Source organism: Burkholderia paludis (assembly GCF_000732615.1).
Classification (GTDB): Bacteria; Pseudomonadota; Gammaproteobacteria; order Burkholderiales; family Burkholderiaceae; genus Burkholderia; species Burkholderia paludis.
The window spans coordinates 1-57671 of sequence record NZ_JPGL01000065.1 but is presented as its reverse complement, the minus strand read 5'-3'; the positions used below and the strand labels follow the sequence as shown (position 1 = coordinate 57671).

45 protein-coding genes and 2 pseudogenes (1 of these 47 running past the window's edge) are annotated in these 57671 nt (G+C 66.3%); 16 read left to right on the top strand and 31 right to left on the bottom strand.

The genetic code is table 11. The annotated features are described in order from the left end of the window. On the top strand, nucleotides 1–703 hold the 3' portion of the coding sequence (mhpA, locus tag GQ56_RS0131340; protein ID WP_031402412.1) for a bifunctional 3-(3-hydroxy-phenyl)propionate/3-hydroxycinnamic acid hydroxylase MhpA. The gene continues 935 nt to the left of window position 1, outside the view; only the last 703 of its 1638 coding nucleotides appear in the window; the start codon falls outside the window, past its left edge; the stop codon is at nucleotides 701–703. A gap of 13 nt (nucleotides 704–716) precedes the next feature. Then, nucleotides 717–1784 carry an alpha/beta hydrolase family protein gene (locus GQ56_RS0131335; protein ID WP_031402411.1) on the top strand — a complete coding sequence of 356 codons (1068 nt, stop codon included), beginning with the start codon at nucleotides 717–719 and terminating at the stop codon, nucleotides 1782–1784. 22 nt (nucleotides 1785–1806) lie between these two features. On the opposite strand, the gene GQ56_RS0131330 is transcribed toward GQ56_RS0131335, so the two are convergent. Next, nucleotides 1807–2256, bottom strand: a complete 450-nt coding sequence (locus GQ56_RS0131330) for a nuclear transport factor 2 family protein (RefSeq protein ID WP_031402410.1) — start codon at nucleotides 2254–2256, stop codon at nucleotides 1807–1809. 43 nt (nucleotides 2257–2299) lie between these two features. Beyond that, nucleotides 2300–4324: an NADPH-dependent 2,4-dienoyl-CoA reductase gene (locus GQ56_RS0131325; protein WP_031402409.1), complete on the bottom strand. Its 2025-nt coding sequence runs from the start codon at nucleotides 4322–4324 to the stop codon at nucleotides 2300–2302. Nucleotides 4325–4475: 151 nt separating this feature from the next. Between GQ56_RS0131325 and GQ56_RS0131320 the strand changes: the two genes are divergently transcribed. Next, nucleotides 4476–5012, top strand: coding sequence for a PadR family transcriptional regulator (locus tag GQ56_RS0131320; protein WP_031402408.1), 537 nt, complete (start codon nucleotides 4476–4478; stop codon nucleotides 5010–5012). Between the two features lie 42 nt (nucleotides 5013–5054). Here the strand turns inward: GQ56_RS0131320 and GQ56_RS0131315 are convergent, their stop codons facing one another. From GQ56_RS0131315 to wecB, 6 genes are all read right to left on the bottom strand, one after another. Beyond that, entirely contained in the window at nucleotides 5055–6035 is a 981-nt protein-coding gene (locus GQ56_RS0131315; protein ID WP_031402407.1) for an NADPH:quinone oxidoreductase family protein, read from the bottom strand. A gap of 151 nt (nucleotides 6036–6186) precedes the next feature. Beyond that, nucleotides 6187–8016, bottom strand: a complete 1830-nt coding sequence (locus GQ56_RS0131310; protein WP_031402406.1) for an acyl-CoA dehydrogenase — start codon at nucleotides 8014–8016, stop codon at nucleotides 6187–6189. A 109-nt stretch (nucleotides 8017–8125) separates the two neighbouring features. Then, nucleotides 8126–8893: a class II aldolase/adducin family protein gene (locus GQ56_RS0131305; protein WP_031402405.1), complete on the bottom strand. Its 768-nt coding sequence runs from the start codon at nucleotides 8891–8893 to the stop codon at nucleotides 8126–8128. A gap of 72 nt (nucleotides 8894–8965) precedes the next feature. Further along, nucleotides 8966–11290 carry a xanthine dehydrogenase family protein molybdopterin-binding subunit gene (locus tag GQ56_RS0131300; protein WP_031402404.1) on the bottom strand — a complete coding sequence of 775 codons (2325 nt, stop codon included), beginning with the start codon at nucleotides 11288–11290 and terminating at the stop codon, nucleotides 8966–8968. Continuing rightward, on the bottom strand, nucleotides 11287–11748 hold the full coding sequence (locus tag GQ56_RS0131295; RefSeq protein WP_031402403.1) for a (2Fe-2S)-binding protein: 462 nt from the start codon (nucleotides 11746–11748) through the stop codon (nucleotides 11287–11289). Before GQ56_RS0131295 ends, GQ56_RS0131300 begins: the two co-directional genes overlap by 4 nt. Before the next feature lie 523 nt (nucleotides 11749–12271). Continuing rightward, nucleotides 12272–13489, bottom strand: coding sequence for a non-hydrolyzing UDP-N-acetylglucosamine 2-epimerase (gene wecB, locus GQ56_RS0131290; protein ID WP_031402402.1), 1218 nt, complete (start codon nucleotides 13487–13489; stop codon nucleotides 12272–12274). 1311 nt (nucleotides 13490–14800) lie between these two features. Between wecB and GQ56_RS0131285 the strand changes: the two genes are divergently transcribed. Together GQ56_RS0131285 and glmS are read left to right on the top strand one after the other, a co-directional pair. Continuing rightward, nucleotides 14801–15889, top strand: a complete 1089-nt coding sequence (locus GQ56_RS0131285; protein WP_031402401.1) for a hypothetical protein — start codon at nucleotides 14801–14803, stop codon at nucleotides 15887–15889. A 49-nt stretch (nucleotides 15890–15938) separates the two neighbouring features. Further along, the gene (gene glmS, locus GQ56_RS0131280; protein ID WP_031402400.1) at nucleotides 15939–17756 is read left to right on the top strand and encodes a glutamine--fructose-6-phosphate transaminase (isomerizing); all 1818 of its coding nucleotides are present in this window, start codon (nucleotides 15939–15941) and stop codon (nucleotides 17754–17756) included. A 130-nt stretch (nucleotides 17757–17886) separates the two neighbouring features. Here glmS and GQ56_RS47090 read toward each other — a convergent pair. Beyond that, nucleotides 17887–17979 (bottom strand): annotated as a pseudogene (locus GQ56_RS47090) (DUF1153 domain-containing protein); the annotation flags it as partial. 61 nt (nucleotides 17980–18040) lie between these two features. Continuing rightward, entirely contained in the window at nucleotides 18041–18934 is an 894-nt protein-coding gene (locus GQ56_RS0131275) for a LysR family transcriptional regulator (protein WP_031402399.1), read from the bottom strand. Nucleotides 18935–19027: 93 nt separating this feature from the next. Between GQ56_RS0131275 and GQ56_RS0131270 the strand changes: the two genes are divergently transcribed. Genes GQ56_RS0131270 through GQ56_RS0131255 form a run of 4 tightly spaced genes read left to right on the top strand, consistent with a single transcriptional unit; the run spans nucleotide 19028 to nucleotide 22073 of the window. Beyond that, nucleotides 19028–19834 (top strand): SDR family NAD(P)-dependent oxidoreductase, encoded by an 807-nt coding sequence (locus GQ56_RS0131270; RefSeq protein WP_321029208.1) that lies wholly within the window; start codon nucleotides 19028–19030, stop codon nucleotides 19832–19834. A 45-nt stretch (nucleotides 19835–19879) separates the two neighbouring features. Next, a complete protein-coding gene (locus GQ56_RS0131265) occupies nucleotides 19880–20626 on the top strand; it encodes an SDR family NAD(P)-dependent oxidoreductase (protein ID WP_031402397.1) in 747 nt (248 codons plus the stop codon). Between the two features lie 43 nt (nucleotides 20627–20669). Beyond that, nucleotides 20670–21314: a glutathione S-transferase family protein gene (locus GQ56_RS0131260; protein WP_031402396.1), complete on the top strand. Its 645-nt coding sequence runs from the start codon at nucleotides 20670–20672 to the stop codon at nucleotides 21312–21314. 30 nt (nucleotides 21315–21344) lie between these two features. After that, nucleotides 21345–22073: an SDR family NAD(P)-dependent oxidoreductase gene (locus tag GQ56_RS0131255; protein ID WP_031402395.1), complete on the top strand. Its 729-nt coding sequence runs from the start codon at nucleotides 21345–21347 to the stop codon at nucleotides 22071–22073. 366 nt (nucleotides 22074–22439) lie between these two features. Here the strand turns inward: GQ56_RS0131255 and GQ56_RS44920 are convergent, their stop codons facing one another. Further along, nucleotides 22440–22835: a DUF3592 domain-containing protein gene (locus tag GQ56_RS44920; protein WP_152601913.1), complete on the bottom strand. Its 396-nt coding sequence runs from the start codon at nucleotides 22833–22835 to the stop codon at nucleotides 22440–22442. A gap of 311 nt (nucleotides 22836–23146) precedes the next feature. On the opposite strand from GQ56_RS44920, the pseudogene GQ56_RS46745 reads away from it, so the two are divergent. Continuing rightward, nucleotides 23147–23320 (top strand): annotated as a pseudogene (locus GQ56_RS46745) (IS110 family transposase); the annotation flags it as partial. A gap of 16 nt (nucleotides 23321–23336) precedes the next feature. Here the strand turns inward: GQ56_RS46745 and GQ56_RS0131245 are convergent. From GQ56_RS0131245 to GQ56_RS0131235, 3 genes are all read right to left on the bottom strand, one after another. Next, on the bottom strand, nucleotides 23337–24473 hold the full coding sequence (locus GQ56_RS0131245) for an OmpP1/FadL family transporter (protein ID WP_052007366.1): 1137 nt from the start codon (nucleotides 24471–24473) through the stop codon (nucleotides 23337–23339). A 280-nt stretch (nucleotides 24474–24753) separates the two neighbouring features. Continuing rightward, nucleotides 24754–25917, bottom strand: coding sequence for a CaiB/BaiF CoA transferase family protein (locus tag GQ56_RS0131240; RefSeq protein ID WP_031402393.1), 1164 nt, complete (start codon nucleotides 25915–25917; stop codon nucleotides 24754–24756). A gap of 145 nt (nucleotides 25918–26062) precedes the next feature. Beyond that, entirely contained in the window at nucleotides 26063–27241 is a 1179-nt protein-coding gene (locus GQ56_RS0131235) for an acetyl-CoA C-acetyltransferase (RefSeq protein WP_031402392.1), read from the bottom strand. A 215-nt stretch (nucleotides 27242–27456) separates the two neighbouring features. Here GQ56_RS0131235 and GQ56_RS46740 point away from each other — a divergent pair, with 215 nt between their 5' ends. Next, nucleotides 27457–29802 carry an enoyl-CoA hydratase-related protein gene (locus tag GQ56_RS46740; RefSeq protein ID WP_031402391.1) on the top strand — a complete coding sequence of 782 codons (2346 nt, stop codon included), beginning with the start codon at nucleotides 27457–27459 and terminating at the stop codon, nucleotides 29800–29802. A 94-nt stretch (nucleotides 29803–29896) separates the two neighbouring features. Here the strand turns inward: GQ56_RS46740 and GQ56_RS0131225 are convergent, their stop codons facing one another. The 4 genes from GQ56_RS0131225 to GQ56_RS0131210 all read right to left on the bottom strand — a co-directional run bounded on the left by GQ56_RS0131225 (nucleotide 29897) and on the right by GQ56_RS0131210 (nucleotide 33266). Beyond that, complete coding sequence (locus tag GQ56_RS0131225) at nucleotides 29897–30343, bottom strand: hotdog family protein (protein ID WP_031402390.1); 447 nt, start codon at nucleotides 30341–30343, stop codon at nucleotides 29897–29899. After that, entirely contained in the window at nucleotides 30340–30915 is a 576-nt protein-coding gene (locus tag GQ56_RS0131220) for an FAS1-like dehydratase domain-containing protein (RefSeq protein WP_200878013.1), read from the bottom strand. Before GQ56_RS0131220 ends, GQ56_RS0131225 begins: the two co-directional genes overlap by 4 nt. Nucleotides 30916–30978: 63 nt before the next feature. Then, nucleotides 30979–31941, bottom strand: coding sequence for a PDR/VanB family oxidoreductase (locus GQ56_RS0131215; RefSeq protein WP_031402388.1), 963 nt, complete (start codon nucleotides 31939–31941; stop codon nucleotides 30979–30981). Between the two features lie 32 nt (nucleotides 31942–31973). Then, complete coding sequence (locus GQ56_RS0131210; RefSeq protein ID WP_031402387.1) at nucleotides 31974–33266, bottom strand: cytochrome P450; 1293 nt, start codon at nucleotides 33264–33266, stop codon at nucleotides 31974–31976. 284 nt (nucleotides 33267–33550) lie between these two features. Between GQ56_RS0131210 and GQ56_RS0131205 the strand changes: the two genes are divergently transcribed. Beyond that, nucleotides 33551–34267, top strand: a complete 717-nt coding sequence (locus tag GQ56_RS0131205) for a TetR/AcrR family transcriptional regulator (protein ID WP_031402386.1) — start codon at nucleotides 33551–33553, stop codon at nucleotides 34265–34267. 84 nt (nucleotides 34268–34351) lie between these two features. On the opposite strand, the gene GQ56_RS0131200 is transcribed toward GQ56_RS0131205, so the two are convergent. The 4 genes from GQ56_RS0131200 to GQ56_RS0131185 all read right to left on the bottom strand — a co-directional run bounded on the left by GQ56_RS0131200 (nucleotide 34352) and on the right by GQ56_RS0131185 (nucleotide 39324). After that, complete coding sequence (locus GQ56_RS0131200; RefSeq protein WP_235212796.1) at nucleotides 34352–35776, bottom strand: aldehyde dehydrogenase family protein; 1425 nt, start codon at nucleotides 35774–35776, stop codon at nucleotides 34352–34354. A 37-nt stretch (nucleotides 35777–35813) separates the two neighbouring features. Next, a complete protein-coding gene (locus tag GQ56_RS0131195) occupies nucleotides 35814–36923 on the bottom strand; it encodes an NAD(P)-dependent alcohol dehydrogenase (RefSeq protein WP_031402384.1) in 1110 nt (369 codons plus the stop codon). A gap of 96 nt (nucleotides 36924–37019) precedes the next feature. Continuing rightward, nucleotides 37020–38174 (bottom strand): acyl-CoA dehydrogenase family protein, encoded by a 1155-nt coding sequence (locus GQ56_RS0131190; RefSeq protein ID WP_031402383.1) that lies wholly within the window; start codon nucleotides 38172–38174, stop codon nucleotides 37020–37022. Between the two features lie 49 nt (nucleotides 38175–38223). Continuing rightward, complete coding sequence (locus GQ56_RS0131185) at nucleotides 38224–39324, bottom strand: CaiB/BaiF CoA transferase family protein (RefSeq protein ID WP_031402382.1); 1101 nt, start codon at nucleotides 39322–39324, stop codon at nucleotides 38224–38226. 269 nt (nucleotides 39325–39593) lie between these two features. Here GQ56_RS0131185 and GQ56_RS0131175 point away from each other — a divergent pair, with 269 nt between their 5' ends. The 3 genes from GQ56_RS0131175 to GQ56_RS0131165 all read left to right on the top strand — a co-directional run bounded on the left by GQ56_RS0131175 (nucleotide 39594) and on the right by GQ56_RS0131165 (nucleotide 43344). Continuing rightward, a complete protein-coding gene (locus tag GQ56_RS0131175) occupies nucleotides 39594–40973 on the top strand; it encodes an MFS transporter (RefSeq protein ID WP_052007365.1) in 1380 nt (459 codons plus the stop codon). 110 nt (nucleotides 40974–41083) lie between these two features. Next, entirely contained in the window at nucleotides 41084–42316 is a 1233-nt protein-coding gene (locus tag GQ56_RS0131170; protein WP_043301698.1) for an acyl-CoA dehydrogenase family protein, read from the top strand. Then, nucleotides 42313–43344, top strand: a complete 1032-nt coding sequence (locus tag GQ56_RS0131165; protein ID WP_031402379.1) for a phosphotransferase family protein — start codon at nucleotides 42313–42315, stop codon at nucleotides 43342–43344. The genes GQ56_RS0131170 and GQ56_RS0131165 overlap by 4 nt, the downstream gene beginning before the upstream one ends. A gap of 29 nt (nucleotides 43345–43373) precedes the next feature. Here the strand turns inward: GQ56_RS0131165 and GQ56_RS0131160 are convergent, their stop codons facing one another. The 8 genes from GQ56_RS0131160 to GQ56_RS0131125 form a co-directional block, all read right to left on the bottom strand. Next, on the bottom strand, nucleotides 43374–44444 hold the full coding sequence (locus GQ56_RS0131160) for an MBL fold metallo-hydrolase (RefSeq protein ID WP_031402378.1): 1071 nt from the start codon (nucleotides 44442–44444) through the stop codon (nucleotides 43374–43376). An 84-nt stretch (nucleotides 44445–44528) separates the two neighbouring features. Continuing rightward, complete coding sequence (locus GQ56_RS0131155; protein ID WP_031402377.1) at nucleotides 44529–45623, bottom strand: acyl-CoA dehydrogenase family protein; 1095 nt, start codon at nucleotides 45621–45623, stop codon at nucleotides 44529–44531. Nucleotides 45624–45640: 17 nt separating this feature from the next. Then, the gene (locus GQ56_RS0131150; protein ID WP_200878012.1) at nucleotides 45641–46861 is read right to left on the bottom strand and encodes an acyl-CoA dehydrogenase family protein; all 1221 of its coding nucleotides are present in this window, start codon (nucleotides 46859–46861) and stop codon (nucleotides 45641–45643) included. 96 nt (nucleotides 46862–46957) lie between these two features. Next, on the bottom strand, nucleotides 46958–48127 hold the full coding sequence (locus GQ56_RS0131145) for an acyl-CoA dehydrogenase family protein (RefSeq protein ID WP_031402375.1): 1170 nt from the start codon (nucleotides 48125–48127) through the stop codon (nucleotides 46958–46960). Between the two features lie 152 nt (nucleotides 48128–48279). Then, nucleotides 48280–49062, bottom strand: coding sequence for an SDR family NAD(P)-dependent oxidoreductase (locus GQ56_RS0131140; protein WP_031402374.1), 783 nt, complete (start codon nucleotides 49060–49062; stop codon nucleotides 48280–48282). 123 nt (nucleotides 49063–49185) lie between these two features. After that, nucleotides 49186–51492: a 3-hydroxyacyl-CoA dehydrogenase NAD-binding domain-containing protein gene (locus tag GQ56_RS0131135; protein ID WP_235212795.1), complete on the bottom strand. Its 2307-nt coding sequence runs from the start codon at nucleotides 51490–51492 to the stop codon at nucleotides 49186–49188. 16 nt (nucleotides 51493–51508) lie between these two features. Beyond that, nucleotides 51509–52279 (bottom strand): SDR family NAD(P)-dependent oxidoreductase, encoded by a 771-nt coding sequence (locus GQ56_RS0131130; protein WP_031402372.1) that lies wholly within the window; start codon nucleotides 52277–52279, stop codon nucleotides 51509–51511. A 79-nt stretch (nucleotides 52280–52358) separates the two neighbouring features. Next, nucleotides 52359–53999, bottom strand: coding sequence for a fatty acid--CoA ligase (locus tag GQ56_RS0131125; protein ID WP_031402371.1), 1641 nt, complete (start codon nucleotides 53997–53999; stop codon nucleotides 52359–52361). Between the two features lie 258 nt (nucleotides 54000–54257). On the opposite strand from GQ56_RS0131125, the gene GQ56_RS0131120 reads away from it, so the two are divergent. Then, nucleotides 54258–56933: a LuxR C-terminal-related transcriptional regulator gene (locus GQ56_RS0131120; RefSeq protein WP_235212794.1), complete on the top strand. Its 2676-nt coding sequence runs from the start codon at nucleotides 54258–54260 to the stop codon at nucleotides 56931–56933. 433 nt (nucleotides 56934–57366) lie between these two features. On the opposite strand, the gene GQ56_RS42225 is transcribed toward GQ56_RS0131120, so the two are convergent. Then, nucleotides 57367–57624, bottom strand: coding sequence for a PAAR domain-containing protein (locus GQ56_RS42225; RefSeq protein WP_075123065.1), 258 nt, complete (start codon nucleotides 57622–57624; stop codon nucleotides 57367–57369). Nucleotides 57625–57671: the final 47 nt, after the last annotated feature.

Genomic DNA, 57671 nt, shown 5'->3' with positions numbered 1-57671 from the left:
GATGCCGTACATGGGACAAGGCGCGTGCTCCGGCATGCGCGACGGCATCAACCTCGGATGGAAGCTCGACCTGGTGCTGAGCGGGCGCGCGTCCGCCGACCTGCTCGACAGCTACGAGGCCGAGCGGCGCCCGCACGTGACCGCGATCACGCAGATGTCGCTGTTTCTCGGGCAGGTCGTCAACGAGGACGATCCGCGCAAGGTGGCGGAACGCGACGCGGCGTTCCGCAGCGGCACCATGCCGCCGATGCCGCCGTTCCCGAAGATCGCCCACGGCATCGTCCATGCCGAATCCGACGGCACGCTGCTGCCGGCGACCGGCGCACCGGCTCCGCAAGGGCGCGCACGGCGCGGCGCGGCCGAGGGCCGCTTCGACGACGTCGTCGGCCAGGGGTTCCAGCTCGTCACGCGCGAGCATCCGTCCCGCCATCTCGACGACGCGCAACGCGCGTTCCTCGCCCGGCTCGGCTGCCACGTGGCCGTGCTGGCCGACGACGTATGCGCGCCGGACGCGGTGGTCGATCTCGACGGCGAACAGCACGCGTTCATGAACGCGCACGGCATCGCCGCGTATCTCCGGCGCCCCGATTTCATCGTGTTCGGTTCGGTGGCCGACCTGCGCGACCTCGGTGCGCTCGTCGATGCGCTGCGCGACACACTGCACTGGTCCGCGGCTTCGGCGGACGTCACCCATGCCTCATGAAGGAGATTTACGCATGACGACCGAACTGTCACCGTTCGCGCTGTCGCTGCAGCGCGCGATGCCCGTCACGCGCCTGCTCGATTGCGGGATGGACTACGCGGACGCGATCGCGCTGCACGCACGCACGTCGGCCGGCGAACCGTGGGACGTCGCGGCCGAAGCGCTGGCCGACGCGCAACTCAGGCGCGCCGCGCAGGCGGCAGATGCCGGCCACCTGGTCACGGCCGCCGACGCGCAGGCGATGGCCATCGCGAACCTGCTGTTCGCGCAGATGGCGTTCAACCACGACGAACCGCGCAAGCGCGCGCTCTATGCGCGGCTCGTCGACGCGTCGCACGGCCTCGCGCGCTGGTCGGACAAGCGGATCGAACGGGTCGAAGTCCCGTTCGGCGACGCGCACCTGATCGGCTGGCTGGTGCGACCGCCGACCGAACGCGTGCGCGGCACCGTGATCGTGTTCGGCGGCCAGAGCGGATGGGGCTTCGCGTACTGGCCGATCGCGCGCGCGCTCGCCGCGCGCGGCATCGCCACGCTGCTTGCCGAAGGGCCCGGCCAGGGCGAGACGCGGCTCGAACAGCGGATCTTCGTGGACGTCGACGTGCGCGCCGCCTACCAGCGCTTCGTCGATCATCTGGCCGGCCGCGCGGCCGGGCCGATCGGCATCTGGGGCAACAGCATCGGCGGCTTGTGGGCGGCGTCGACCGCCGCCGGCGACCGGCGGATCGCGGCCTGTTGCGTGAACGGCGCGCTGGCCGCGCCGACGCTGCTGCCGTTCCGCACGTTCGTCGAACAGGCGGCGGCGATGCTTGGCAACGACGATCCCGAAGCGGTCGCGGCGAACTTCGCGCGCATGCGCTTCTCGCCCGAACACGATCGCATCGCGTGTCCGCTGCTGGTCCTGCACGGCGGTGCGGATCCGCTGATCCGGCTCGACGACCAGCAGCCGTTCCTCGACGCCGCGACGTCCGGCGATGCGACGCTGAAGGTCTGGCCGGACGGCGAGCATACGATCTACAACCACGCGTCCGAGCGCACCGCGTTCGTGTGCGACTGGTTCGTCGAGCGGCTGGCGCGCGCGTGACGCGACGCGGCGGCGGGCCGCGCTACTGCGCGCCGCCGCCGACCTTGAACGCCGGCAACTGCTGCCCGAGGCGCGCGCCCATCGCCGCGCCGAGCGCCTGCAGCGCATTGAACGGCCGGATCATCACCTCGAATTCGACGATCCGCCCGTCGTCGTCGAAGCGGATCATGTCGATCCCCTTCAACGCCTTGTCGCCGACCGACGCGCTGAACTCCAGCACGACGTTGCGGCCGTCGTCGGTGACGAACTGGCGGTGATACGTGAAATGCTCGAGGATCGTGATCACCGTGCGCAGCGCCATCAGCAGCGCGGGCGCCGGGCCGTACGGCCCGAACGCCATCGGCGAGCGGAACACGGCGTCCGGGTGAACGATCGATTCCAGCGCGCCGAAGTCCTTGCGCTCGATCATCGCATGCCACGCGTCGAGCGATTTCGCGACGGCGGGTTGAAGGTGCTGCGGTGAATGCGTCATCGAAGTCTCCTGTCTCGTCGGACGGAAAAACACCGGATCGGTGTCAGAGGGTCGCGGCAAGCGTCGTGCCCTGGTGGATCGCGCGCTTCGCGTCGAGTTCCGCCGCTTCGTACGCACCGCCGATCACGTGGACCTTGCGCCCGGCGGCCTCGAGCTGCACCGCCAGTTCGCGCAGCGGCTCCTGCCCCGCGCAGATCACGACGTGGTCCACCGGCAGCGTCTGCTCGACGCCGTCGATCGTCACGTGGAAGCCGTCGTCGTCGATGCGCCCGTACGTGACCGACGACGACATCCCGACGCCGCGCGCCTTCAGCGCCGTGCGATGGATCCATCCGGTGGTCTTGCCGAGCCCGTCGCCGACCTTCGACGCCTTGCGCTGCAGCAGATGCACGCGCCGCGCCGCCGGTTCGGGCCGCGCCCGGCCCAGGCCGCCGGCGTTCGCATACGACGGATCGACGCCCCACTCGGCAAAAAACTGCTGCGCGTCGGCACGCTCGCCGTCGCCGCGATGAACGAGGTATTCCGCGACGTCGAAGCCGATTCCGCCGGCGCCGACGATCGCGACGTCGTCGCCCACCGCCTTGCCGTCGCGCAGCACGTCGAGATAGCCGAGCGCCTTCGGATGCCCGATGCCGTCGATCGGCGGCGTGCGCGGCACGATGCCCGTGGCGATCACCACTTCGTCGAACCCGCCCTGCAGCAGCGTCCCGGCGGTCGCGCGCGTGTTCACGTGCAGCGTGATGCCGCGCAGTTCGATCTGCCGGCGGAAATAGCGCAGCGTTTCGTTGAACTCTTCCTTGCCCGGCACTTTCTTCGCGATGTTGAACTGGCCGCCGATCTCGGCGGCGGCTTCGTACAGCGTCACCGCATGGCCGCGCTCGGCCGCCGTGACCGCGAAGCCGAGGCCCGCCGGCCCCGCGCCGACCACCGCGATCCGCTTGCGCTGCTGCGCGGGCCGAATCACCAGCTCGGTTTCGTGGCAGGCGCGCGGATTCACGAGGCAGGACGTGATCCGGCCGCTGAACGTATGGTCGAGGCACGCCTGATTGCAGCCGATGCACGTGTTGATTTCGTCCGCGCGCCCTTCCCGCGCCTTGCGGACGAATTCGGCATCGGCGAGGAACGGCCGCGCCATCGACACCATGTCGCAATCGCCGTCGGCGAGCAGCCGCTCGGCGACTTCCGGGGTATTGATCCGGTTGGTCGCGACGAGCGGGATGCCGACCTTGCCCTTCAGTTGCCGCGTCACCCATGCGTATGCGGCGCGCGGCACCTTGGTCGCGATCGTCGGGATGCGCGCTTCGTGCCAGCCGATGCCGGTATTGAGGATCGTCGCGCCGGCCGCCTCGATCGCCTGCGCGAGCCGGATCACCTCGGCCAGCGTCGAGCCGCCTTCGACGAGGTCGAGCATCGACAGCCGGTAGATGACGATGAAGTTCGCGCCGACGCGCTCGCGCACCCGCCGCACGATCTCGACCGCGAAGCGGATGCGGTGCTCGTAGGCGCCGCCCCACGCGTCGTCGCGATGGTTCGTGCGCGCGGCGATGAATTCGTTGATCAGGTAGCCTTCCGAGCCCATGATCTCGACGCCGTCGTAACCCGCGTGCTGCGCCAGCGCCGCGCATCGGACGAAATCGGCGATCGTCTCGTCGACTTCATCGCCGCTCAACGCATGCGGCGTGAACGGGTTGATCGGCGCCTTCAGCGCACTGGGCGCGACGAGCGCCGGATGATACGCATAGCGCCCGAAGTGCAGGATCTGCAGCGCGATCCTGCCACCTTCCGCATGCACCGCGCGCGTCACGACGCGATGGCGCTCGGCTTCCGCCTCGGTCGTCAGCATCGCGCCGCCCGGCGCCGGACGGCCGCGCTCGTTCGGCGCGAAGCCGCCCGTGACGATCAGGCCGGCCTCGCCGCGCGCGCGCTCCGCGTAAAACGCCGCCATCCGCTCGAAGCCGTTCGGCGCCTCCTCGAGGCCGACGTGCATCGACCCCATCAAGACGCGGTTCCTGAGCGACGTGAAACCGAGTTCGAGCGGGGTCGTCAAATGCGGATAGCGGGCAGTCATGGGGCGTCTCCATTTTTTATGCAACAAGTTGCACGGATGGTAGCTCGCCGCATTTGTTTATGCAACATGTTGCATAAACAGGCTTGCGCGTTTGCGCCGCGACCGCGATATGGCAAGATGCGGGGCATTGCGCTGCCGCCTCCGATCCGACATGTCCTTGCCCCACGCCCTTCTCACCGCGCTCGCCGAACGCCCCGGCTCGGGGTCCGAGCTTGCCGATCGCTTCGACCGCTCGATCGGCTATTTCTGGCAGGCGACCCATCAGCAGATCTATCGCGAACTGGGCCGCCTGGAGGAAACGGGCTGGATCGAATCGCTGCCAGCCGAATCGGGGCGCGGCCGCAAACGCGCGTACCGGATCCTGCCGGCCGGCAAGAAGGAGTTGCGGCGCTGGATCGCCGAACAGGAAGATCCGACGCCGCTGCGCGAAGCGTTGATGGTGCGTCTGCGGGCGGAAGCGGTGCTCGGCCCGGCCGGCCTTGAGGACGAGATCAGGCGACGCATCGCCCTTCATCAGGAGAAACTCGATCTGTACCTGCAGATCGAGGCGCGCGATTTTTCGGCGGAGGCCGATTCGCGCGCGAAGCGCCTTCAGCACCTCGTGTTGCAGGCCGGCATCGCGAACGAGCGCTTCTGGGTCGAGTTTTCGCAGCACGCGCTCGACACGCTGCGTCTGCCGAAGGATTGAACCTGCGTCGGGCATGCGTCGGCGGCCCGACGCACGCCCGGATCACGCACCGGGCAGGATCACCACCTTGCCCTTCACCTGCCGGTTCGCCATGCGCGCGATCGCGTCGGCCGCACCGGCCAGCGCCACCCGCTCGGTGATCGCGGGACGCACCTTGCCCGCCGCGAACCATTCGGCAAGCTGGCGCATGTTCGCGGCATGCTGCGCGGGATCGCGCCGCACCGCGTCGCCCCAGAACACGCCGAGGATGTCGCGCTCCTTGAGCAGCGCGAGGTTCAGCGCGATCTTCGGGATCTCCCCGGCCGCGAAGCCGACCACCAGGAACCGGCCGCGCCACGCGGTCGCACGCAACGCCGCTTCGCTATAGGCCCCGCCCACCGGATCGTAGACGACGTCGGCGCCGCGCCCGCCGGTCAGTTCGTCCACGCGGCGGCGCAGGTCCTCGGTCGCATAGTCGATCGTGTCGTCGGCGCCCGCTTCGCGGCACAGCGCCAGCTTGTCCGCGCTCGACGCCGCCGCGATCACGCGCGCGCTGAGCGCCTTCGCGATCTCGATCGCCGCGATCCCGACACCGCCCGCCGCGCCCAGCACGAGCAGCGTCTCGCCGGCCTGCAGCCGCGCGCGCTGCTGCAACGCGTGCAGCGACGTACCGTATGCGAGCACGAGCGCCGAGCCCTGCTCGAACGTCATGCCCGGCGGCAGCGCGGCGATCTGGCGCGCGTCGGCCACGCACTGCTCCGCGAACCCGCCGTGCCCGGTAAACGCGACCACGGCATCGCCCGGCCGCCACGCGGTCACGCCTTCGCCGATCGCGTCGATCACGCCGGCAAATTCGGCGCCGGGTGCGAACGGCAGCGCCGGCTTCACCTGATACAGCCCCTGGACGATCAACGCGTCGGGGAAATTGAGCGACGCCGCCTTCACCTGGATCCGGACCTGGCCGGCGGCCGGTTCGGGAAGCGGCACGTCCTCGATGCGCAGGCTGTCGATCGGGCCGAATGCGTTACACAACAGGGCTTTCATGCGTTTCCGTCTCCTTGCCCGGCCTCGCCGGGCATCGATGATGTGGCCTGCGGATCAACCGCGCGCGGCCGGTTCACGACAAGTACGCGATACCGCCGGAAGCGGCAGCGGCGAACTGCTTCCGCATTCCCGGGGATTGGCGATGCGACGTTCAGAACCACGCGTCGCGCATCTCGAGCGTCGTCGTGTCGACGCTCGACAGCAGATCGAGCTGCGCGTCCACCTTCGGCAGTTCCCAGCGGAAGAAATAGCGGGCCGCCGCACGCTTGCCGTCGTGGAAATCGCCGTCGTGCCCATGCGCGGCGAGCGTCACGTCGAGCCACAGCCAGGCGACGACGAGATGGCCGAACGCTTCCAGATAGACGCTCGCGTTCGCGAGCCGCGCCGGCGGCTCGTCGATCGCGCCCAACTGCCGCGTGACGTCGCCCAGCCGCGCCCAACGCCGCGCCAGCGCATCGGCAAACTCGCGCGTGCCGGCATCCGGCGCCCGCGCGCGTTCAACGGTCGCCTCGATTCGCGCATCGAGCGCGCGCAGCAGCGCGCCATCGTCCTGCGCGACCTTGCGGCCCAGCAGGTCGAGCGCCTGGATCCCGTGCGTGCCTTCGTGAATCGGATTCAGGCGGTTGTCGCGGTAGAGCCGCTCGACCGCGTAGTCGCGCGTATAGCCGTAGCCGCCGTGCACCTGGATCGCGAGGTCGTTCGCGGCGAGACACCACTGCGACGGCCAGCTTTTCGCGATCGGCGTCAGGATGTCGAGCAGGCGCCCGGCATCGGCGCGCACCTCCGGGTCTTCATGCGCACGGACCTCGTCGACCCGCTTCGCGCAATACAGGATCAGTGCGAGACCGCCCTCGACGTAGGACTTCTGCGCGAGCAGCATGCGACGCACGTCGGGATGCGCGACGATCGGCGCCTGCGGCGCCGCCGCATCCTTGCCGGCCGGCCCGAGCGGACGCCCCTGGGGCCGGTTGCGCGCGTAGTCGAGCGCATGCAGATAACCGGTGTAGCCGAGCGCCACCGCGCCCGCGCCGACCCCGATGCGCGCCTCGTTCATCATGTGGAACATGTACGCGAGGCCGTGGTTCGGCTTGCCGATCAGATAGCCGATCGCGCCTGCCCGCCCTTCCGGACGGTGGCGCGTGCCTTCGCCGAAGTTCAGCAGGCAGTTGGTCGTGCCGCGATAGCCCATCTTGTGGTTCAGCCCGGCGAGCACCACGTCGTTGTGCTCGCCCCGCGCGCCTTCGCTGGCGCCCGGCAGGTACTTGGGCACGATGAACAGCGAGATGCCGCGCGTACCGGGCTGCAAGCGGCCGTGTTCGTCGGGAATCTTCGCGAGCACGAGATGGACGATGTTCTCGGACAGCTCGTGCTCGCCGCCCGAAATCCACATCTTGTTGCCGGTCAGCCGATAGCGCGGGCCGAGCGGCGAGTCGCATTCGAAATCCGCGCGCGTCGCGATGTCGGACAGCGACGAGCCGGCTTGCGGCTCGGACAGGCACATCGTGCCGAAAAAGCGCCCTTCCAGCTCCGGGCGGGCGAACGCATCGATCTGCGCGCGGCTGCCATGCGCGACGAGCAGGTTCGCGTTGGCGGCGCTCAGGAACGGATACGCGGCCGTCGCGATGTTCGCGGCCTGGAAGTACAGGAACGACGCGGCTTCGACGAGCTTCGGCAACCGCATGCCGCCGAGCGCCTCGTCATGGCCCGCGGCGATCAGCCCGGCGTCCGCGAAGGCCCGCACCGCCGGTGCGACCTCCGGGATCAGCGTCACGCGTTCGCCGTCGAAATGCGGCTCCTCGCGATCGCCGCGCGCCGCATGCGGCGCGAACAGCGCCTCCGCCATCCGCTCGCTGGTGTCGAGCACCGCGTCGAAAGTCTCCCGACCGTGCTCCGCGTAACGCGGCAGCGCGGCGAGCGCTTCGGCGTCGAGCCAGTCATACAGCAGGAACGCGAGATCGCGTCGCGACATCAACAAGCTCATCGTGCTGCCTCCCGGGGTGCCGGCTTCGTCAGCCGAATGAAGGGTTGCGTGACTGCCTATGCCGGCACGAATTTAGCACGGTCGTTCGCAAACGACAACGACGGTCGAGCTAGTCGGCGTAGCCGGGATGATGCCGGTCGAGCCGGCGCAGCAGTCCGGGCCAGACGAGCGCGCCGGCCCCCATCCCGCGCGTGACCGCGGCGATCTGCTGCCGGATGCCGTCGAGAATCGGCTGCGCGATCGGCCGCAGCGCCGAGCCGCCGGCCTGCGCGCGGACCTGGATCATGCAGGCCGCTTCGAAGAAGTACATCGCGACGAACGCGTCGGCCGGCGTCGCGCCGACGGTCAGCAGCCCGTGGTTGCGCAGCATCAGGTTGGTGTTGCCGCCGAGGTCGCGCACGAGGCGCGCTTTCTCGTCCTCGTTGAGCGCGATGCCTTCGTAGTCGTGGTAGCCGAGCGACGCCAGCACGCCGAGCGACTGCTGCGACAGCGGCAGCAAGCCCGCGTCCTGCGCCGACACGGCGACGCCGTTGATCGAATGCGTATGCATCACGCACAGCGCGTCGTCGCGCGCCGCATGGACCGCGCTGTGAATGGTGAAGCCGGCCGGGTTGATCTCGTACGGCGATTCCGACACCTTGCGCCCGTCGAGATCGACCTTCACCAGCGACGACGCCGTGATCTCGTCGAACATCATGCCGTACGGGTTGATCAGGAAATGATGTTCCGGGCCGGGCACGCGCGCGGAGATATGGGTGAACACCAGATCGTCCCAGCCGAACATCGCGGTGAGGCGATAGGCGGCCGCCAGATTGACCCGTGCATTCCATTCGGCGGGGGAAACCGACTGCTTCACACTGACATCGGATAAGGCCACGTCACGCTCCTTGTTCGGGGGTTGATGCGGGCCGGGCCGCACGATGCGGACCGGCGTGGCGCCTATTGTGCGTCAACTCGCCTGCGGCTTCGCGAGTTGACCGCCCACCGGCAGCGTGCGGATGCGCGTGCCGGTGGCCGCGAAAATCGCGTTGGTCAGCGCCGGCGCGACGGGCGGCAGGCCCGGTTCGCCCACGCCGCCGAGCGGCGCCGCGAAATCGTCCGGCGCGACGAGATGCACGCGGATCTCGCGCGGCGCCTCGTTCATTCTCAGCACCTGGAAGCCGTTGAAGTTGCCCTGCTCCGGATGGCCGTCCTTGAACGTGATCTCGCCGTGCAGCGCAATGCCGAGCCCCATCACGACGGCGCCCTCGAGCTGCGAGCGGACGCGTTCCGGATTGACCTGCGGCCCGCAGTCGATCGCGATGTCGACGCGCGGCACCGCGATCCTGCCGTCCGCATCGACCTGCACCTCGCACACCGCCGCCGTGTACGACACGAAGCTGCGATGCGCGGCGATCCCGAGCCCGTGCCCCTTCGGCAGCTTGCGCCCCCAGCCGGCTTCGCGCGCGACCGTCTCGACCACCCGCCGCAACCGCCCGGTATCGACCGGATACAGCGCCGGGTCCTCGCCGTAGTTCACGTTCTTCACCGTGATGTGCGGCTCGAAGCGCCGCGCGGGCCCGATCAGTTCGAGCAGGAAATCCTTCGGATCGCGGCCGGCCGCGTGCGCCAGCTCCGACACGAAGCTCTGGATCCCGAACGCGTGCGGGATGTTGTAGACCGAGCGGAACCAGCCGATCCGCGTGTGCGCTTCCACGGCCGGGTTCTCGATCCGTACGTTCGGAATCGCGAACGGCAGGTCCGCGATCCCTTGCGCGAGTTCGCCGGGCTGCTCGTGCACGACACCCGCGCGGAACGTCGACTGGATCGACGGCGCGACCGTGCGATGCTGCCACGCGACCACCTTCCCCGCCGCATCGATCCCGCCGTCGAACGCTTCGAGCGACACCGCATGGAAATAGTCGTGCGCGATGTCGTCCTCGCGCGTGAAGGTCAGCTTCACGGGCGCGCCGACCGCCTTCGACAGCAGCGCGGCTTCCACCACGTAGTCGGGCTTCGACTTGCGGCCGAAACCGCCGCCGAGCAGCGTCACGTTGACCGTCACGTGCTCCGCCGGCAACGCGAGCGCCTTCGCGACCTCGTCGTGCGTGGTTTGCGGCGCCTGCGTGCAGGTCCACACCTCGCAGCGGCCGTCGGCCACGCGCGCGACGGCCGCCGGCGGCTCCATCGTCGCGTGCGCGAGATGCGGGATGTAGTACGTCGCGCGCACGCGCGTCGCGGCGCCGGCGAGCGCCGCCGCCGCGTCGCCGTCGTTGCGGATCACGTCGCCCGGCTGCGCGGCCGCGGCTTCGAGCGTCTTGCGATACGCGGCCGAATCGTAGGTCGCGTGGGGCCCGCGCCGCCAGTCCACCTTCAGTTGCGCGCGCGCCTGGATCGCCGTCCACGTATCGCGCGCGACGACGGCCACGCCGCCGAGCGGCTGGAAGCCGGACGGCAGCGGCGTCGACGCGAGCTGCACGACCTTGACGACGCCCGGCAGCTTTTCGGCGGCCGACGCATCGAAGGAGGCCACCGTGTCGCCGTAGGCCGGCGGCCGCGCGACGACCGCGTACAGCATGCCGTCGACCCGCGTGTCGATTCCGTAGCGCGCGCGGCCGCCCACGATGTCGCGCCCGTCGATCAGCGCCGTCCTGCCCTTGCCGATGTAGCGGAATTCGGCGGGCGCCTTCAGCGCGACGGTCCGGGTATCCGGCACCGGCAACGCGGCCGCTTTCGCCGCGAGCGCGCCGAAGCCGAGCGCGCGCCCGCCCTGCGTGTCGACGACTTCGTGCACCGTCGCCTTGACCCGCGCCACGTCGACACCCCATTCGATTGCCGCGGCCTGTTCGAGCATCGTGCGCGCGGCCGCACCGGCGCGGCGCAGCGCCGCGAAGCTCTGGCGCAGGCTGCGCGACCCGTCGGTATTCTGGTTGCCGTAGCGCGGCTCGTCGCCGACGGCCTGCTCGACCTTCACGCGCGCCCAGTCCGCGCCCAGTTCGTCGGCCACCACCAGCGCGACGCTCGTCCGCACGCCCTGCCCCATCTCCGAGCGGATGCAGGTGACGGTGACGGTCCCGTCGGGCGCGATCGCGACGAACAGGTGCGGATCGTCGCGCAACCCGTGCGGCATCCCGGCGCCGCCGTACTGCGGATTCGCGCTGACGGGCGGCTGCACCGGCGCGGCCGCGCGCGCGAGCGACGGCACGCCGAACGCGAGCAGCAGCCCGCCGGAAGCGAAGCCGAGCAGCAGCGCGCGCCGGCTTTCGTTGTGAACGGAGAGGTCTGACGCGCTCATGCGGCACCTCCGCGCCGCACCGCCAGCCGGATCGCAGCACGGATGCGCGTGTAGGTGCCGCAGCGGCAGATGTTGCCGGACATCGCATCGTCGATGTCGGCATCGCTCGGATGGGGATTCGTCTTCAGCAGCGACGCGGCCTGCATGATCTGCCCGGACTGGCAGTAGCCGCACTGCGCGACGTTCAGTTCCTGCCACGCCTGCTGCAGCGGGTGCGTCAGGTCGGCCGACAGGCCCTCGATCGTCGTCACGCGCTTGCCGGACGCCGCCACGACGGGCGTGATGCACGAGCGGATCGCGACGCCGTCGAGATGCACGGTACACGCGCCGCACAGCGCCATGCCGCAGCCGAACTTCGTGCCCGTGTGGCCGAGGACATCGCGCAGATACCAGAGCAGCGGCATGTCGGGATTGCCGTCGAAGTGCTGCTCGCTGCCGTTGACGGTCAGCGTGATCATCGTTCACCTCCTGGTCGAGGCGCCCGCGTCGCACAACGGGCGCCGTGTGGGGATTCGAATTGTGCGGCATGCAAACCGTCGCCCAGGCAACGCGGCCCTGTCCGGACTGCCAGCGAATGCCGGCCGGATAGCGCCGCCTGCGCGCCCGCCCCGGGCGGCGTCGACATCGCCTCCGGGGCCGGAATCGTAGGGGGATCGAGTCAGGCTCCAACTTTAACCGAACCGTTGCGGGTTCGCGCCGCCGCGCCGGATGCGTCGCGACGGACGATCGGCGCTCGGGGGCGAGCGCTCCCCGGGGGCGGGAAACCACGTCCCGGACGGGCATTCGGGAAGATGCCGGGGCCGGCATCCGTCGACGTACCGGTGCGGCGCACGACACGACGGAACGGGCGTTCGACGAGGACCGAACCAGGAAGGGAAACGCGTTCCGGGGGGCACACGAACGCGCATCCGTCCTCGCGAACGGACCGGGCCGCGTGCGACCGCACCGTACGGCCCCGGCAACGCTGCCGCGCCACCCCGCTTACGGCGAGCGCAGCGCCTGCAACCCGCGCGTGAGCGCGTTGTACGGCAAATCCGCGCCCCCCATCGAAAAGCTCGTCGTCTTCGTCGTCACCCCGGGCGTACGCATCAGCGCGTGGACGATCCGCTCGCTCGCGTGACCGTCGCCGTACGGATTGCTCGCGCGCGCCATTTCCTCGTAGGCGCTCTCGCTGTCGAACAGGCGCGACGCCTCCCGCACGATCCGTTCGGGATCGGTGCCGACGAGCCGAGCGGTGCCGGCCTGGATCGCTTCGGGCCGCTCCGTCGTCTCGCGCGTGACCAGCACCGGCTTGCCCAGTGCGGGCCCCTCTTCCTGAATGCCGCCGGAATCGGTGATGATGAAGTGCGCGCGAGACATCAGGAATACGAACGATAAATATTCCTGCGGCTCGATCAGGTAGATGTTCGGCACGCCGCCGAGCCGGGCGCGCGCCGGTTCCCGCACGTTCGGATTCATGTGCAGCGGATAGACGAACTGCGCATCGCGATAGCGGCTCGCCAGCAGGCACAGCGCGTCGCAGAAATTCAGGAACGGTTCGCCGAAGCTTTCGCGGCGATGGCCGGTGATCAGCACGACGCGCCGCGACGGATCGAGAAACGGAAACTGCCCGGCGACCCGCTCCGTCAGCGCGGCGGTGCAGTCCAGCATGCGCTTGACCTCGTGCAACGCGTCGATCACGGTATTGCCCGTGAGCACGACCGCCCCGCCCGGTACGCCCTCGCTGAGCAGGTTGTCGCGCGCCTGCCCGGTCGGCGCGAAATGCCACGACGACACCGCATCGGTCACGCGCCGGTTCAATTCCTCCGGCCACGGCGACCAGATGTCGCCGCTGCGCAAACCGGCCTCCACGTGCCCGACGGGAAGATAGCGGTAGAACGCCGCGAGACTCACCGCGAGCGTGGTCGTCGTATCGCCGTGCACCAGCACGACGTCCGGACGCAATTCGTCGAAGACGACGCCGATCGCCTGAAGAATGCCGGTCGTCACGTCGGTCAGCGTCTGGCTTTGCCGCATTACGTTGAGATCGTAGTCGGGCTTGATGTCGAACAGCGTCAGCACCTGATCGAGCATTTGCCGATGCTGCGCGGTGACGCACACCCTGGCGTCGACATCCGCCTGCGCCTTCAGCGCGCGCACCAGCGGCGCCATCTTGATGGCCTCCGGGCGGGTCCCGAACACAATCAGAATCTTTTTCATCGTTATCCTCGTTAAGCCGCCGCGCACCGAACGACCCCGCTCGTGGCGCGAAGCATGTATTCAGGCAGCGCCTCCCGTACCCGCACCCGGTCGACACGTTGTCGTGTCGCGGAGCGAGCGCGCCATCCTGTCCGCGCGGACTGCGTCGCGCGAATCGTCGTATCACCGGCGTCCCGTTGCATTTGATCGGTCGAATCGGGCGTGGCGCCTCGCTGCATCGGGCATCGCGCCTGTTCGTCACGCCCCTTCCACTACAGCAATATTCAAACCAGCCGCCCTGTGCCCGCGCCCCGTTCATGCCGCACACGGGCCGTACTCGCAGCGCGCGGCGGAACGTTTCACAACTGCTACGCGCGCTGCATCGACGCGCAAGGGCGATACAGACGGACATCCGGGCGATCGCACCATTCGTTCGACAACGTCGTCGGACGAATCGCGCATGCACGTCCGGCACACGCTGCGTGTCGTCCGTCACGAATCCGCCGAGAGGCGTTGCGTCGTCTCGATTCACAGCTTTCGTCAGTGCAGTGCGCAGCGTGCGAGCGACCGCCCTTCCATCGCTTTGGCCGGACATGCAACGTCGTTCACGTCGCACGAATTAACGGGGCGGGAAATGTTGCGAATGTGTAACGCGGCTCGCGAACGGGCCGGTTGCATCGGAGTCCGGTTCATCCGATGCGTGCCACGGCACGCCATGCGCTCGCATCCGGGCCGATGCACACGCAACGAACGGCGCGCGACGCATCGCGACGCCAGGCCGCGCCGACAGGGCGGCACCGGTTCGGCAGACGAATCGCCCGGCACATCGCGCACGCGGCAAACGAAGCCGGTCGTGCACGGTCGCTCGACGCATGTGCAAGCTGATTCTTCGATGAATCAAAATGCGCCGCCGCCGCGCGGGCCGCACGCCCGGCCCGCGCCCCGATCCTTGCTGCGCGCGGCATCGCGACCGATGGCTCACGCCTTGCTTCATCACGCACAGGCAAGCCCCGACGCACGCGCACGACAGCGGACAGACGGGAACACCGAAGCAACGAAGCCGGATGACGACGCGTCCGCCGGGAACGAAGGGCAAGCGTTCCTGCACGTTCGACGTGTCGCCGCGCCCCGTCGAGATACGCGCGATCCGCGGGCCGTTTTCGGGCTCGCATGTGCAGAACCGGTTCGTGCGCGCGCCTATCGGCTCCAGCCTCGTGCTCACCGGCTCCAGGGTGAACCGAGCCACGACATCGACACGCCCGCCGGGCGCGACGCGGCCAACGCCGCGCGCGGCGACGATTGCACAGGACCGCCGCGCAGGCGACCAAGAACATGACCCGGCCCGAGCTGTTCCCGCCCGCACACGTGCGCGTGGCGGCCGCCGTCTCGCCGTGCCGCCTGTGGCACATCGCCTGCTGCATCGCCGCGTGCGGCTTCGCACTGCTCGCGAACGCCGCCGAACTCCGGCTCGACGGACCGTATCAACGCGCCGACGGTGCGATCACCGTCCGCGCGAACGGCGCCGGCATCGATCCTTACTTCGCCGCGAAGGCGCTGCTCGCCGCGTCCGACGCACAACTCGACACCCGGGCGGCGGCCCTCGCCTGGATCGCCTGGTTGATGCCGCGCCAGCGCGACGACGGCAGCTTCGCGCGCTACTGCGCGAAGAACGACCAGTACAGCGCATGCGCCGAAGCGGAAACCGACGATGCCGTGATGGCCACCTGGATCGAACTGCTCGCCCGCTTCGCGCCCCCCGAAGGCCTGCCTGCCGCGTGGGAACTCAGCCTGAACCGCGCGGGCGAACATCTGGACACGCTGTTCGACAAACCCTCCGGCGTCTATCGGGTCTCCTCGTCCCTGCAGGTCGCGTGGCTGATGGACAACGTCGAGGTGCACAGCGCGTTCCTCGCACTGTCGACCTACTACGTCCGGCGTGCCGACTACGCCCACGCACGCCCCTGGAGCCAGCGCGCCGACCGGCTCGCGGCGTCGATCCTGAAGGTGTTCTGGCGCGGCCGGCAATCCGGCTTTCGCGCCAGCACGCAGCAGGTTGGCGAGACGAGTCTTTATCCGGCGAAAGTCGCCCAGATTCTCCCGCTCCTGTCGGACATCCAGGTCCCCGAACTCTCCAACGAGGAGATCTACGCGCAGTGGATGCGGAGATACGGCAAGCGCTGGCCGCAACTCGCCGACGCCGATTACCCGTGGAGCCTGATCGGGCTGGTCGCGCTCAAGATGAACGACGGGAACACGATGGCCTGCTGGCATGCGCGGTCGGGCACGTACCGGCAGGGCGCGCACTGGAACGTACTGGAGGAGACGCTCTATCTGGCATTCGAGAGCCGGACAGCCCCGCCCGTCGCACCCGCTCGATGCGGATTCACGACGGTGTCGGCAACGGCAACCGCATCGCACTGATGCAACGGTGCGCGCGGTCCATGATGATTGAACGGGAAGGAGACGTGTCATGTGTGGCATCGTCGGCGCGGTCGCGCAACGGGACATCGTCCCGATTCTGATTGAAGGTTTGCGTCGCCTCGAGTATCGCGGCTACGATTCGTGCGGCGTCGCGACGGTCGTCGACGGCCAGGCGCGCCGGGAGCGCAGCGTGTCGCGCGTTGCCGACCTCGACGCGCACGTGCGCACCGCCGGCCTGACCGGGAGCACCGGCATCGCGCATACGCGCTGGGCGACGCACGGCGCCCCGGCCACCTGCAACGCGCATCCGATCTTCTCGCGCGACGAGATCGCCCTCGTGCACAACGGCATCATCGAGAACCACGAGACGTTGCGCAAGCAACTTTCCGACGAACACTACGAATTCGACGGCCAGACCGACACCGAAGTCGTCGCCCACCTGATCCACAGCCAGTATCGCGGCGACCTGCTCGCCGCCGTGCGCGCCGCAACGGCGCAGCTGCACGGCGCCTACGCGATCGCCGTGTTCAGCAAGCACGAGCCGCAGCGGCTGATCGGCGCGCGCGCCGGCTCGCCGCTCGTCGTCGGCGTGAAGGACGGCGAATGCTTTCTCGCGTCCGACGCGCTCGCGCTTGCCGGCATCACCGACCGCTTCATCTTTCTCGAGGAAGGCGACATCGTCGAGCTGACGGCGGGCGGCGTACGGGTGCTCGATCGCGGCGGCGCGCCGGTCGAGCGCGCGGTACAGACCATCTCGTCCGAGCAGGGCGCGGTCGAACTCGGGCCGTACCGGCATTTCATGCAGAAGGAGATCTTCGAGCAACCGCAGGCCGTGGCCGCGACCATCCCGGACGCGGGGCTGTTCGATCCGGCCGTATTCGGCCCGGACGCCGCGCGGGCGTTCCGGCAGATCGACAATGTCCTGATTCTCGCGTGCGGCACGAGTCACTATTCCGGCCTGACCGCGCGCCGCTGGCTCGAAACGATCGCACGCGTGCCCGCGCAGGTCGAGATCGCCAGCGAATACCGTTACAGCGATGCGCTCGCGCTGCCGAACACGCTGGTGGTGAGCGTGTCGCAATCCGGCGAGACCGCCGATACGCTGGCCGCCCTCAAGTATGCGCAGGCGCTCGGCCATATCGACACGCTGGCGATCTGCAACGTGCCGACCAGCGCGATGATGCGCCAGACCCGCCTGCGCTTCCTCACGCGGGCCGGCCCGGAAATCGGCGTCGCGTCGACCAAGGCGTTCACGACGCAGCTCGTCGCGCTGTTCATTCTCGCGGTCACGCTCGGACGGCTGCGCGGCTACGTCGACGATGCGCAGCTCGCGCGCCATGCGACGCAGCTGCGACGGCTGCCCGGCGCGCTCGAAGACGTGCTCGCGCTCGAACCGCAGATCGAGCGCTGGGCGGCGGAATTCTCGCAGCACGAGAATGCGCTTTTTCTCGGGCGCGGCCTGCATTATCCGATCGCGCTCGAAGGGGCGCTGAAGCTGAAGGAGATTTCGTATATTCATGCGGAGGCGTATCCCGCGGGCGAGCTGAAGCATGGGCCGCTAGCGCTCGTCACCCACACGATGCCCGTCGCGACGATCGCGCCCAACGACGCGCTGCTCGAGAAGCTGAAGTCGAACATGCAGGAGGTGCGGGCGCGCGGCGGGCAGCTTTACGTGTTCGCCGATGCCGATACGCGGATCGACAACGGCGAAGGCGTGTCGGTGCTGCGCATGCCGGATTACTACGGGTTGCTGTCGCCGATCCTGCACGTCGTGCCGTTGCAGTTGCTCGCGTATCACGCGGCATGCTTGCGCGGCGCGGATATCGACAAGCCGAGGAATCTGGCGAAATCGGTGACGGTCGAGTGAGGCAGTCGAGATCCGGACGATGCGCGCGTGCTGGCGCAAGTCCGGATCGGTTCGGGGCGACGGAGTGCGCCGGTGGTAACACCCGTCGAAACCTGCTCGGGTCAGGCGGCCAAGGTGAACGCCTCGGCGACGTCGTCTCGCCCTGAATGACGTCCAGCACCAGCGCGCTCTTGCGCTTCGCCGCCACCCACCGTCTGACGTAGTCGGCCATCTTCGCGCTCACCGTCTTTTCGCCCATTGCCGTATGAGCAGCCTTGCACCGGAGCATGACACGCGAGGCGCTGTCAGCGCTTCTCGCTCAACGCCCGCAATTCGTTCAGACGTGACAGGAACAGCTTGAGCGTCGGCGAGCGGTTCGCCTTGCTGTAGCCGACCGCGACGTCGATCGTCGGCGCCTCGCCTTCCAGCGGACGGCTGACGACCGACCACGGCAACAGATCCCTGGCATAGGCGGGCATCAGGGCGAGCCCGCGCGTGGAAGCCACGAGGGAAATGGCCATCGCCATGTTGTCGACGTGGTGGTCGAGCGTGATGTCGACTCCCGAGCGGCGCAAGTATTCCATCGTGACGTCGTGCAGCACGCCCGCCTTGTTGGAGCCGCCGATGAAGATCTCCCCGACCAGATCGCGCGGATGAATCGCTTCCCTGGCGGTGAGCCGATGATCGCTCGGCATCAGGACGATGAGCGGCTCGTGATCGACAACCTCGTAGCCCAGATCGAATCCGGGTTCGACGCGCATGAAGGCGACGTCGATCCGGCCGCGAACGAGAGCCTCGGCCAGATCGGGCGAATAGTCGCTCGACACGTTGACCTCGATGTTCTGCAGTTCGTCGCGCAGCACATGCATCACCCGGGGCAGCCAGTTCATCTCGTGCCCGGTCTGGAAGCCGATCGCGAAGGTCTTCCTGGCCGGCTGCGCGGCACGGCGCGCGCCCTCCACGCCGGCCGCGACCTGCGCCAGTGCCAGGCGGGCATGGTCGAGGAAGACCTTCCCCGCGGCGGTCAGTTCGACGCCGTGAATGCTGCGCGTCAGCAGTTCGACGCCCACCTCGTACTCCAGATCGCGAATCTGCCGGCTCAGCGCCGGCTGGGAAACGTGCAGGCGCCGCTCGGCGGCGGTCGTCAGGCTGCCTTCCTCGGCCACGCCTATGAAGTAACGCAGATGCCGGAGTTCCATCGCCTATCCATGCTTTTAAGTTATGCCCCTCAGCTTACAAGGTATTTTTCAGGACCGGAATACCCGCCTACATTGACATCCATGGAAGCACGCATGCCAACCGGCAAGCTGCTGATCCTAAACGATGTTTTCGATCGAACGATCATCAGGAGCAAGACAATGAACACGCTGACGAACAAGGTGGCACTCGTAACGGGCGGCTCGCGGGGCATAGGTGCGGCGATCGCCAGGCGCCTCGCCGCGGACGGCGCGAGCGTCGCCATCACCTACGCCCGGGACGCCGCCGCGGCGGACGCCGTGGTCAAGGCAATCGAAGCCGACGGCGGCAAGGCGCTGGCGATCCAGGCCGACGCGGCGGACGCCGCGGCCGTCACGCGCGCGGTCGACCAGGCGGTGGCAACCCTCGGCCGGCTGGACGTGCTGGTGAACAATGCCGGCACGGCCATTCCGAAGACGTTCGAGGACACCACGCTCGAGGAAATGGACCGCGTCCTCGACATCAACGTCCGCGGCGTGTTCGCCACCACCCGCGCCGCGCTGAAGCACATGAGCGACGGCGGACGCATCATCATGATCGGCTCGGCGGTCGGCGAGCGTGCCGTTGCGCCCGGGCTGGTGCCTTACGCCGCCACCAAGGCCGCCGTGAAGATGTTCACCCAGGCGCTGTCCCGGGAAGTCGGACGCCGCGGCATTACGGTCAACAACGTTCAGCCGGGCCCGATCGATACCGACCTGAATCCCGCTTCGGGCGACTGGGCCGTACCGCAAAAGGCCGCGACCGCGCTCGATCGCTACGGCCGGGCGGACGAGATCGCCGCGGCGGTGTCGTTCGTCGCCGGCCCGGAATCGTCCTACATCACCGGTGCGAATCTGACCGTCGACGGCGGCATGAACGCGTGAACGCGCCGCGCGCCCCCATCCATCCTTCGAGCAAGCGTTGCGATCATGACTAATCTCTCCGGAAAGACCGCTCTCGTCACGGGAGCCTCGCGCGGCATCGGCCGCGCAATCGCCCTGGCCCTCGCACGGGCCGGTGCGCAGGTGCTGGTTCACTACAGCCGCGGCGAGCAGGAGGCCGATGCCGTCGTCGCCGAAATCCGCGCGCTCGGCGGCCGCGCCGGAAAAGTCGGCGCCGACTTGCGGCAGGCGGACGGCCCGCACGCGCTGGCCGGCCAGGTCCGCGAGACGGTCGGCGGCCGTCTCGACATCCTGGTGGCCAACGCCGGCATATCCCGGGCGGCGAGCATCGAGGACACCACGATCGAGGACTTCGACAGCCTCTTCGCCGTCAACGTCCGCGCGCCGTTCTTCCTGGTGCAGCAGTTGATGCCGGTCTTGTGCACGGGCAGCAGCATCGTTTTCACGTCTTCGCTGGCCGCCCACGCCTCGGTCGGCACGCTGTCCGCCTATGCGGCCACCAAGGGCGCCGTCGATACCCTGGTGAAGCACTTCGCCACGGCCCTCGGGCCGTGCGGCGTGCGCGTCAACGCCGTCGCCCCCGGCGTGGTCGAAACGGACATGTCCAGTTTCGCCAGGACCGATGCCGGCCGCGAGGTCACGCTCGGCATGCAGGCGCTCAAGCGTCTGGCCCAGCCGGAGGACATCGCTCCGGTGGTCGCCTTCCTGGCATCCGACGACGCACGCTGGATCACCGGCGACACCGTCAACGTCGACGGCGGCTCCAGGCTCTGAGCCGCCCTCACCTCCTCGCTCACGACTCCATGGGTATATCGCGATGACGCCCGATACGCTGAAGCTTTACCACGCTCCCGCCTCGCCGAATTCGCGGCGGATACGGATTCTCCTCGCCGAGAAAGGCCTGGACGTCCCGCTCGTCGCCGTCGATCTCGGCAACGGCGAACAACATTCGGATGCCTACCGGGCAATCAATCCGCGCCGGGTGGTGCCGACCCTCGTGCTGGAGGACGGCACCGCCATCGGCGAAGTGCCGGTCATCATGCGCTATCTCGACGAAGCCTTTCCCGACACGCCGTTGACGGGCACGACGCCGACGGACAAGGCGCTGATCGCGATGTGGGAGCGGCGTGCCGAGCTGGAAGGCTTCGCGCCCGTGATGGAAGGCATCCGAAACAAACTGGCCGGCTTGAAGGGCCGCGCCATGGCCGGCCCCCACGACTACGAGCAGATTCCGGCGCTGGTCGAGCGCAGCGTCCTGCGAGTACGGGACTTCTTCGCCGACCTGAATCGGCGGCTGGAGCAGACGTCGTTCGTGGCCGGCGCGCGCTATTCGGTGGCGGACATCACTGCGTTGGTGGCCGTCGACTTCGCGAGGTCGCTGGGGTTGTCCCCGTCAACCGACCAGGCCGCGCTCAAGCGCTGGTACGACGCGGTATCGAGCCGCCCCAGCGCGGCAGCGTAACGCCTCTCGACGATCACTGGAGTTGCATCGATGAACAAACTCGACGGAAAAATCGCGGTCATTACGGGCGGCACGACGGGCATCGGTCTAGCCACGGCGAAACGCTTCGTCAGCGAAGGGGCCCATGTCTTCATCACGGGCCGCCGCCAGAAGGAACTCGACGAGGCCGTGGCACAAATCGGCAGCCACGTCACCGGCGTTCAGGGCGACATTGCGAACATGTCCGACCTCGATCGCCTCTACGAAACCGTCGGCGCGAAAGGCCGGATCGACATCGTCTTCGCCAATGCCGGCGTCGGCGGCTTCGCTCCACTGGGACACATCACGCAGGAGCATTTCGACACGATATTCGACATCAACGTCAAAGGAACGCTGTTCACGGTGCAGAAGGCATTGCCGCTGCTGAACGACGGCGGATCCATCATTCTCGCGGGCTCGGTCGCGAGCATGAAAGGCACGCCTGCCTTCGGCGTGTACGGCGCGAGCAAGGCCGCGATACGGAACTTCGTCCGTGCCTGGAGCGTGGAACTGAAGGACCGCCGCATTCGCTCGAACGTCCTCAGCCCCGGCCCGATCGACACGCCGATCATGGACGGCCAGCCGGTGGATCTCATCGCGAGGATGGTGTCCACGATTCCGATGGGACGCATGGGCGAAGCCGACGAAGTCGCCAGGGCCGCGCTGTTTCTCGCCTCCGATGACTCCAGCTTCGTGACCGGTATCGAACTCTTCGTCGATGGCGGCAGGGCGCAGATTTGATCGACGCCATGCAATCGCGCGGCGTTTGGTGTCTTGACCGGAATCAAGGGGACGGCGCCTCCGCCGCGCGGCGGAATCAGTTCGATCGTTCCGTGCGCGTACGTATTACCAGCCATTGACCCTCGGTGAACTCACGTGCCGGGGTGAACGCCGGGAGCGCTGTCAACAGCGCTGCTCGTCTGAGACAGGTATGCGATCTGTTCTTCGGTGAAGTTGCTTTTCTTCACGGCATGCCACCTGGTTTCGATGACAACGCCATGCCGGAATTTTCAATTTCCAAACGGAACCGCTTTGCCGGACAAGGGCACCGCCGCCCGCTTCGGACATGAATTTCATAGCCCCTCTCAGCGCCCCTATCCACATGGCTCATCCATATCTTGGCCGCAACGGCTCTCCGGTCAATCCGGCGTATATGAATGAGATTGCAAAAACGGCTGACAGGATCGTCTCAAGCCACATGTTGCTAAACGTATCGACTTTCGCCGATGCAAGTGGTTTGGTCGGGTCGTAGCGGACAGGCAATGAATCGCCAACCTCCACCGAAACGAAGCTACCCGGAAACGATACATGTTCGCCCGCCTGCGTCACAAATGAAATCTCGGGATGATGTTCACCGTAGTTCAGTCGAACGACTGTCCCTTGCGTGGCAATCGAGGATTTGATGAAGGCCAGCCTGTCGTCAAGCGAAATCAGCGTCCAGATGGCTGCGCACAGGCCGATCACCAGCGCAACGTAATTGAACTTCAGTGCTTTGCCGGTCACCCTTGCTCCTCGAATGATCTTCGCCCGCAACTTGTGCGGACGATCGCCGATCGCTTTTATAAGCAACGCGTTGTTTTCCGGCCCCGGACACCTGGAATCCGACCGCGCGAAACCCGCAGCAGCCGCATGATCCGGAATTCAGATCGGCTGGATTGCTCGCAACCGTCGTCGCAGGACTTGATGAATCGTTTGATGCCGAGATATTACTACCCGAGCTTGCCGCTCGGGTTCCTGGAGACAGACTGGTACTTGCTCCCTGACCATACGGCTGATTTCTCGCCAGAATCATTGCTGCGGGTCACGGGGAGATCACCACGCGCATTCGTCGGCGCACCACCGCTATTACCGCTTTCCAGCAACGACCGATCTCTATCGGCAAACCGCCCAAGGGCGCACTGGTTGCTTGCATGCGCAAGCGCCTGACCGTGCTCAACGCCATGGTCAAAACCCATACTCCTTGGAACGGTTCTCTTCATTCCGCGTGACTCGCTACACGAATGCTCAGAACTTCCTGGAGTACTGGAGCGCGTAGAAGTTGATGGACGTATCGAGGTTCGTGCCCGTGGAAGCCCCGGTCCCGTACACCTTGTTCGGCAGCCCGTAGTCGAACGAGAAGCTGATGTCCTGCGTCTTGTCGACGTGACAGGTGAAGCCGCCGGTGACCGACCGGTTCTGCGTGACGGGGCCGAGCACGTTGGTCATCGTGTGAGCGGAATCGGACCACTGGCCGGACACCATGTAGCCCGTGCGTACCGTCCACCGGTTGTCGATGTCGTAGGAAGCACCGAATCGCCCGGCATTGATGTTCCTGTAGCCGAACGACTCCGGATTGCCGAATACCCGCGTGTTGCCCCAATTGATGCGGAGGTAGTCCGCCGCCAGCGTGAGTGCGGAAGTCGGACGCCACGACACGCCGACGCCGTATTCTTCCGGCAGATCTCCGCGGCCATCGCTCGACGCGAGCACATCACGGTTGTATCCGGAGAAGCGGCTGAGTGCCGTCTTCGATGTGTAGCTTGCGCCGACGGACAGGGTCGGCAACACGTCCCACAGGGCCCCGAGCCTGAAACCGGCGCCATAGGCGAAGCGCATCCCGTGGCCGGGCAACTGCGAGAATCCGCTGGACAAGTCGGCGTCGATCGGCTGGCCATCGGGCACCGCGACGCCGCGTGCAAGGAACGCCGCGGACACCAGGTTGAGCGACACGCCCACGGCGAGGTTGTCCGTCAGTTTGCGCGTGACGGTTGGCGAAATGAAGTTCGCGACAAAGATCGTCGTCGAATGGCTCAACCCGGGAACCGGTACGCTCGACTGGTTATACAACCCTCCCGCGCCTTCGCCGGAGACCACCACGCCGAACGTCGTCTTGCTGTCGTACTGGAAATTGAAGCCGCCGCTCGGGATCACGAAGAACTTCAGCCCGGACAGCTGGTTTTTCGGAGACAGGTATGTGTTGTTCTGATCCGTCGTCAGCAGCAGTGTCGCGAAATCGGCCCGATTGCCGACCTTCGACAGGTTCGCCGGGTTCTCGGCGCCCGAGATCGCGTCCACCGGATTGGCAATCGATGCGCCCCCCATCCCCATCAGCAGCGGCGAATAGGAATCCGGCTGCGCACCGAGTGCTCCCCATGCCGACATGGGTATCGCAAAAGGCACGCACGACATCGCAAGCGGCGCCATGGAACGTCTGAATCGCTTCATTTGTCTCCACCCATTTAATTTCGTTATACTTATTAATAAACCGGAAATACCGGAATAATTCCGTCAATCCACTTTCAATCGCTCCCTTTCCCGCCGTTCGAATCGCTCGACGCCACTGCCGCCCCGCCACCTTCGCATGTGGCTCTGGCACGGCAAAACCGCCCACCATCCCGGAGCGTCACCTCCGGGTACGGCTGGTTCGATCCGCCCCTCTCGCCTATTCGCCGAATCCCAGCTCGCGATTCAGCTCCTGCGTATGCTCGCCGAGCGTCGGCGCATGTCGCGGTACGGTCTTTTCAGCCGCCGAGAAGCGAACCGGCTGACCGACCTCCGTATAGCGTCCTTCGCTCGGATGTTCGCGTTGCGTGAACAGCCCCGACGCGTTGAGCTGTGGATCGTCGAGCAGATCGTCGATCGTGTTCACGCGACTGGCCGGAATGTTGTTTTCGGCCAGCAACGCAAGCCATTCGTCCGTCGTCCTTTCCGGCAACACCTGCGCCATGTACCGATACAGCCGGTCCGCGTTCGCGCGCCGCTCCATCAGCGTGGTCAGCCCCGGTTCCTGCGTCACGTGCGACAGGCCCGTCAGTTCGAGGAAGCGCAGCCATCGGCCGTCCTGGTAAGGCGCGATCACGATGTAGCCGTCCTTGGTCCGCATCGGCTGGCGCGTCGGGTCGAGTTGCCGCGCGTAGCCAGTGGATCCGATCGGCGGATCGAAGGTGCGCTCGTACAGGTGTTCGAGCAGGTTGAAGCTCGCCATCGCCTCCAGCATCGGCACTTCGACGAATTGCCCTTCGCCCGTTCGCAGACGGTGAATCACGGCCGCCATCGTCGCGTAGGCCGCATGCAATCCGGAAACCTTGTCCGCGAATGCCATCGGCAGGAATCGCGGCGCCGGGTTGCCGTCCACGCGCGGCAGCAACGATGCTGCGCCCGACGACGCCTGAATGATGTCGTCGTAAGCCGGCAGTCCGCTTGACGGGCCGCTGGTATCGAACCCCGTGCAATGGACATAGATGATGTCCGGACGCAATGCCCGCACGGTCTCGTAACCGAGCCGTGCACGCTCGACGGCGTCAGGACGGATGTTGTGGATGAGGATGTCGCTGGTAGCGAGCAGGCGTTCGAGCGCGTCGCGTCCTTCTCTGCTTTTCAGATCCCATACCACCGATCGCTTGCCGCGATTGAGGCGCATATGGAGCGGCCCCATGTAGGGCGTTCTGGCCGACTTCCCGATATTTCGCGACGCGTCGCCGATGGCATCCGGCTCGATCTTGATCACATCGGCACCGAGATCGGCGAGAATCTGCGTGCAATACGGGCCGAAGATGACCGTCGTCATGTCGACCACACGCAGGCCGCTAAGCAATGAAGGCTTCATCAGGCTGTCTCCGAAACTGGTTTATGACTGCGGGCGCACACTTCGCGCCATTTTTCGTGTGCGACGGGACAGGCCTCGGCGCCCCGTCCCGCGGCATGCGGGCACGGCACGCATCGAGCGAACCCGCACCCCTGCCGCCGAACGGTCAGAGCCGTTCGATGATCGTGACGTTGGCCAGTCCGCCGGCCTCGCACATCGTCTGCAACCCGTAGCGCTTGCCGCGTTGGCCCAGCGCATGGACGAGCGTCGTCATCAACCGCGTCCCGGACCCGCCGAGCGGGTGTCCGAGCGCGATCGCGCCGCCGTTGACGTTCAGCCGCTCCGGATCGGCGTCGAGTGCCTTCAGCCACGCGAGCGGCACCGGCGCGAATGCTTCGTTGACTTCGAAGAGGTCGATATCGTCGATCGTCATGCCGGCCTTGTCGAGCGCCTTGCGGGTGGCGGGCAACGGCGCCTCGAGCATGATCACCGGATCGTGCCCGATGACCGTCATCTGATGGATCCGCGCAACCGGTTCAACCCCCAGGGCCTTCAATCCGCGGCGGTTGACGATCATCACGCCGCTCGCGCCGTCGCAGATCTGGCTGGCGTTGGCTGCGCTGATCACGCCGCCCTCAGCCAGCAGCTTGACCGACGAGATCGAATCCAGCGACGTATCGAAACGGATGCCTTCGTCGACGACATGCATCTCGCCGCTCGGCGCGCCGTCCTTTGTCTTCACCGCAACGGGTACGATTTCCGCGTTGAACAGGCCCGCCTCGGTCGCCGCAATCGCGTGACGATGGCTGCGCAACGCATAGCCATCGATCTCCGGCCGGGCCAGTCCGAACTTCCTCGCGATTGCCTCGGCACCCGCAAACTGGCTGAACTCGACGTCCGGATAGCGCCGCGCGATGCCGGGGCTGACGAAATGCCCAAGCCCGTGCTGCTGCGGCAGCGATACCGGTGTGAACATCGGTACGCGGCTCATGCTTTCCACGCCGGCGGCAATCACCACGTCCATGGCCCCCGACATCACGGCCTGCGCGGCGAAATGCACCGCCTGCTGCGACGACCCGCACTGGCGGTCGACCGTCGTGCCAGGCACGGCTTCGGGCAGCCCCGAGGCGAGAACGGCACCGCGAGCAATATTCATCGCCTGTTCGCCGACCTGGCCGACGCAACCCATGATGACGTCTTCGACGATCGCCGGATCCGCACCGGTGCGCTGGATGAGCGCGTCGATCACCGTCGCCGCGAGATCGACCGGATGCCATCCGGACAAGCGGCCATTGCGGCGCCCGCCCGCGGTGCGCGCGGCGGACACGATAAATGCTTCGGACATATGTTCTCCAAGGGGTTCCAACCGTCACGCCATTGTTGGCCCGATCCTCGGTGCGCGATTCGTCGGAACCGACGAATTTTCGATGGCGTCGAACCACGTGGACATGCTTGCCCGGATTCGTCGGTTTCGACGAATCCGGCTCCGTTCCGCTCCGCGATAATCCATGACGACAGGCTTGCCGTTGCTCATCGACCTTCCGCTGGAAAACTCACACCATGTCACTCTCCCCGTCCACCCCCGTCATCGTCGGCGTCGGCCAGTTCACCGAGCGAATCGGCTCGCCGGCCTATCGTGCGTTGAGTGCCGTCGACATCGCGGCCGAGTCGGCAACACGCGCGATCGAGGACGCGCAGTCGTTCGACCGGCTGCGCGCACATATCGACGCCATCGCAACCACTCGAACCTTCGACGATTCGAATCCGCTACGCGCACAACCGTTCGGCCGCTCGAACAATTTCCCGCGCTCCGTCGCCAACCGGCTCGGCATTGCACCGCGCATCGCGGTATGGGAACAAGGAGGCGGCGATTCGCCGCAAAAGCTCGTCAACGAATTCTGTGCGCGGCTCGCGGACGGTGAATGCCGCATGGTACTGATCGCCGGCGCAGAGAATATCTCCACCGCTCGGCAGCTCAAGGCGGAGGGTCGAACGGCGGACTGGTCGGAACAGGTGGACGGCAGCGTCGACAACCGCGGCATGGGACTGCGCGGCCTCGTTTATCGCTACAACACGAGCCACGGCCTGGTCGGTACGCCGCCGACATACGGACTGTGCGAAACGGCGCGGCGCAGCGCGCTGGGCCAGACAGCCGCCGAGTACGGCGTGGAGATGGGAAAGCTGTTCGCGCCCTTTACCCGCGTGGCCGCCGCCAATCCGTACGCGTCGTCCGCCGTGTCGCCGTACACCGCCGAAGAACTCGTTACCGTCGGTGAACGCAACCGCATGATCGCTTCGCCGTATCCGCAGCGACTTGTCGCACGCGACCAGGTCAACCAAGGCGCCGCGCTCCTGCTGACGACCGTCGGCGTGGCGCGCGAACTCGGCATCGACGAACGAAAATGGGTGTTCCTGGCCGGTCATGCCGCCACGGTCGAACGCGAAGTGATGGAGCGCCAGGCACTCGGCCGGTATCCGGCCGCGGTGCTCGCGTGCCGCGATGCGATGCGGCAGGCCGGCGTCACGACCGACGATCTCGCGTTCTTCGACTTCTACAGTTGTTATCCGATCGCCGTGTCGAGCGTCGCAATCGACGGTCTCGGCCTGACGGCCGACGATCCGCGCGGCCTGACCGTCACGGGCGGCCTGCCCTACTTCGGCGGCCCGGGCAACAACTACTCGATGCACGCGATCGCGACGATGGTCGAGCGTTTGCGCGCGCACCACGGCACGTATGGCCTGATCGGCGCGAATGGCGGTTACCTGTCGAAGTACGCGGTCGGCATCTACACGACGCGCCCCGCACCGTTCGTGCCGAACGATTCCGCCCACCTGCAGGCCGAGATCGACGGCTGGCCCGCACCGCCGCGGGCCACGAAACCCCGCGGCAGCGCGACGGTCGAGACGTTCACGGTCGTGTATGCGAAGGGAATTCCCGACTACGCGGTCGCCGTGTGCCGCAACGCGGACGGGGCCCGCTTTCTCGCGAGAACGGAGGCCGGCGACGCGAGCACGGTCGACGCCATGCTCGACGGCGATCCGGTGGGGCGTACGATCCATGTGCGGGCAACCGATCGCGGCAATCGCTTCGCGTTCAGCGAGGCGCGGCTGGACGAGCAGTTTCCACGGTGTTCCGCGGCGCTGCGCGCGGCGTACGATTTCGCGAAGGTCGAACGTCGGGGCCACCTCCTGATCGTGACGATCGACCGCCCGGAGGTGCGCAACGCACTGCACCCGGCGGCCAATGAGGAACTCGCCGGGATCTGGGATGCGTTCGACGCCGATCCCGACCTCTGGGTCGCGATCCTGACCGGCGCGGGAAGCGACGCGTTCTCGGCCGGCAACGACCTCAAGTACACGGCCAGCGGCAATCCGATGTGGATTCCGCAAAGCGGCTTCGGCGGCCTGACCGCGCGTGTCCGGACCAAGCCGGTGATTGCCGCGGTCAATGGTCACGCGATGGGGGGCGGCATGGAAATGGCCCTTGCGTGCGACATCGTCGTGGCGGACGAACGCGCGTCGTTCGCGCTGAGCGAGGTCAAGGTCGGCGTCGTCGCCGCCTGCGGCGGCCTCGTTCGCCTGCCGCGCGAGATACCGCGCAAGATCGCGCTCGAACACATCCTCACCGGTCGCGCGATTCACGCACGCCGCGCGGCCGAACTCGGCCTCGTCAATCGGGTGACGCCAGCCGGCGAAGCGCTGGCCGGCGCACTGGGCATCGCGGAAGAGATCCTGTCCGTATCGCCGACATCGGTGCGTGTGTCGATGAAGATCGTCAACGACGTCGATGCCGGCGACAGCACGACGCCGAGCCGCCACCTCGACGAACTGTATACGAGCGAGGACTACCTGGAAGGGCCGAACGCGTTCAAGGAGAAGCGCAAGCCGATGTGGAAGAACCGCTGATTCGCGCAGGCTGGTCGTGAGGCGGACCGGATCGGTCCGCCTCGCTCATGATGAACGGCAACACCCCGACCGCGCCGCCCTGCGCGTACGCGGCTTACGTGAGTTGCCCGGCTCGCATCGGCAGCACGGCGACGATCCTTCCCGGACCAACGGATACGCCCTGCGCGTTCTCCGACCACATCTCGAATTCGACGAAACCGGCGCCTTCGCACCACTTGCGCGCGACGCGCCCATTGACGACGACCGTATCGCCCACCGTATTGAACAGGCGCATCCGGAAACCGTTCAGGCGCCGGATCGTGCCGGCCTCGCCGATGTACTGCCGCACCGTACGCTCCCACATCCCCTGCAGCAGGAAGTTGTTCGCATACATTTCGGGGGCACCCGTCGCCCGCGCGACTTCGCTGTTGTGATGGATCGAGTTGAAATCGCGGTTTGCGCCGGCGGCCATGACCAGCCGGTACACGGTGAGCGGAAACGCGACGCTGTCCAGCGACTCGCCTTCGATCACGTCCTCCCAATATCGCTGCACGTGCGTCATGATTCAGGGCTCGGGTTGTAGCGGAAGAATGTCGTGCGGATGCGCGCCACGACGTCAAGCCGCTCGTTGACAAGTTGCGACTGCCACGTGATGAATGCGCCGCGCCCGACCCGGGTTTCCTTCGGTTCGCAGGCGACGAGCCATGCTCCGTGCTTCGCCAGGCGATCGCCAACCGTCACCGGCAGCAGATAGTCGATGTCGAGATCGGTCGCGAAGAAGCCGGTCGTCGGCGGCTCCAGCCCGCATCGAATGCCGGACACCGCGCTGCGCGAGGGCTGCGCATCGCGCGCGTCGCTGTCGAACAGCACGTCGCCCGGGCGCCACATCGGTTCGAGCGCGAAGGTCGGCAACGCGGCGACCGGCACGATGACATCCTCATGGCCATGACGGCGCGCAACGTCGCGGTCGTAATGCAACGCGCAATCGAACTCCAACGGTTCGAGCCAGCGGCGCACCGCGCTGTATTCGATACGATCGGCTGCAAACACGATCGGGCGGTCGTCGAAATTTCGACCTACGGCAGCGACCATCGGCTGCCAGTCGGCCTTCCAGGCGTCCGTGACAAGGGGCACGTTCATTCTCCCGTGATTGGGGCCGACGCGCCTGTCGCGCCGGCCTCGATACGTTTTCAAGGCTTACAGATCCAGCACGAGCAGCGAAGACCTGGCGCGCGAACAACACGGCGTAAACATCTCCCCGGCCGCGTGTTCGTCGTCAGTCAGGAACACGTCGCGATGCTCGACCTGCCCTTCGAGGACCCGGGTAAGGCACGTACCGCACGTCCCCTCGCCGCACGACGTATAGATGTCGATGCCCTCATCCGCCAGCACCGCCACGACCGACCGGTCCGCCGGCACGTGGAAGGTCTGCCCGGTACTGGCGATCCTGACGTCGAACGCGCCGTCATGCGATGTGTCGACCGGCTTCGCGCTGAAATACTCGAACCGGACACGATGCTTCGGTATGCCTGCCCGTTCGGCGGCGGCGCAGACCCAGTCGATGAAACCGGACGGCCCGCAGACATAGATTTCGTCGTCGCCCATCCGGCTGAATTCGGCATCGATGTCGAGCTGTCCTGACGGCTCGCCGTCGTCGAAATGAAACACGACGCGCGACGCGAACGGCGCTTGCCGAATGCGATTCAGGAACGCGGTGCCGCTCTCGCTGCGCGTGCAGTAGTGCATGATGAAATCGCGCCCTTGCGCTTGCAGTGCCTCGGCCATGCACAGCAGGGGCGTCACCCCGATTCCGCCCGCCATGAGGTGCACGCCCACGCCGGGGCTCATCGGGAAATGATTGCGCGGCAGGCCGATCTCCACCAGCGCGCCCTCCGCAAAGCCATCGTGAATCGCAATCGATCCGCCCCGCGACGCCGGATCGCGCAATACGCCGATCACGTAGCGGTCGCGCTCCGACGGCGGATTGCAGAGCGAATACTGCCGGACGATGCCGGGCGCCACATGTACGTCGATATGCGCGCCGGCGTCGAACGCGGGCAGTGGCGAACCGTCGGGCAAGCGAAATTCGATACAGACGATCTCGGGCGTTTCCAGGGTACGGCGTTCGATCCTGACGACGATCGTGTTGTTTTCGTTCATGATGTTTCCCTGACCGGGGATAAGGATTCCGTTCACTGCATCGTGCAGCGAACGGCAAGATGCTTGGGCCCGCTCACAAACGTGGATGCGATGAAATCCATGTCGCCCACAGGCTCGACCTTGCGCAACGCAGGAACAAGCTCCTCGAACAGGATGCGCATCTCCATCTTCGCGAGATGCTGGCCGAGGCAGACGTGGGCGCCGAAGCCGAACGCAAGATGCCGATTCGGCTTGCGATCGATGTCGAACTCGAACGGTTCGGGAAAAACCTCCTCGTCGCGATTCGCCGATCCGTAGCACAGCATCAGCCAGTCGCCCTTGCGGATCGTCCTCCCGCGAATCTCGGTGTCGGCCGTCGCCGTGCGCATGAAGTGACGCACCGGCGACGCATGACGCACCGCTTCGTCGATGAATTGCGGAATCAGCGCCGGATTCGCCTGAAGCCGTTCCAGAAGCCCCGGGAACCGACTCAGCGCCCACATCGCAACCGACGTCGACGACGACGTCGTATCGTGCCCCGCCGTCGCGATGATCACGTAGTAGCCAAGGCGGCTCATCTCGTCGATCGGCTTGCCGTCCACCACGGCGTTCGCGAGCAGGCTCGCGACGTCGTTGCGCGGCTCGCTTTTGCGCAATGCCGTCAGGCGCTCGAAATACGTCTTGAAATCGGCGACGACCGACATCAGCGCCTTGCCCATCGCGCTGTCGGAATTTCCTTCACGCCGTTTTTCGCGCTTGAATTCGGAGTCCTCGCTGCCGAACATTTCCTGCGTCAGGGACAGCATGCGCGGCGCATCTTCCTGCGGCACGCCGAGAATGTCCATGATGACGTGCAGCGGGTAATGCAACGCAATATCGTTCGCGAAGTCGATCGTCTCCCCGTTCTGCTCTCGGAGCTTTTCAACGGTGGCGCGTGCCAGCGCGCGGATCCGGTCGTCCAGCTTGAGAATGCTGTTCGGCATGAACCACGACTGCGTCAGTGCGCGCAAGCTCTTGTGTTCGTCGCCATCCACGTGCACCAGCGATTTCACGACGTTCGGGCTGCCCGTCATTTCGATCAGGTGCTGGATCGACGCTTTCGGTCGACAGACGACGGAGTAGTCGCCGTTGCGGAACAGCGCGTTGTCCCGCGAGATCGCGGAAATGTCGGCGTGCTTCGTGACGACCCAGAACGGATCGTGCCCGTCGGCAACCGCGCGTGCGACGGGATTGTTCACACGTGCCCAGGTATAGGTCGCATGCAGGCGATCGAGATCGGTGTAGGCCTTCGGATCGACCAACTGGTTGGCCATGTCGCCAGGCAAGTCAAAATTCGTCGTGTTCATGATCGTGGCTCGAGAGTTCGTTGGTGAAAGCAGCACATTGCGTGGCCGACTGTCCGCATCGTGTGTCGTCCTGATGCGCGCTTTCGTGCGGAAGCGTCAACGCACGCATAAATCAGAATCACAATTCTGTTTCTGAATTTTCAGTGCCCTTCTCCCGTCAATCCAATGCGTGCTTTCCCCTAGCGCCGCAGCCGGCCTGGACGGCACCATGCCGAGCGCGCTACCCGCCGTCGCGCTACTGCATAATGCGAACCTGGTTCGCAACATTCGACAGTCCAGCGCCCATGACCGTATCCGAGAAGACCCCGGACAAGCCGAAAAGCCGGCGTCGGCACGCCACGCGCGCCCCGGCGACCGCCGAGCAGCGCGGCGACGTCTTGCCCGCATTGCGTCCGCCGCGTCAGTCGCGCAGCGAAGCGACGCTGGCCAACATGCTTCGGGCCGGGCGCACACTGATCGAACAGCACGGCGACTTCGACGATGTCGTGATCGCCGACGTCATTCGCGCAGCCGGCACCTCGACCGGTGCGTTCTATTGCCGCTTCAAGGACAAGGACGCATTCGTTGCCGCAGTCATGGACGCGACGTTCGTCGAGCTCCGCGCGGAGGCCGACAAGTCCGTCGCAGAAGACGCCGTCTGGCGCAGCGGCAACGCGCGCGCGATCGCTGCCGGCATCGTCCATCACTACACCGATATGTGCCGCTGCAACCGCGGCGTCTTCAAGGCCGTCCTGCGCTATATCGCACCGATCGCGCCCGACGCGCACCCCATGCGCCTGCTCGATCGTCACATCAAGGATCTCGTCGTGCCGATCCTCGCGCCGCTGCTCGCCGGCCGCTCGACCAAGGTCTCGACCCAGGAAATCAGGTCCGCCATCCAGATGATCTCCAGCACCCTCGCAATGGCCGTGCTGACCGATCCCGGCCCGATGCGCTTCGAGGACGGCACACTCGAAAGCCATCTGTCGCTGATGATGCAGCGCTACTTGCGCATCGACTGACGGAACGACGCCGCGACGGCGGGCACTCGACGACGGTCGCGAAGCGACCGCCGCCGGGCCCGCCTGCCGGCCGCATTGGCCGGATCAGTGGCGCTTGATCGTGATGGTCTGCGGTTCGGTGCATGCCAGCATCCCTTCGACGCCGTGTTCGATGCCCAGGCCTGACTGGCCGTGGCCGGCGAACGGGACGTCCGGGGCCAGATACATGCTTTCGTTGATCCACACCGTCCCGCTGCCGATGCGTTCGGCGACTTGCGCGGCGAGCGCTTCGTCACGCCCCCAGATCGAACCGCCGAGCCCGTACGGGCCCGCATTGACACGCTCGACCACTTCGTCGATCGAGTCGTAGCGCAGGATCGGCAATACCGGACCGAACGCTTCTTCCGATACCACGCGAGCGTCCTCCGGCGGATTGTCGACCAGCGTGACGGGAACGAAATACCCCGGACCGCTCGGCACCTTCCCTTGAAAACAGATATTCAGACCGGCTCGGCGCGTCTCGTCGATCAGGTCGAGCACACGGCGATACTGTCGCGCATTCTGGATCGGGCCGAGCTGGCTGCGCGGGTCGGTTCCAGGACCGACCACCACGTCCTTCGCATAGGCAATCAGTCCGTCACGTACGGCGTCGTAACAGTCGCGATGTACGTACAGTCGCTTGGCCGCGATACAAACCTGCCCGCTGTTGGTGAAGGCTGCCCAGAACAGCGACGGGATCAGCGTGTCCACGTCGGCATCGGGCAGCACGATCGCCGCGTCGTTGCCGCCGAGCTCGAGCGTGAGCCGTTTGAGCGTCGGCGCCGCGCCCGCCATCACGCGTCGCCCGGTCTCGGTCGAACCGGTGAAGCTCACCTTGTCGACGCCGGGGTGCGCGCTGAGCCACGGCCCGAGATCGTCGCCGCCGCTGATCACGTTGATCACGCCCGGCGGCAATATGTCGGCCAGCAGCTCCGCGATACGCAACACCGTCAGCGGCGTCAGCGGCGACGGTTTCAGCACGACGGTATTGCCGGCGAGCAGCGCCGGAATGACTTTCCACCACGCCAGCAGCACCGGGAAATTCCACGGCGCCAGCGCCGCCACCACGCCAAGGGGCACACGCCGCGTGATGCTGCGGCGCTGCGGGCTGTCCTCGTTGACGACTTCCTGCGGGAACGTCAGCTTGCACTGGCCCTGCATGAAGCGCAGCAGGCTATGAAACTCCAGCTGCGCGAACGCAAGCGGCTTGCCTTGCTCCCGCGTCAGCAGCGCCGCGAGTTCGTCGCGTGCGGCTTCGACGCGTGGCGCGAACTGTTCCAGCAATGCCCGGCGCTGCTCGACCGGAACGGCGCGCCATGCCGGAAAAGCACGACGGGCAGCCGCGACCGCGCGATCCAGCTGGTCCCGCGAACAATCCGGCGCGTGTGCGAACACCTGCTCATCGGCCGGATCGACCACCGGCAGCAGCGTGTCTGCACCCACCCGCTCGCCGTCGATCAGCATGTGAAACGGATGCGACAGATCCATCATGAACTCCTCGTTTGAAATAGTCCGGCGGCCGGCTGCGTCAGGGCAGCAGGACGATCTTCGTACACAGGCCGCGATGCTGGTCTTCAAGGGCTTCGTTGATACGTGCGAGCGGGTAGGTGCGAATCATCTTGTCGAACGGAAACCGGCCTTCGAGATGCAGCGCCATCAGTTGCGGCAGGAACACGTCGGGCTCGCTGTCGCCTTCGATGATGCCGCGATAGGTGAACCCGCCCCGCATCAGCTGCAGGAGCGTTACGGGCAAGGGCAGTTCGCGCTCGCCGGCCGGCGGGACACCGACGACGCCGAACGTCCCGCGTGACGCCAGGATTCGCGGAACGGCCGAAATCACCGAGTGCCGCCCGCTGGTGTCGAGCACGTAGTCGATGCCGTCCGCGCGGATCGCACGTGCCGCATCGGCCAGATCGCCGGTCTCCGCCGGGTCGATCACATGGGTCGCGCCGAGTTCGAGCGCAAGTTCGCGCCGGCCGCGATGCGGCTCGACCACGACGATGGTCGTACATCCCTGGATCACCCCGCCCATCACCCCGCTGAGCCCCACCGCACCGCCGCCGATCACCATCAGCGACGCACCCGCGCGGCAGGCCATCGCACGCATCACCGCGCCGGCGCCCGTCTGCACGCCGCACCCGAGCACGCCGGCCAGCTCGAGCGGTACGCCGTCGGGCACCTTGACGAGATTGCGTTCCTTCGCGATCGCGTGCGACGCGAACGACGACTGGCCGAAAAAGCCGCCGGATACCGCGTCGTGCGCCGCGCGCAGCGTTTTCGAGCCATCCTCGCGCACGCCGCTGTAGTTGAGCGACGTGAATGCCTTGCAGTAAGGCGAGGCGCCTGCCGTGCAACACACGCAGCGGCCGCAGGACATGAAGGTCAGCGCGACGCGATCGCCCGGCTTGACCTTCGTGACGTGCGATCCGACCTGCTCGACGATGCCCGCGCCTTCATGCCCGAACACGGCCGGCAAGGACATCGGGAAATAGCCTTCCTGCGCGACCAGGTCGGTATGGCACACGCCCGCCCCGGCGATCCGAACGAGCACTTCGTCGGCACGCGGCTCGTCCAGCTCGACCGATTCGAGCGCGAACGGCGCATTCGGCGCGTGCGTGACGGCTGCAATGATCTTCATCGTGATAACCCCTCGATCGGCAACGAATAAAAAGCTGCCCTCATGTGCGGGCATGTGCGGACGAGCCGACATCCGTGCGGCTCCGCATCGGCATGCTCAACGTGTCTTGCCGGGCAGCGTGCCCTCGTACTTGCAGATGATGGTGAGCATGATCTCGTCGGCGCCCCCGCCGATCGACGTCAACCGGCCGTCGCGATAGAACTGCGACACCAGGTTTTCGCGCGTGAATCCCATTCCGCCCCAGTACTGCAGGCAACTGTCCGTGACTTCCCGCATCAGCCGGCCGGCCTTGAGCTTGGCCATCGACGCCAGCCTCGTGACGTCCTCGCCCGCGGCATACTGATCCACCGCCCGGTAGGTGATCGACCGCAGCGCCTCGACCTCGGCCCGCAGTTCCGCCAGCCGAAAATGCACGATCTGGTTGTCCAGCAGGGATTTGCCGAACACGTTGCGTTGCCGCGTGTACTCGATGGTCGCATCGATCACGCGGTCGAGCGTGCGGAGTGCCCGGGACGCGCCCCACATCCGCTCCTCCTGGAATTGCAGCATCTGATAGGTGAAACCCTTTCCCTCTTCGCCGATCACGTTTCGCCGCGGCACCCGTACGTCGTCGAAGAACAGCTGCGCGGTGTCGGAAGCGTGCATCCCGATCTTGTCGATCTTCTGGCGCGTAATCCCGGCGGCGTCCATCGGCACGACGATCAGACTCTTGTTGCGATGCGCGGGACCGTCCGAGGTGTTGGCCAGCAGGCAGCACCAATCGGCCTGCATGCCGTTGGTGATCCACATCTTGGTGCCGTTGATCACGTAGTCGCCGCCCGAGATTTCCGCCCGCGTCTTCAACGACGCCACATCGGAGCCCGCACCCGGTTCGCTGACGCCGATACAGCCGACCGCTTCGCCGGCAATCGCCGGGGCCAGATACTGCTGCTTGAGCGTGTCGCTGCCGAATTGCGCAAGCGCCGGCGTGCTCATGTTGGTCTGCACGCCGATCGCCAGCGGTATGCCGCCACAGTCGCATTCCCCCAGTGCCTCGGCCATCGCCAGCGAATAGGTAAAGTCGAGCCCCAGTCCGCCGTATTCCTCCTCGTACGTGATACCCAGCAACCCGAGGGCACCCAGTTTTCTGAAGACCTCGTGTACCGGAAAGGACTCGGCCCGCTCCCACTCCTGCACGTGCGGATTGATCTCGTTCCTGATGAAGCGGATCAGCGTGTCGCTGATCTGGCGATGCTGTTCGGTATATGGCATGTGGCCTTGTCTCCTGTGAATCGTTGTTCGATGTCGTCCGCGCGACCATTCAGCCCGCATCGGCGGGCTGCATCACGCGCCATCGGGCGAACGCGTCGTCGAGCGTGACGCGTGTCTGCGATTGAGGCAGCCCGGCAGGGGTGCGCGAGAGGCGCGGTGCCGGCGCAGGCTGCGCGATGCCGTCCACCTCGACGAAGGCGCCGCGTGCGCGATGATGCGGATGCGCCGGGACCTCGTCCCAGTCCAGCACCGGCGTGACGCAAGCATCGGCGCCGTCGAGCATGGCGCACCATTCGTCGCGCGTGCACATCCGGAACAGGTCGGCCAGCTTCACCTTCATCAGCGGCCAGCGCGCACGGTCCATCTGGTCGTCGAACAGCGGATCCTCGATCCCGCACCGCTCCATCAGCGTCCGGTAGAACTTCGCCTCGAGCGGGCCAACCGCGATGTACTTGCCGTCGGCGCAGGCATACGTGTCGTAGAACGGCGCGCCGCCGTCCAGCAGATTCTCGCCGCGCGGGTGACTCCATTCCCCGGCGCCCTTCATTTCGTAAATCATCGTCGACAGCAGGCTCGCACCATCGCTCATCGCCGCATCGACAACCTGCCCGCGTCCGGAGCGGCGAGCCTCGAACAGCGCGGCCAGCAGGCCGAACGCCAGCAGCATCGCGCCGCCGCCGAAATCGGCGACCAGATTCAGCGGCGGCACCGGTGCGTCGCCGGGCCGGCCGATCGCATGCAGCGCACCGCTCAGTGCGAGATAGTTGATGTCGTGGCCCGCCGCATGCGCGAGCGGCCCGTACTGCCCCCACCCCGTCATGCGACCGTAAATCAGCGACGGACGGCGCTCGAGGCACGCTTGCGGCCCCAGGCCGAGGCGTTCCATCACGCCGGGGCGAAACCCCTCGATCAGCACATCCGCCCGGGACACGAGATCGAGTACGGCGCCCGCCGCTCCGGGCTGGCGCAGATCCAGTTCGAGCGTGTGCCGGCCGCGGGTCAGCCTGTCGTCGACCGTGGCGCCATCGCGGCACGGCCGCACGATCCGGAGCACATCCGCGCCGTGATCCGCCAGCATCATCGAGCAGAACGGCGCCGGCCCCAGCCCTGCGAATTCCAGCACTCTCAATCCCGTCAGGGCGCCCGCCATGTGTCTTCCCCGTTCGCGGACGTATGCCGTCCTCACCGGAATCGATGATGCGGCAACCGCGACGCCGTTCAAATCGTCCGAAACGACGAATTGGCGAACCCGTCGGCAAGCAGTTCGTCGGATGCGACGATGTGGATCGGGCCGTCCGCCTCCAGAATCGGGCGTAATCGTGGCATCCACGGACGATCGACGGCAGGCGATGCGAAAGCACGGCCGCAGGCCGTGCCGAGCCGTCACCAGCCCACCCGAACAACATTGGAGACAGACCTGTGCAAATCGATCTTTCAGCGGTAATCGACGACGCGAGATTCGGCCCGTTCCAGGTCGCGATACTCGCGCTTTGCTGTCTGATCGTGACGATTGACGGGTACGATCTCGTCGTGATGGGCGTCGCGTTGCCGACGATCATTTCCGACATGAAAATGGATGCCCACGTGGCCGGGATGATCGCCAGTTGCGCCCTCGTCGGCATGATGGTCGGGGCGATCGCCATGGGTGCGCTGGCGGACCGTATCGGCCGGATCCGGACGATCGCGGCATGCGTGGCGCTCTTCAGCCTCTTCACCGCCGCGAGTGGCCTCGCACGCGACCCGGTGTCGTTCGCCGCGCTGCGCTTGATCGCCGGCGTCGGCCTTGGCGGCGTGATCCCGTGCGTGACGGCCACTGTCGCGGACTACGCGCCCCGGCGTCTGCGCGCCAGGCTGACAACGATCGTGCTTGCCGGCTACCCGCTCGGCGGCGTATTGGCCGCATGGCTCGGCAAGCACCTCGTGCACGCATTCGGCTGGCAGTCGGTCTTCTTCGTCGCCGGCACGTCGCTCCTGTTGCTGCCGGCCGTATTCAAGCTGATGCCGGAATCGCCCGCGATCCTGCAGAGGCGGCGGGACACGGCGACCCTGCGCGCGGTCGTGCGCCGAATCGCCCCCATGCGCAACGTTTCGGATACCGACGAGATCCGTGTTCCATCGCCCGTCCATCGCGCCAAAGCGCCCGTTGCGCTGTTGTTCCGCGACAACCGCGGCTTCAGCACGCTCATGCTCTGGCTCGGATACTTCTCGGGTCTGTTCATGCTTTACGGCCTCAACGCCTGGCTGCCCAGACTGATGGCCCTCGCGGGCTTCAGTCTCGACGCCGCGCTGACCTTCCTGCTGTTGATGAATGCCGGCTCGATCGCGGGTTCCTTCGCAGGCGGGTGGCTGGCCGATCGATTCGGCCTGAAGCGCATCATGATGGTCATGCTGACAGGCGGCGCAATCGCGATCGCGATTGCTGCACACACCCGTGACGCCGCAGCGCTGTCGATCGTCATCTTCATCGTCGGCATGACCGCGTCGGGCGTGCAAGGTGTCGCCAACGCCTATGTCGCGCAGTTCTATCCGGCCGACATTCGTTCGACCGGCATCGGCATGACGCTCGGTATCGGGCGCCTCGGCGGAATCGCGTCGCCGATCGCGATCGGTTTGCTGTTGTCGCTCCACCTGCCCGTTCAGCATGTCCTCCATGTGGTCGCCGCGTTCTGCATCCTGCAGGCGATCGCGATGTGGCTCGTCGACGACCGGGCAGCCGATTTCGCGCGGGCCCGGTCGACGAGCGCGTCCGCGGCGCACGACACGCCCGGCTACTGCGCCGCCGGCAATGCGGTCGACTGATCGACGTTCCGGCGCCATGCATGCCGTGCAAGCGCACCGGGTTCGACACCCGGCCCGCGGGCAGTCCGGTCGATAGCGGATCGCCCTTCCCTCATCTTTTCACCATCGCCATGAACTTCGATTTATCTCCCGAACTGGTCTCCCTGCAAGATCGCACGCGCCAATTCATCGCCGAGCAGGTCATCCCGCTCGAGGCCGAAGCGGCATCGGAAGTCGCATCCGGCGCCCACGGCCCGAGCGAAACGTTGCGCCGCGAACTGATTCAGCGCGCACGCGTTGCCGGCCTGCTGACGCCGCACGCGTCGGTCGAGACGGGAGGACTCGGTCTCAGCCACGTCGCCAAGGCGGTCGTGTTCGAAGAGGCGGGCTACTCCTGGCTCGGCCCGACCGCGCTGAACATCCACGCGCCCGACGAAGGCAACATTCACCTGATGGAAGCCGTCGCGTCGCCCGAACAGAAGGCGCGCTGGCTGAGCCCGCAGGTCGCGGGGCTGACCCGCTCGTGCTTCGCGATGACCGAACCGGCACCGGGCGCCGGCGCCGATCCGTCGATGCTGCAAACCCTCGCGGTACGCGACGGCGACGACTACCTGGTATCCGGCCGCAAATGGTTCATTACCGGCGCAAGCGGGGCGGACTACGCGATCGTCATGGCGCGGATGGACGACGGTTCGGCCACGATGTTCCTGACCGACATGGATCGCGAAGGCATCCGCCTCGAGCGCAGCATGGACGCGATGGATCGCTGCTTTACCGGCGGGCACGGCGTGCTGTCGTTCGACCGGGTCAGGATTCCTGCCGCCGACGTGCTCGGCGAAGTCGGCAAGGGCTTCCGCTACGCCCAGGTCCGCCTTGCGCCGGCGCGGCTCACGCATTGCATGCGCTGGCTCGGCCAGGCGCGCCGCGCACACGACATCGCAACCGGATACGCGCGAGCGCGTCACGCGTTCGGCAAGCCGCTGGGCGAGCATGAAGGCGTCGGGTTCATGCTCGCCGACAACGACATGGATCTGCAGACCGCCCGCCTGCACATCTGGCATACCGCCTGGCTGCTGGACCAGGGGCATCGCTGCAATGTCGAATCGAGCCGCGCCAAGGTGATCTGCTCCGAAGCACAGTGGCGCACCGTCGATCGCTGCGTGCAGATCCTCGGCGGCCAGGGGGTCACCGGCGAAGCCGCCGTGATGCGCATCTTCATGGACATGCGCGCGTTCCGCATCTACGACGGCCCGAGCGAAGTCCATCGCTGGAGCATCGCCCGCAAGATCCTGGCCGGCACGGCAAGCCACACACGCCCCGACGCGGAGGCCGCCGCGCACAACGCAGCGGGAGACGCACGATGAACACGTTTGCCCCTGCCTCCCCCGCACTCGATGCATGGCTTCGAGACGCCGGCATCGCCGGTTCAGGCGACATCGCCGTCGCGCCGTTGTCCGGCGGGCAATCGAATCCGACCTTCGTCGTGCGGACGGGGCGCGGCCGCCTCGTGCTGCGCAAGCAGCCGCCCGGACCCTTGCTGCAGTCCGCCCACGCAATCGACCGGGAATATCGCGTGATGCAGGCACTGCGAGACAGCGCGGTCCCGGTGCCGGACATGGTCGCCTATTGCGACGACGCATCGATCGTCGGCACGCCGTTCTATCTGATGGATTACGTGGAAGGCCGCGTGATGGTCGACCAGTCGCTGCCCGGCATGCAGCCTTCCGAGCGTGCGCGGATATACGGCGAGATGAACAGGGTCATCGCGGCATTGCACGCCGTCGATATTGCCCAAGCCGGGCTCGACAATTTCGGCAAGAGCGGCAACTACTTCTCCCGCCAGATCGCCCGCTGGTCGAAACAGTGCCTCGCATCGGCCGTTCCGGTCAGCGAACCGATGAACCGGTTGATCGCGTGGCTGCCCGACCGTATCCCGGACGACGATGAAACCACGCTCGTCCACGGCGACTTCCGACTGGACAATCTGGTGCTTCATCCGACCGAACCGCGCGTGCTGGCGGTACTCGACTGGGAACTGTCGACGCTCGGCCACCCGCTTGCGGATTTCGCGTATCACTGCATGAGCTGGCGCATCGCGCCGACCGTCTGGCGCGGCATCGCCGGGCTGCCGCTCGACACGCTCGGCATTCCGGCGGAAGCAGCCTATATCGACCGATACGAAGCCGCGACCGGCCGCCGCGCACGCGAACACTGGGCGTTCTATCTGGCCTACAACCTGTTCCGCATGGCCGCGATCCTGCACGGGATCGGCGAGCGCGCGGCGCAAGGCAATGCCGCCGCGGCCGACGCCGTCGAGACCGCCGCGAAGGCGCTCCCGCTCGCCGAACTCGGATGGGCGTGCGCGCAGCAGTACGACGCGACCCGACGCTGACGCCCCCCGGCGCGCCGGTAGCGTTCACGCTACGCGTGCGTGGCCCGATACCACGCGACGCCGTGCTCGTCCGTCACACACGTCGCCTGCCCTTGCGCGATCAGGTAATTCAGGCACGCGACGGCCTCGCCCGTCGCCATATGCAGCAGCGACGAGCGTGTCTCGTCGATCGGGCGCGAGAACAGCGAGGAGAATGTGTCGATGACGCGCTGCGGTTCACCGAGCAACGCCAGCAATCGTGCGAACGCACGCTGCTGGCTGCCGGCCAGTGCGTCGATGCGCGCGTGCAGCCCTCTGAAGCACTCGCCGTGCGCCGGCAGTACCAGCACGTCGTCGGGCACCTCGCGCCGGAGATTGCCGAGCGAGTCGAGCCACTCCGCCATCGGATTCGCGTCCGGCTCGGTCGCCGTCACGGACACGTTCGATGAAATGCGCGGCAACACCTGATCGCCGGAAATCAGGATGCGCAACGCCGGACAGTACAGGCACGCATGCTCGGGCGAATGCCCGCTGCCCACGATCACGCGCCACGCGTGCGCGCCGATCGTCAGCGTCTCGCCGTCGCGCAATCGCCGATAGCTGTCGGGCAACGCATGGACGTGCTTGCCGAACGATCCGAAGCGGGCCCGGTACGTTTCGACCGACACGTCGCTCCAGCCCGCGCGGCGCAGAAACGCGACCGCATCGGCGGGCGCCTCGCGCCCGGTATCCGATACCAGCATCCGGCACGACAGGTATTCGAGGCGGGTCATCCACAGACGGATACCGAACTTGCGCGTCAGCCACCCGGCCAGACCGACGTGATCGGGATGCAGATGCGTGACGAACACACGCGTCATCGGCCGTCCGTCGCTGCGCGCGAACAGTGCCCGCCACGCGACGATCGCATCGTCGGTGCAGGCGCCCGTATCGACGATCGCCCAACCGTCGCCGTCATCGAGCGCCCACAGGTTGATATGGTCGAGCGCATACGGCAGCGGCATGCGGAACCAGTGAACGCCGGGGGCGACCTCGACCGTCTGCGCGGCGGCAGGCGGGGCGTCGAACGGATAGTCGAGCGCGTCTTTCGGCCGCGTCTCGAGCGTTTTTTCCTGGGCCATCGTGCTCCCTCCTGGCGAATCCAATGCATGTGCATTGCTCGCCGCCATGCGACGCGCGGCGCCGGACGCGCCGATCCCTCCGCGTTATGCGGCTTGTACGAGCCCCTGCAAGGACGCTGCGTGACGCCGCACGCGGTCCGGCGTGCCGTACAGCGTCCGGTCGAACGCGATGCGCTTGTACCAGTAATGCAACCCGAGTTCGTCGGTAATGCCGATCCCGCCGTGTACCTCGATGGCCGTGCGCGCGACGAACTGCGCGGCGTCTCCCGCGAGTGCCTTCGCGTGCGCCGCATACAGCGGCGCATCGTCCGGCATCACGTCGAATGCGTGGGCGGCGTACCAGACCAGCGCCCGCGCCGGTTCCAGCTCGGTCGCCATCTCGGCGCACATGTGCTTGACCGCCTGAAACGTTCCGATCAACCGGCCGAACTGGCTGCGTTCCTTCGTATACGCCACCGCATCGTCGATCAAGCGCCACCCGGCGCCCAGCGCGTCGGCGGCCAGCATGATCCAGGCGGCATCCCGCAGCCGCGCCAGCACGCGCGCGTCTGCTCGCGGCAGCGTCCGCGCCTCGACACGGTCCAGCACGAGCTCGACGGTCGGCCGCGTGCCATCCGCCGTACTCAGTGGCCGGCACTGCACCCCGGCCGCCTTCGCGTCCACCATGTACAGTGCCCCGGATGCATCGGCGACGAGCCACACGTCGGCCTGCATCCCGTCCACGACGAACAGCGCGGTACCGCTCAATCTGCCATTCACGCAGCGCAGCCCCGCCGCGTCGCGCGAGCCGCTCCATGCCTCGCCGAATCCGACACCGACGATGCATTCGCCAGTCGCCATCCGCGGCAACCATTCCGCCTGCTGACTCGCGCTACCGGTTTCACGCAGCGCCAGCGTTGCGAGCGCCGCGCTGCCGAGAAACGGCACCGGTGCGGCGGCACGCCCAAGCGCCTCGGATACCAGGGCGGCATCGAGCAGGGAGAGTCCGAGCCCGCCGAAGGTCTCCGGCACGAGCAACGCCGGAATGCCCAGCTCGCACACCGTGCGCCAGACATCCCGATTCATCGGGCCCGCACCGTCGACGGTCGCACGGATGCGCGACAGCGTGCATTCGCCCTCCAGCGCACGTCGCAAACTGTCGGCCAGCATGACCTGGTCTTGTGAAAGCGCAAATTCCATGATTCGTCTCCTGTCGCTCAATTCGCCAGCTTCGGCTCGCGCGGCATCTCGAGGCCGCGCTCCGCAATGATGTTCTTCTGGATCTGCGCGGTACCGCCGCCAATGATCAACCCCAGGTCGAATCCTTCACGATGCTGCCATTCGCCGCCGGACCGCACGCGCGCGTCCTGCTCCGTCAGCATGCCGATTTCGCCGAGCGCGTCGAGCGCGAGGACATCGATCTGGTAGCGCGTCTCGCAGCCGTACAGCTTTGTCACCAGCCCCGGCAACCCCGGATTCTCGTTGCGGCTCGCATGCGTGAGCAACCGCATGCCGTGACAATGCTGCGCCAGCACCCGGCCCTGAAGCCGCATGAGCCGGTCGCGCAGGAGCGGATCGCTCAACACCGGCTCGCCATCGACCGTCTCGCTGCGCATCAGGTTCGCCAGCTCGCTGTAACGACCGAGCAGCGCGGCCGGATTGGCAAGGTAAGCGCGTTCATGGCGCAGCGTCGCATTGGCGACGGCCCAGCCCTCCCCGCGCTTTCCGACGATCTGCCGCTGCGGCACGCGCACGTCGGTGAAGAAAACCTCATTGAATTCTGCGCGCCCCGTCATCGTCTTCAACGGACGGATCGTGATGCCGGGGGTCTTCATCGAGAACAGCAGGTAGCTGATGCCCGCATGCTTCGGCGCATCCCGTTCGGTGCGCACCAGGCAGAAGATCATGTCGGCCTCGTGGGCCGTCGATGTCCAGATCTTCTGGCCATTGACGATGAAATCGTCCCCGTCGTCGACACCCCGCGTCTGCAGCGAAGCGAGATCGGATCCCGCGTTGGGTTCCGAATAGCCCTGGCACCACACCAGTTCGCCTCGCAGGGTCGGCGCGATCAGTTCGCGCTTCTGCGCATCGGTGCCCAGCTCGAGCAGCGTCGGAACCAGCATCGAAATCCCCTGGCTGCCGAGGCCGGGCGGCACACCGGCCCGTGCGAACTCCTCGGTGATGAGGTGCTGCTCCATGACGTCCGGTTCCGCGCCGTAGCCGCCGTATTCCCGCGGCACCGTGCGACCGGCATAGCCGTGCTCGAGCAACAGCTTCTGCCATGCGATCTGCGCCGGCCCGGGGCGGCGGCCATGCTGCAACGTCGCCGCCTGATGACCGTGGCGCGCGAGAAATGCACGGACTTCGCCGCGCAACGATTCGTGTCTGGGGTGAGGTTTGAGGTCCATATGAAGGCCTGTCGTATCGTTCCGAAGCATTGTTGAATCGTGTCGCGCCGGTCGAAGGACGACATCCGGTCCGAACGCCGGCGGTCCTGTCCCGTCTGTCAACCGCGAACCGGCGCGCGTACCCTGCTATTCCAGCCTGTCCGACAATCCGAGATCGCGCCCGATGATTTCGAGCATGATTTCGGACGTGCCCGCGAAGATCCGCGACACGCGGGCGTCGCGATACATCCGGCTGATCCGGTATTCCTCCATGTACCCGGCACCGCCGTGCAACTGAAGGCAATCGTCGATCACGCGGTTTTCCAGCTCCGACGTGAGGAGCTTGGCCGAAGCCGCGGCCGCGGCAGTCAGACGTCCGGCGTTATGCTCGATGACGAGCGCATCGATCCACGTCTGCATCGCATCGAGTTCCGCGCGCCGGCGGGCCAGCACGAACCGCGTGTTTTGGAGCGCACCGATCGGGCGCCCGAACGCACGCCGCTCTTTCACGAACGGCAGCGTCAGGTCGAACGCCACCTGTGCGTGCGCGATCGACTGACACGCGCTCAGCAGGCGCTCCTCGGCCAGACCTTCGGTCAGGTAGGCGAAACCGCACGCGGGATCGCCCAGCACGTTCGAGCTGGGCACCCAGACGTCCTCGAAGAACAGCTCGGCCGTATCCTGTGCATCGAGCCCCAGTTTGCTCAAACGCTCGCCGCGCTCGAATCCCGGCATCCCGCGCTCGACGACGAAGATCCCGAACGCGCGCCGCTCGTCGGGATTCGTCCGCGCCACGACAAGCACGGCATCGGCATTCAGGCCGTTCGATATGTACGACTTCGCGCCATTGATCAGCCAGCCGCCGTCCCGACGCTCCGCGCGTGTCCGGATTCCGGCCAGGTCGGAGCCTGCCTGCGGCTCCGTCATCGCGACGGCGAGGATCGTCGTTCCCCGTGCCGCCCCCGCAAGCCACCGGTGTTTCTGTTCGTCGTTGCCGAGGCGTCCGATGTAAGGCGCCACCAAGCGCGAATGCAGCGTCAGATACACACCGATGTCGCCGTGGCGGATCATCTCCTCGTACAGGATCTGCTCGTAACGGAAATCGGCCATCCCGGCGCCGCCGTACGCTTCGTCGGCCCACATCAGCAACAGGCCGTTCGCGCCGGCCTTCTCGAAGATCGCCCGATCGCAACAACCCCGCGCACGCCAGTCATGCACATGCGGCGCAACTTCCTTCTGAACGAACCGGGAAACCGCGTCCCGAAACTGTTCGTGTTCGGGATCGAATGCAAGGCGGCGTGTCGAGTACGGGGACATGGTGTTCGACCGTGATCGTGGAGGTTGCCGGCAGCGACTCGCTGCCGGACATCAATCTGGGGTAGGCCGGCCCGGAAGCGCTTCGTGTCGCCGCCGGGACCCGCGCGCGAGGCGGCCGGCGCGTCAGGTGCCGGTCGCCTCGCCATTCTTGGTCAGCGCGGCGCCATGCGGATCGCGCCGTCCAGCCGGACGCACTCGCCATTGAAATAGCCGTTCACGATCATCGTCTCGACGAGTTGCGCGAATTCCGCCGGCTGGCCGAAGCGCTTCGGAAACGGCACCGCCGCGGCCAGTGCCTCCTTGACGTTGTCGGGCGCGGCCTGCATCAGCGGCGTATCGAAGATACCGGGCATGACCGTGTTGACGCGAATCCCTTCGCCCATCAGATCGCGCGCGATCGGCAACGTCATGCCGGTCAGCGCGGCCTTCGACGCGCTGTATGCCGCCTGTCCTATCTGCCCGTCCTGTGCAGCCACCGAAGCCGTATTGACGACGACCCCGCGTTCGCCGTCCCCCAGCGGCGCCAGCGTCAGCATGCCGGCCGCCGATTTGGCGATGCAGCGAAACGTACCGACCAGATTGATCTGCAGGATCCTGTCGAAGCTGTCGACCGGGAAGTGCCTGATCTCGCCGGTCTTCCGGTCTCGTCCGGCGGTCTTCGCGGTGAAGCCGGTGCCGGCGCAGTTGACCAGTATGCGCTCCTGACCGTGTGCGACTCGCGCGGCAGCGAACGCCGCATCCACCTGCTCGTCGGACGTGACGTCGACTTTGCAAAACAGGCCGCCGATATCCCGCGCCAACGCTTCGCCCTGTTCGACATTCATGTCGAACAAGGCGACCTTCACGCCGTGCGCTGCCAGTCGTCGTGCGGTCGCGGCGCCGAGGCCCGATGCGCCGCCCGTGACGACGGCGGCCGTGTGTAAATTCAGTTGCATAGCGTCTCCTCGAATCATCTCAGTGTGAACCGAACGTCGATCGGTTCAGAACGGTTGTCTTTCGCCCGACGCTTTTGCCGACACGCAAAGGCAAGGTCGAACGACAGTGCAATTCCATGCGCATCACGCCGGGTAGTAATACGCGCCGGCCACTGCCATCGCGCGCATGCTCTCCGTCGGGACATAAGGCGCGCCGAGGTCGGCATGGCTGTCGCACATGGCAACGACGCGATCGAGACCGAGCCAGTCGGCATACTTGAGTGCGCCGCCCGCGTGCGCGGGGAAACCGAGCCCCAGGACGAGTGCCATGTCCAGTTCGGCTGCGGACGCAACCACTCGCTCGTCGAGAACATGCGCCGCCTCGACGATCATCGGCAGCATCATGCGTTCGACGATCGCGTGATCTGAAAAGGTTGCCGGGCCGTCGGATTGAAGGGCCGCCACCAGCGCATGCGCATCCGGCGACGCGTGTCTCGACGGCCTGCCCGTGCCGGCGGCTTCGTAACGATAGAATCCCTCGCCTGATTTCCGACCATAGCGCTGCCGCTCGACCAGTCGCCCGATTGCGCTGCCCTCGACCGGCGGCATCCGGTCGCGATAGCCGGCACCGACCACTTCGACGACGCGATCGAGAACGTCCATCCCGATCGCGTCCAGCCAGTACGCCGGCCCCATCGGCCAACCGAACGCCTCCATCGCGCTGTCGACCGCTTCGAAATCGGCCCCCTCTTCCAGCAAACGCAGAAATGCGTTGACGTAGGGCGTCAGCACGCGGTTGACGACGAAACCCGTGCAGTCGCGCACGACGATCGGGGTCTTGCCCAATGCCACCGCGTAGCCCGCTGCGGTCGCCACGGCCGCATCGCCGGTCCGGCTGCCGCGTATGATCTCGACCAGTCTCGTCGTCGAGACGGGATTGAAGAAATGCATGCCGACCAACTGTTCCGGACGCGTCAGCGCGGAAGCAAGCTCGTCGATACGCAGGCTCGACGTATTCGAGGCCAGCACCGCGTCGGCGGGCACCCGCTGTTCGAGTTCGGCGAGTACGCCGCGTTTGACGTCACGCTGCTCGACCACTGCCTCGATCGCAAAATCGACATCGGCCAGGCCCGTGTCGTCGAGCTGGGGCGTGATCGACGCGTAACAGGCGTCGGCCTGCCGAAGGTCGAGCCGGCCACCCTGCACCTGCTGCTCGATGTGCTTGCGCGCCGAGTCCATTCCCCCGTCGAGCCGTGCTTGCGTGATGTCCTTCATGCGCGTCGCGATGCCACGCAGTGCGCTCGCGCATGCAATGCCGCCGCCCATCGTGCCGGCACCGATCACCGCGCCCCGCGAGACCGGCCGCGCCGCCCGCGCGATACGTCTGGCCTGCTTCTTCAGCACCTGCTCGTTGAGGAAGACCTGGACCAGCGACGCGGCCGCTTGCGTACGCGCGACACGACCGAACGCATCGGCTTCCTGATCGAGCGCCTCGTCGAGATCGCACACCGCGGCGCGCGCCATCGTGTCGGCCGCGATGGCAGCGGCCGGCCGGTTCCGGTCGTGCAGCGCGCCGAGCGTGGACCGGGCGCGGTCGACCACGTCCACGGCCTCTTGCGCCGATATCGGCAGACGCACCTTCTTGCGGCGTTGCGCCGCTCGCCAGTCGATTTCTCCGGCGGCTGCGCGCCGCAGCCAGGCGAGCGCGGTCTCCCGCAGCATGTCGGGCGCGACGACTTCATCGACCACGCCGGCCGCAACCGCCGCGTGGCCGTCGAACGATTGCCCAGTCGCCACCCAGTCGATCGCGGCGGCCAGACCGGCCACCCGCGACAGCCGGGCCGTGCCGCCCAGCCCGGGAATCAGCCCGAGCGAGACTTCCGGCAAGCCCACCCGCGCATTCGACGCCATCACGCGAAACGCGCCGAGCAGCGCCAGTTCGAGCCCGCCGCCGAGCGCATAGCCGTTGATCGCGACCACGCTCGGAACGGGAAGATTCTCGAACGTCGTCACATGCGCGTCGTTCGTGCGCACGGCGGTCGCAATCGCACCCGCGGATTGCCGGAACATCGCGGAAAACTCCGTGATGTCGGCGCCGACGATGAACACGTCCTTTGCACTCGTCACCAGCACGCCGCGCACCGCCGACATCGCGGCGATGCACGCCGTCGCCTGCCGGAATTCGTCGATCGTGCGTGCGTCCAGCTTGTTGATCGCCGCATCGTGTCGATCGAATCGCAATTCGACCAGCCCGTCGTCCAGCGACAGCACGCTGATGTTTTCACCCTGAAAAAGCAAATCTTCCTCCAAACGTCCGCTACGGCTGATGCGAACCAGTTTAGGGAAGCACATGCCCGAACTCATCGTCGGAAGCGACGAATCGCACGACACAAATAAAGACGGGCGTTCAACCGAACGCCCGCCTGTCACCGACCGCGAGCCGAACGCCACCGGCCCCGAATCCTCCTCAGAGCGACGACACCAGGTGCCCGCCGTCGACGGCCAGCGCAGCACCGGTAATCCACGAGCCCGCATCGGTCGCCAGCAACAGCAGCGCCCCGTCGAGTTCTTCCGGCGTTCCGAGCCGTCTCATCGGAATGCGCTTGATCATCGCCTTGCCATGATCGGTGTCCCATAGCCCGTCCGTCATCTCGGTACGCACGTAACCCGGCTCTATCGCATTCACGCGAATCCCGTAGCGCGCCCATTCAAGTGCCAGGCTGCGCGTCATGTGCACGACCGCGGCCTTCGACGTCGAATAGGCCGCGATACCGGTGGCCACCCGTTCACCCTGTATCGAGGCAATATTGACGATCGCGCCGCCTCGCATCGTGTCCCGCCAGCGTCGCGCGGCTTCCGTCGCGACCAGCCACGCACCGCGCACGTTGATCGCCATCACTTCGTCGAAGCGCTCGATCGGCTGGTCGATGGCGAGTCCGTCGCCGGAAATCCCCGCATTGTTGACGACGACATCGAGTGGCGCCCCGGTTGCCGAAATCGTGTCGAACCCGGCCGATACGGATGCGGCGTCCGTGACGTCGAGCGGCAGCACCGTCACGTCCGGCGCGCCGAGTTCTCGCAGCGCGCCGGCCAGCGCCTCAAGTCGCGCGACGCGCCGCGCGCCGATCACGACCGACGCACCGCAGCGGGCCGCCAGACGCGAAAAATGTTCTCCGAAACCCGACGACGCTCCCGTCACCAGTACGCGTCGCCCTTTCAGCTTGATACCCAGATCCATTCCTGCTCCCGGTCAGTCGGTTACTTCCACGGTCGCCGTCCCCGTCGATGCAGCGACGTACGTCGACACGCCTGCAGGCTCACCCGGGCTGTCGCGCATAGCGTGCCCTGAGGCGCTTCTTGTCCAGCTTGCCGACACTTGTCCTCTCGATCTGCTCGACGAGCTCGAACGCGTCCGGTATCGCATACGACGGAATGACCCCGCGTTCGACCAGCCCGCTCATGTGCCGGCGCAACGTATCCGCATCGAGTGCGGCATCCGGTCGGGCTGCGACCACGGCCAGCGGCCGTTCGCCCCACTTCTCGTCGGGTATGCCGATCACCGCCACTTCGGCCACGCCCGGATACTGCCCGATCAGCGCCTCGAGCTCGACCGACGAAATCCACTCGCCGCCGCTCTTGATCACGTCCTTCGCACGATCGACGAGATGGAGGTACCCATGCTCGTCGAAACGGCCGACGTCACCGGTATGCATCCAGCCGCCGTCCCAGAGAGCCGCACTGGCTGCCTCATTGTCGAGGTACGACTGCGTCAGATACGGCGTGCGTACCACGACCTCGCCCACCGATACACCGTCGTCCGGCACCGACTCGCCTGCCGTGTCGACGACCCGCACCTGAGCCATCAGGATCGGCATCCCGGCGGTCGTGCGAATGGCGATATCGCGCGCTTCGCGCTCCGCGGCATCGTGGGTCTCGTCCAGAAGATCGGTTTTTACCTGCGCCAGCGTCAGCAACGGGCAGCTTTCCGACATCCCGTAGCCGGCATAGATATCGATATTGCGAGCGAGCGCCTGTCTGCATAGCGCATGCGGCAGCGCGCTCCCGCCGATCAGCACCTTCCAGCGCTTGAAATCCGCGCCGGATGCGCCCGGCGCCCCAAGCACCATGCTCAGGACCGTCGGAACGCAGTGCGAGAAGGTCACGCGCTCGCGCTTGACCAGATCGACGATCACCGTCGGCTCGTAGCGCCCGGGATAAACCTGCTGCCAGCCGCACAGCGTGGCGATGTATGGATAGCCCCATGCATGCGCATGAAACATCGGCGTGAGCGGCATATACACGTCGTTGCGCGAGAATCGACCGTTCTCGCCTGCCTGGGAAACGCTCGCCAGCACCGTCAGGCAATGCAGCACGATTTGCCGATGGCTGAAGCTCACGCCTTTCGGATTACCCGTCGTGCCCGTCGTGTAATACAGCGTCGCGCGCGTGTTCTCGTCGAACTCAGGAAACGCATGCACCGCGTCAGCGGCCGCCAGCATCGATTCGTACTCGCCCACCCACGCGAATCCGGGGCGCGCCACCTTGTCGTCGCTGAGACAGATGAAGCGCCTGATCTGCGGTAGTCGATCCTGAATCTCCTGAATCATCGGCAGAAAATCGACATTCAGCAGCATGGTGTCGACGCCGGCATGATCGAGCGTGTACGCAAGCTGCTCGGAGGACAGGCGGAAATTCGCGGTCATCAGCGTGGCGCCGAGCATTGGAACCGCGAAATACGCTTCCAGATAGCGGTTGGTGTCCCAGTCGAGCACGGCCACCGTACTTCCTTCGCCGACCCCGAGTCGCGACAGCGCGCTGCCAAGCCGGTTGATACGTTCGATCAGCGTCGAATAGCCGAAACGGGCGAGGTCACGGTAGACGATTTCCTTGCGTGAGCGCTGCGCGATCGGCGTGACCAGCAGTTGCTTGATCAGCAACGGAAAGGCGTACGGATTCATGTGTCTCCAGTTTTCTTGTGTTGCAAAGGCGCCTTGCACATATGCCCGACAGCCCGATCCGACTTTAAATCGAAGGCGGCGTACCGGCATCGTCGGATACGACGATTCGAGTCGGCGCAACGACGCCGAGCGCCGGAATGCCGTGCGACGGGAAATCCCCGAACGCGAAAATACGCCCGCTTTGCTAGACTACGTGGCCCGCTTTTCCCGCCTTCGCAGATGACTTCGCCTTCAGTCGAAGCTCGGCGCATCCCGAGCATGAAAGTCAGCCCCCCTGCCACGTCCGCTTCCCAGGTGATTCGACAGGGTGTCCGTCAATTGCTGAACGCATCGACGTCGCCCCGGCTGGTTCTCGTTCGTGCGCCGGCCGGCTTCGGCAAAACGACAGCCATGTTGCAGCATCGTGCCCGACTCGAACAAATCTCCGTGTCGGCCGCATGGTTTACCCTCGACAGCGCGGACAACGATCCCGTCCGTTTCCTGCAGGGATTCAAGGTCGCCATCGCGACCGTCGTAGGCGACGACGCCTTTTCCGATCCGGGTTTCCCGCCGTCCGAGACACTCGGTGAATCGGCATTGCGCGTGATGAACGCCGTCGCCGGCCTGAAAAAGCCGTTCGCGGTGTTCCTCGACGACTTCGAAGTGCTGCAGGATCCGGGCGTGCTCGCCTGGATACGTGAATTCATCGACCACTTGCCGCACGGAGGTCAGCTCGTAATCGGTTCGCGCAGCTTGCCGGATCTGCGGATGGGGCGGCTGCGCGCGCGTGGGCAACTGGTCGAGATCGATGCACAGGCGTTGCGATTTTCACTCGACGAGACCGACGAGTTCTTCCGCCTCATCCAAGGCGCATCGCTTGCGCAAAGCGAGTTGATACGCCTGCACAACAAGACCGAAGGATGGGCGGCGGCATTGTGGCTGGCGTCCGCTTCGCTACGTCGCAACGATCCGCACTCGGACTTCATCGACCGCTTCTCCGGTACCAATCGTTCGGTGGCGGAGTACCTGGCCGAGGACGTGTTCGCCCAGCAAGCCGAGCCGGTGCGCCAGTTCCTGCTGCGAACCAGCATCTTGCGTTATCTGAGCGCCCCGCTTTGCCAGAAGCTCCTGCCCGAGATGGATTGCGAACGGGTCCTCAATCAGCTCGAGGCGTCCAGCCTGATTGCCCCCATCGAGAGCGAGGACAGAACCTGGCGATACCACAGCCTGATCGCCGAATTCCTGAAGGCACAGTTGCAGCGCGACGCGCCGGATGACCTGCCGCGATTGCATCGGACCGCATCCGATTGGTACCTGAGTCAGCAGCGCCCCGTCCCGGCCATCGACCACGCACTCGAAGGAAGCGACTTCCCGCGCGCAGTCGACCTGCTCGAGCAATACGCGCTGCCGCTGCTCGCGCAGGGAAGGATGCGCCTGCTTTCGCGGTGGTTCGATGCGCTGCCCGCCCGGATCCTGCACGACCATCCGATGTTGCTCGCGGCCCGCATCTGGTCCGTCAATTTCACGCGCGGTCCATGGGAAGCCATGGAACTCCTCGAGTCCAGTCGCCTGGTGGAAGTGGACGATCCGCAAGTGCGCCCGCACGTGCTCGCGGTCCGCCCGGTGCTGCTCGCCATGATGGATCGCTTCGAGGAGGCGCTCGAGGTCGGGCGCGAGTGCCTGAAGCATTGTCCGACCGGTTCGGCCTTTGCCGACATGATGCTCGCCAACGTCATGGCAAACCAGTTCGCGGTGGCAGGCCAACGTGCGGAATCGCGCCGTCTGCTGGAAGCGGCCAGACGCTCGCAGGGCACGGATTTTAGTGCCTTCAACGTCATGTATTCCGAAACCAACGAGGCAATTTTCGACCTTCAGGAAGGGCGACTGCGCGAAGCGACCGCGCGGTTGCGCATTGCGGTGGGGAGTGGCAGCTCACATCACGACGGTTATACCGGCGGCAATGCGTGGGCCGGATTGATGTACGCGGCCACCGTGTATGAAACCAACGACCTCGCTCAGGCGGCACATCTTCTTCAGGTCTACGTTCCGCTCGCCCGTGACGTTCTTCTCCCCGATCACGTCATGCTCGGTCACGTGATGCAGTCTCGCGTCGCGTTCGCTCGCGGAGATGTCGACGAAGCATTCGAAATTCTCACGCAACTGGAATATCTCGGGCACGTTCGACGCCTTGCACGCATGGCGGCTGGTGCGAAACTCGAGCGAGCCCGTATTCTTTTGATGCAGGGGCATCATCGTGCGGCACAGGACGAACTGGCGCGCGTCGACGACCCCGAACTCTGGCGCCATGTCGGGCACCTGCACCTGATCGGCAACGACCTCGATTACCTGGCGCTTGCGAGACTGCGATGGGAGGCCCTCGCGGGCGATGCTCAAGCTGCCGCCCTGCAGCTGAACAAGGCCGCAGAGCTCGCCGACCAGGAAGCGCGCCACCGGCGTGCAATGAAACTGCGCCTGCTTGCGGCCATCGCGAAACACCGGGCCGGAGAGCCGGAGGCGGCTCAATCCATCCTTGGTCCGGTACTCCAGGCAGCATGCCGGGAAGGCTTCGTACGCTTGCTGCTCGACGAAGGCGAGCAACATATCGGACCGTTGCTACGACAGTTCTCCCGATCGCTCGATGCGAGCGGTGCTGCGTCACCGGATCCCATCCTGGCGGATTATGTGCTCAGACTGGGACGCATCTGCGGACTGACCGACGAACCGGTTGCGCCGAGCACGCCCGAACTGCCCAGGCTGCTCGATCCGCTCACGCCGAAGGAAATTCGTGTCCTTCAGCTTCTGGCGGAGGGTTACTCCAATCAGGCAATAGCTGAAAAACTGTTCGTGTCCGAGAGTACGGTTCGCACGCACTTGCGCAATATCAACACCAAGGTGAGTGCCCATAGCCGGACACAAGCCGTCGCAATCGCGCGCAAACTCGGGTTGGTCAGTTAAGCAAAATGCCGTGAGTACCTTGGTGGATTCGTCGCCCGGACTGTGCCGGCAATCGTGTCAACCGGTTGGTTCAGGCTGGTGCGGGCGCGATACCGGTATTGTCGAGTGTCATGTAGTCGTTCGCCTTGACTTCGGCAGGCTGCCCGACGAGTCGACTCCGACGCGAATCTTGCCGACAAGCCAAATGTGATCCGCTTGGCCAAGACGATCTGTGAGGATGTAAGTGCTGCCACAACCACCATCGCCACCAGACAAGTCACGGGCTGTTTTCGCCGTAGTGCTCTCAGCATCGCCTCAAATCTCAAAGCGATCGTCAACAGCGGTACACGCGAAGTGAGTAGTGCCCCAAAACACTGGCATCAACACTTCGCGCTCCCGGGTAGCTTCTTCGCAATGTTTAGTCACATGAATTGGAGAGCGCCCACCGCCTACCTCAGGGGCGCCCTGATGTTGGCAGACTAGAAAACAGAACGACGCCACACGAAGTTTTGTGACCGTGAAAAGCCGCGTGAGATCCCTCAACCTTCATCTCCGGGTCGCCCTCGACAATCACAACGTCTCCGCGCATCGGACAGACACAGTGGTCCCCGGTACGCCCCACGGCGCGACCCATGACTTTACTGTTGGGCGCACCCGTCTGTACGACTCCGCCGTGACTGTGTACGTCACCAACTCGAATGATTCCGCGCATACGTCCTTCTCGCGAATTGGATCACCACGAATAGCCCTGCATCCCGT

Excerpts from the sequence above, each read along its gene's own strand:
- GQ56_RS0131235 (WP_031402392.1), bottom strand. The coding sequence starts at position 27,241 with ATGTCCGAAGCATTTATCGTGTCCGCCGCGCGCACCGCGGGCGGGCGC.
- GQ56_RS0131155 (WP_031402377.1), bottom strand. The coding sequence starts at position 45,623 with ATGGAATTTGCGCTTTCACAAGACCAGGTCATGCTGGCCGACAGTTTG.
- GQ56_RS0131295 (WP_031402403.1), bottom strand. The coding sequence starts at position 11,748 with ATGATCACGCTGACCGTCAACGGCAGCGAGCAGCACTTCGACGGCAAT.
- GQ56_RS0131200 (WP_235212796.1), bottom strand. The coding sequence starts at position 35,776 with ATGATGGATCTGTCGCATCCGTTTCACATGCTGATCGACGGCGAGCGG.
- GQ56_RS0131150 (WP_200878012.1), bottom strand. The coding sequence starts at position 46,861 with ATGCTTCGGAACGATACGACAGGCCTTCATATGGACCTCAAACCTCAC.
- GQ56_RS0131300 (WP_031402404.1), bottom strand. The coding sequence starts at position 11,290 with ATGAGCGCGTCAGACCTCTCCGTTCACAACGAAAGCCGGCGCGCGCTG.
- GQ56_RS0131140 (WP_031402374.1), bottom strand. The coding sequence starts at position 49,062 with ATGCAACTGAATTTACACACGGCCGCCGTCGTCACGGGCGGCGCATCG.
- GQ56_RS0131125 (WP_031402371.1), bottom strand. The coding sequence starts at position 53,999 with ATGAATCCGTACGCCTTTCCGTTGCTGATCAAGCAACTGCTGGTCACG.
- GQ56_RS0131325 (WP_031402409.1), bottom strand. The coding sequence starts at position 4,324 with ATGACTGCCCGCTATCCGCATTTGACGACCCCGCTCGAACTCGGTTTC.
- GQ56_RS0131315 (WP_031402407.1), bottom strand. The coding sequence starts at position 6,035 with ATGAAAGCCCTGTTGTGTAACGCATTCGGCCCGATCGACAGCCTGCGC.
- GQ56_RS0131130 (WP_031402372.1), bottom strand. The coding sequence starts at position 52,279 with ATGGATCTGGGTATCAAGCTGAAAGGGCGACGCGTACTGGTGACGGGA.
- GQ56_RS0131240 (WP_031402393.1), bottom strand. The coding sequence starts at position 25,917 with ATGAAGCCTTCATTGCTTAGCGGCCTGCGTGTGGTCGACATGACGACG.
- wecB (WP_031402402.1), bottom strand. The coding sequence starts at position 13,489 with ATGAAAAAGATTCTGATTGTGTTCGGGACCCGCCCGGAGGCCATCAAG.
- GQ56_RS46740 (WP_031402391.1), top strand. The coding sequence starts at position 27,457 with ATGTCACTCTCCCCGTCCACCCCCGTCATCGTCGGCGTCGGCCAGTTC.
- GQ56_RS0131310 (WP_031402406.1), bottom strand. The coding sequence starts at position 8,016 with ATGAGCTTGTTGATGTCGCGACGCGATCTCGCGTTCCTGCTGTATGAC.
- GQ56_RS0131320 (WP_031402408.1), top strand. The coding sequence starts at position 4,476 with ATGTCCTTGCCCCACGCCCTTCTCACCGCGCTCGCCGAACGCCCCGGC.
- GQ56_RS0131185 (WP_031402382.1), bottom strand. The coding sequence starts at position 39,324 with ATGGCGGGCGCCCTGACGGGATTGAGAGTGCTGGAATTCGCAGGGCTG.
- GQ56_RS0131165 (WP_031402379.1), top strand. The coding sequence starts at position 42,313 with ATGAACACGTTTGCCCCTGCCTCCCCCGCACTCGATGCATGGCTTCGA.
- GQ56_RS42225 (WP_075123065.1), bottom strand. The coding sequence starts at position 57,624 with ATGCGCGGAATCATTCGAGTTGGTGACGTACACAGTCACGGCGGAGTC.
- GQ56_RS0131205 (WP_031402386.1), top strand. The coding sequence starts at position 33,551 with ATGACCGTATCCGAGAAGACCCCGGACAAGCCGAAAAGCCGGCGTCGG.
- GQ56_RS0131210 (WP_031402387.1), bottom strand. The coding sequence starts at position 33,266 with ATGAACACGACGAATTTTGACTTGCCTGGCGACATGGCCAACCAGTTG.
- GQ56_RS0131275 (WP_031402399.1), bottom strand. The coding sequence starts at position 18,934 with ATGGAACTCCGGCATCTGCGTTACTTCATAGGCGTGGCCGAGGAAGGC.
- GQ56_RS0131145 (WP_031402375.1), bottom strand. The coding sequence starts at position 48,127 with ATGTCCCCGTACTCGACACGCCGCCTTGCATTCGATCCCGAACACGAA.
- glmS (WP_031402400.1), top strand. The coding sequence starts at position 15,939 with ATGTGTGGCATCGTCGGCGCGGTCGCGCAACGGGACATCGTCCCGATT.
- GQ56_RS0131215 (WP_031402388.1), bottom strand. The coding sequence starts at position 31,941 with ATGAACGAAAACAACACGATCGTCGTCAGGATCGAACGCCGTACCCTG.
- GQ56_RS0131265 (WP_031402397.1), top strand. The coding sequence starts at position 19,880 with ATGACTAATCTCTCCGGAAAGACCGCTCTCGTCACGGGAGCCTCGCGC.
- GQ56_RS0131160 (WP_031402378.1), bottom strand. The coding sequence starts at position 44,444 with ATGGCCCAGGAAAAAACGCTCGAGACGCGGCCGAAAGACGCGCTCGAC.
- GQ56_RS0131255 (WP_031402395.1), top strand. The coding sequence starts at position 21,345 with ATGAACAAACTCGACGGAAAAATCGCGGTCATTACGGGCGGCACGACG.
- GQ56_RS0131245 (WP_052007366.1), bottom strand. The coding sequence starts at position 24,473 with ATGTCGGCATGGGGAGCACTCGGTGCGCAGCCGGATTCCTATTCGCCG.
- GQ56_RS0131260 (WP_031402396.1), top strand. The coding sequence starts at position 20,670 with ATGACGCCCGATACGCTGAAGCTTTACCACGCTCCCGCCTCGCCGAAT.
- GQ56_RS0131270 (WP_321029208.1), top strand. The coding sequence starts at position 19,028 with ATGCCAACCGGCAAGCTGCTGATCCTAAACGATGTTTTCGATCGAACG.
- GQ56_RS0131330 (WP_031402410.1), bottom strand. The coding sequence starts at position 2,256 with ATGACGCATTCACCGCAGCACCTTCAACCCGCCGTCGCGAAATCGCTC.
- GQ56_RS0131225 (WP_031402390.1), bottom strand. The coding sequence starts at position 30,343 with ATGACGCACGTGCAGCGATATTGGGAGGACGTGATCGAAGGCGAGTCG.
- GQ56_RS0131285 (WP_031402401.1), top strand. The coding sequence starts at position 14,801 with ATGACCCGGCCCGAGCTGTTCCCGCCCGCACACGTGCGCGTGGCGGCC.
- GQ56_RS0131120 (WP_235212794.1), top strand. The coding sequence starts at position 54,258 with ATGAAAGTCAGCCCCCCTGCCACGTCCGCTTCCCAGGTGATTCGACAG.
- GQ56_RS0131335 (WP_031402411.1), top strand. The coding sequence starts at position 717 with ATGACGACCGAACTGTCACCGTTCGCGCTGTCGCTGCAGCGCGCGATG.
- GQ56_RS0131195 (WP_031402384.1), bottom strand. The coding sequence starts at position 36,923 with ATGAAGATCATTGCAGCCGTCACGCACGCGCCGAATGCGCCGTTCGCG.
- GQ56_RS0131190 (WP_031402383.1), bottom strand. The coding sequence starts at position 38,174 with ATGCCATATACCGAACAGCATCGCCAGATCAGCGACACGCTGATCCGC.
- GQ56_RS0131170 (WP_043301698.1), top strand. The coding sequence starts at position 41,084 with ATGAACTTCGATTTATCTCCCGAACTGGTCTCCCTGCAAGATCGCACG.